This window comes from Nesterenkonia sp. AN1, from assembly GCF_000582475.1.
Classification (GTDB): Bacteria; Actinomycetota; Actinomycetes; order Actinomycetales; family Micrococcaceae; genus Nesterenkonia; species Nesterenkonia aurantiaca.
In genome coordinates, this window is record NZ_JEMO01000015.1 from 57672 (window position 1) to 114123 (window position 56452).

A 56452-nucleotide genomic window follows, 5' to 3' on the forward strand; every position below is an offset into this window, starting at 1 on the left:
GATCGCCTGGTCTCGGCCCGGCTCTACGTCTGCACCGACCTGCAACGCTTCATCACCCGCCCGGAGGCCGGGCCGGTGGATGAGCTGGACTTCGACGCGATGCGCGAGTTCTTCGTCGCGTCCTACACCGGCGGCGTGGACATCATCCAGATTCGCGATAAGGGTGTGGCGGTGCAGACCGAGATCGCCGCGCTGACCCTCCTGCGCCAGGTCGCCAATGAATACGGCGGGCTCTCTGCGGCGAATGATCGCGCCGACGTCGCGTTGATCACCGGGGTCGACGTCTTCCACGTCGGCCAGGATGACCTGACCACGGAAGAGGCCAGAATGGTCCTGGGCGACGATGTGGTCATCGGCCGCTCCTGCCAGACCATCGAGCAGGTCCAGGAGGCCGATTCCGACATCGGCCTGGACTACTACTGCACCGGGCCGATCTGGGAGACCCCGACGAAGCCGGGCCGCGCCGCCGTCGGACTCGAGCTGCCCGCCCAGGCGGCGAGCCTGGAGAGCTCGAAGGTCTTCTTCGCGATCGGCGGGATCGATGAGACCAACATCGGCGAGGTCACCGCGGCCGGCGCCGACCGCGTGGTGGTTGTCCGCGCCGTGACCCAGGCTTCTGACCCAGCCGCGAGCGCCCGGGCGCTGCGCGAGCAGCTGCCCGCTTAGGGCTCGGCTTCTGCTTCGACTCGGGCTTCGCACCAGAGGTGGCCCCGGGTTTCGACGCGGACTTCGACGCGGACTTCGGCTCGACGCCGCTGCTGATCTCGCTGCGACCGCTGCCGGGCTTCCGACCGCGCGCCACCCCGATGAACTCTTGGATCACCGGGCCGTCGGCCTCGCGTAGCCAGGCCAGGCCCACGTCGTAGCCGGGGATGCCCTCGATCTCGCGGATCACGATGTCTCGGCGGGCCAGCATCCGGGCCACCGAGTTCGGCAGGACCACCAGTCCGGCACCTGAGGCGACAACCTCCAGTGCCATCCGCTCACCCGCTGCGAGATCGGCTCCCTGCTTGGGCGTGTGGACGTCCTCGGCGCCGGTGGTCTGCTCCGGCTCTGCAGCGGGGAGCATCTCAGCCGGGTTGAAGAACGGCTCCGCGGCGATCTCCTCCCAGGTCACTGAGCTCTCGGCGGCGGCCACCCAATGATCGCGGGAGGCGCAGACCACTGGGGCCTCGCGGTAGAGCCAGACCCGGTGCAGGTCCTCACCGGTGGGAGCCGGCGTGTCCTCGGGAAACCGGATGTAGCCGACGTCCACGGTGCCGGCACGCAGCCGCTCCAGCTGACCCGCCTCGTCGAAGCGGTCCACGCTCAGCGCGAAGTCCGGGTACCGCTCGCGCCAGCGTGTCACCCATTTGTCCGGCGTCGCACCCGGTATGGCTCCCAGTCTCATCGGGTCAGTCTACGGAGCAGCGGGCGCTCGGGCCCTCAGCCAGTCCGCCGCGCGATCCCGGTAGACCAGGAAGCCCTTATAGTCGGCCATGTCCTCGGGCAGCTCGGCGAGCACCGCCGCCAACCTGTCCCGCCAGGGCTCCACCTGCGCAATGACCTCCAAGGGGAGCTGGTAGGTGCGGATCAGGAACATGACGCAGCCGGATTCAGCGAGCCGCACCAGGTGCTGAACCTCCACCCGCAGGTGCACCTCGGCACCGAAGGCGGCATCCTCGAGGTCGAGGGTCCGGCCGCGGGCAGGCCCCCACTCGGGGTAGGTCTCGGTGGACTGATCCAGGCGCCCACCGACGCTCAGCGACCAGTTGGTCCGGCGATACGGCTCACCCGGCTGCAGGCGCATGGCGAACTTCTCGGCGCGGGCGGCGATACCGGTGTCATGGATCCGCGGCACCGGCCCGTGGACCTGGAGGAAGCTCATGCCTAAGTTGAAGCCGAAGGACCAGTTCGACGCGAAGCAGACCAGTCCCGCATCCACGAAGAGCTGAGCCTCGCGCTGATCCAGCAGGACGATGTCCTCCTGGACCTGGTCACCGATGAACGCCAACGGCTCCTGCGGGAGCGTGCGGGGATCCCCGTAGGCGAACCGCTGATCGATCCCTGTTCGCCGGTTGATCCAGTGAAACCTTCCCGCGGCTTCACGATGCAGCGTCATGGTGTCCGGGTAGGCGAGGCTGAGCTCCCGCATCAGGGTCAGCATGGCGTCCCAGGCGGCGGGGCGCATATGCGCCAGCACCTGCCTCCGCGAGGGGTCCCGGCGCAGAATGTCCCGCCGCTGGGCAAGTTCCTCGGAGTATCGCCCATCGATGTGCACCACGCTGTCTCCCCACTGACCAGCTGGGGTGTGCACGGGCTGACCCGCGGGCCCCAGGTTGATGGAGTACCGGTAGGTGTCCTGGGTGAAGGGGAAGGGAAAGGCGCGGATGTCGTCTCTGAGGTCCGGTTCAGTGCTCATAGCGGGACCTCGAGCCGGTCGGACACGGCTCGGGAGACGCAGCACATGAGTGAATCGTTCGCGGCCCGTTCCTGCGCCTGCAGATAGTGGTCGCGGTGCAGCGGGATCCCGGCGGTGACCTGGATCCGGCATTCCCCGCAGAAACCCTGACGGCAGAGGTTGGGCACTGCGATCCCCTGTTCCTCGAGCGCCTCCAGGAGACTCCGACCGGGCGGCACCGTGATCATCTGCTGCGAGACGCGCAGCGCCACGTCGAAAGAGACTCCCGGGTCCAGCACGTCGGTGCCGAAACGTTCGATGTGCACCCGTTCCAGCGGCCAGCCGCGTTGGGCTGCCGCTTCGCGGACCGCGTCCATGAAGCCCTCTGGTCCGCAGCAATACAGGTGGGTGCCGATGGGCTGGCGCTGCAGGCTGCGCTGGAGCTCGGCGCGGAATGCACCCCGGTCGGTGAAGCTGCGCAGCGCATCCCCAGCAAGGTCGCGCAGCTCCGGAAGGTGAACCGCGTGACCGGGCCGGTGCAGGTAGTGGACCTCCACCGGATGACCCCAGCGGACGGCTGCGCGCAGATGCGACAGGATCGGGGTGACGCCGATGCCCGCGGCGATCAGCAGGTGCTTGCTGGCGTTATGCATCGGCGGAAACAGCGAACGCGGCGGCCGAGCCTGCACCGTGTCCCCCGGGCGTCGCTCATGGAGCCAGCTCGAGCCGCCAGCCTCGACCCCGGTGCGCAGCACCGAAATCCGGTAGGCCTCAGGCATCTGGGAATCCCCGTGCAGCGAATAGGCGTTGATCGAGGGTCCACATTCCAGGACCAGGTGGCTTCCCGGGGTGAAGGACGGCAGCCAGCCGCGATCGGGACGCGCCAGCGTGAGCGTGCGGACCTGGGGGGCGGCGTCGACCACCTCGATGACCTCCAGTGCGAAGGTGCTCATGCCAGCCCTGCGCGGGCGTCGACTGGCTGCTCCGCGTCATGTTTGACGCCCAGGAAGCCGCCCGCGAGCGGCGAGAGATGGTCCTGGACCACCAAGGTCTCCGAGCAGCCCCGACAGGTGAGCAGCTGAGTCGTCCGAGTGGCGGCCAGGGTCGTAGCCAGCGTCGTAGCCAGTGTCATGGCCCGGCAATGAGCGCAGACCACGGGGATCCGCTCCACCTCGGTGGTGCTCAGGATGATCTCCGCATTGAGCAGCCCGGCCTTCAGCGCCCGCGAACGGGCCCGCAGGACGTCGGCCAGCGGCCCCACGAGCATCAGCCGCCACCCGACGACGGCGCGCTGAAGCTCCTCGGTGAGCAGGCCCTGCTCCCGGGCCTGGTCTCCGGAGGTCAGCGTGATGACGCGGTGTCCGATGCCCAGGTCGGTCAGCTCGCTGCTCCACCCTGCGGCGAGCGACCTCGCCCCATAGCTGAGGATCGTGCAGCAGGCCGCTGCCGGATCCACCGGCTGCGCGCCAGGCACACGCGCCCAGGCGGGAACGCTCGTCGTGTCTGACACCGGCGCCATCGGTCCTCCCAGGTGAGAGAGAGTGTTTCCCGTAGCCGACACGATACCTCCCCCTCTAGGCTCTGCAGAGGCTTCGGAGGCGAGCGCCGGGCTCAGGCCACCTTCTCCCCGAGGAACTCCACTGCGCGGTCCCAGGCCAGCCGCGCCAGGTCTGGATCGTAGGTGCCCACAGCATTGGTGTCGTTGTGGAAGGCGTGGCCGGCGTCGTAGTAGAAGTAGGTGACCTCCGCGCCGGACTCGGCGCGGATCTGTTCCTCCTGCTCGCGGGCGCGCTCCACCGGGTAGCTCTCGTCGTGTTCCGCGTAGTGGCCCTGGACGGCTGCGGTGATCCCGGCGCAGCTCTCCGGGACACCTTGACCAACTCCGTAGAACGGCACGGCGGCGGAGACCTTCTCGCCCTGCTGAGCGGCCATGGCCAGCACGAACCCGCCGCCCATGCAGAAGCCGATGGTCCCGACCGTGGCCGAGGTGACCGCATCCAGCCCCAGCAGGTGATCGGTGGCGCCGGCGAGCAGCCGGGCGCCCTCCTCGGCGGGAAGCTTCGACATCATCTCTCCGGCCTCGTCCCCGTCGTGGGTGATCGAGCCGCCGTAGAGGTCCGGGGCCAGGGCGACGAAGCCGGCTCCGGCGAGCCGGTCGGTGACCTCCTTGATGTGGTCGGTGAGTCCCCACCACTCCTGGATCACGATCACCCCGGGCCCGGAGCCGCTCTCGGGCAGCGCCAGGTAGCCGTGACCGGTCTGATCACTGGCCTGATCCCCGGTCCGGTCACCGGTGCCGGCGCTGTTGAGGGAGAAGCTGGTGTTCTGGTGTGGGGTCTGTTCGCTCATGGTCTGACTCTAACGAATCCACAGAGACCGCCATCACACAGAGCCACCACACACAGCCGCCGCCCGACCCGACGGGTCGAGCGGCGGTGCTGTGTGATGCAGGTGCTGCGGTGATTACTCCAGCTCAGAGGCCAGATCGCGCTCGTAGAGCTCCTCCAGTGAGGACTGCACGGACTCCATCTCCTCGGCCACATCGACATCGTTGGTCAGGATGCCCTGCAGCGCCTGGGAAAGCTCCAGGTCACCGCCGGGCAGGAAGACCCGGGCGTTGTCCTGCGAGCGGGCGCGCTCCAGCTGCTCGACGGCGACCTGGAACTGCGGGGTCTCCTCGTAGACGGCGGACATGTCCGCGTCCTGCTGGACCGGCATGTACCCGGTGGCCTCGGAGAACATCGCAGTGTTCTCGGTGTTGGTCATGAAGCCGATGAACATCGCTGCGGCCAGCTGCTCCTCGGGCTCGGAGTCGGCCGAGATCATCAGACCGGCACCGCCGGTGGGGGTCTCACCCTCAGCCTCGGGACCGCCGGGGAGGAAGGCCACGCCGACCTCGAAGTCAGCGGTGTCCAGGATGCCTCCGAGCGAGCCGGTGGACTGCACGATCTGGCTGGTGGCGCCGGAGCCGAAGTCGTCGGCCGGGTCCCCGGAGGAGACCGAGGCCCAGTCACCGGTGGCGTCCTGCGCGAACTCGATGGCTTCCACGGTCTGCTCGGAGGCGACCGGGGAGAAGTCCCACTCGTCAGACCAGGATCCGCCATAGCCCCAGATCAGGTTCTGCATCCACCAGGCGGGGTACTCCTCCTGGGGCGGGAAGGAGAACGCGGAGCTCGCAGTCTCGGCCTCCATCAGCTGCTGGGAGACCTCGCCGACCTCTTCCCAGGTCTCGGGGGGAGCGTCGATGCCGGCCTCTTCGTAGTGGTCGGCGTTGTAGTAGAAGATCGGGGTGGACCGGGCATACGGCACGCCGTAGTGGGCGTCCTCGTAGACGTAGTCCTCGTAGAGGGCCTCCACATAGCCATCGGTGTCGACCTCAGCAGCCTCCAGCACCTCATCGACCGCCAGCAGCGAATCATTGAGGTAGTTGGGGAACCAGGTCGCGTCGGAGAGCACGACGACGTCGGGGGTGGCCCCGGTGCCCTGAGAGGTCTGGAACCCCTGGGAGGTCTCCTCATAGGTGGCGCCGGAGTTCTCCAGGGTGACCGAGATCCCCGACTCCTCCTCGAAGGCGGCGATCAGCTCCTCCTCCTGATCCACCGACCCACCGGGGTGGTTGGACCAGAAGACGATCTCCTCGGCCGGTTCCACCTCGGTCCAGTCCACGCCCTCTCCGGCCTCCTGTTCCTCACCGGAGGTGTCCGGGCCGCAGGCGCTCAGCGCGAGTACGGCGATGCTCAGGGCGGCCACGCCCGTCGTCGTCCTGCTGTTCAGCTTTTTCATCAGGTGCTCCTTGTGGTGCGGTGAATGATTCGGATCTGTGACAGGGAGGTCTAGGTGGCGCGCGGTCGAGCGAGGGCGCAGAGCAGTTCGAATGGGGTCATTTCACGGAGCCCTGGGTCAGTCCGGCGACGATGTACTTCTGCAGCGCGGCGAAGATGATGAGCATCGGGGCGATCACGATCACCGCGCCGGCCATCAGGATCCCGTAGCTGCCCGCCTGGGTCTCCACCGACTGCAGCAGGTTCAGGCCCACCGGCAGGGTCATCTTCTCGGCGCTGCCGGTGATGACCAGCGGCCACAGGAAGCTGTTCCACTCGTTGACCACGGTGACCAGCCCGACGGTGGCGATGGCCGGGATGGAGACCGGCGCCGCGATCTGGAAGAGCTTGCGGAAGTGTCCGGCGCGTCGAGCTCGGCGGCCTCAAACATCTCCTTGGGCAGGGCCATGAAGTGCTGACGCAGCAGGAACGTGCCGAAGGCGGTCCCCAGCCCCGGCAGGATGATCCCCCAGAGGGTGTCGCGGCCGCCGAGGCCGGTGATGGTGAGGTAGTTCGGCAGCATCGAGACCTCGGGCGGGACCATCAGGGCCACCAGGATGCCCAGGAAGATGAAGTTGCGTCCGGGCACCTTGATGAAGACCAGCGCGTAGGCGGTGGTCACGGCCAGCAGGACCTTGATGCTGGAGCCCACCACCGTGACGTAGATGCTGTTGCCGAACATGGTCAGCAGCGGCACTCGATCCACCACATTGCCGAAGTTGTCCAGGGTGGGGTCCTGCGGCAGCAGCGTCGGGTTCAGCGTGACGATCTCGGTCGGCGGCTTGAAGCTGGAGGAGACCATCCAGGCCAGCGGCAGCACGATCACGATCAGCGCCACGAAGATCGGCAGGTATCCGGTGAGGATGGTGTCGGCGAGGTTCTGCCGGCTGAACGCGTCCAGCCAGCTGCCCCGGCGCATCTGCTTGCGCTCGGCCTTGGTCAGCTTCTTCTTGTCCTCGGGGGCGATGCCGCGGCGCTGCGCATCATCTTTGGGGGTTCGCGATCGGGTCAGGCTCATGAGTAGTGCACCTTCCGCTCGACGAAGCGCAGCTGGACAGCGGTGATGAAGAACAGGGTGAAGAAGAGCACCACGGCGATGGCCGCGGAGTATCCGGCTCGCTGATAGGCGCCGAAGGACTGCAGGTAGATCTCAAAGATGATGGTGTTGGTGCCGTGACCGGTCGGGGTCATGGTGCGCAGGATGTCGAAGGCGTTGGTCATCGAGAACAGGATGTTGGTGACCAGCAGGAAGAACACCGTGGGGGTCAGCAGCGGCAGCGTGACCGAGACGAACCGGCGGATCGGGCCGGCCCGGTCGATGGTCGCCGCCTCGATCAGGTCCTTCGGGATGGACTGCAGTCCGGCCAGGAAGACCACGGCGCAGTAGCCAGGTTCTTCCACACATAGACGATGATCACCATGAACAGCGACCAGTCCTCGTTGAGGTACCACTCCGGGGAGCTGACCCCGAAGAATCCCAGGATGTGGGAGAGGCCACCGCGGGTGGGGTCGAAGATGAAGTTCCAGACCATCGCCACCCCGACCCCGGAGAGCACATAGGGAGAGAACACGGCGGTGCGGGCCGCGGTCTTGCCGGGGATCTTCTTGTTCAGCACCAGCGCGATCAACAGCCCCAGGATCATGGATCCCAGCACCGCTCCGGCGGTGAAGATGGCCGTGACCCGCCAGACCTCCAGTCCGGAGTCGGAGGTGAAGAAGGCGGCATAGTTCTCCAGCCCGATCTGGGTGGCGCTGGAGGAGCCCAGCCGCCAGTCCAGGGTGGAGTAGTACATGTTGGAGAACAGCGGGTAATAGATGAACGCGAGGATCAGCAGGATGTTCGGCCCAGCGAAGAGCAGGAACAGGGACCAGTTCTTCGATTGCCGTCGTCGGTGCGCGCGAACACGCGTCCGTTCCTGCTCAGTCTGCACAGCAGAGCTCATCCAGCTTCCTTCCAGTCTTTACTGCCCTCATGTTAGCCACACCACTGAAGTCAAGGATGACAGCACGTGAACTCCACATGAACCCGCCCCAATTGAGAGACAGGTCACAGAGGCACAGTGTATGTCCTGGCCGCCGGAATCAGATCGCTAGGCTGGTGGGGTCGGCTCGGCTGGTGCGGTCGGCGCGGCTGGTCGGCGCGGCTGGTCTGCCCGGCTGGTCTACGATCGGCACGGCCGGTGCCGCACCCCCGACCCCGGACACATTCCTGACATATGAGGAGCGGTGATGATCGACGTGGTGCTGCTGGGCGTCTTCGCAGTGCTGCTCGCCAACTACGTCCTGGCTCTGAGCGTGTTCGCCCGCCGCGGCCTGGCGGGGAACTGGCTGCTGGTGGTCCTGCTCACCGGCACCACCGGTGCCGCCCTGGCCGCGGTGCTCGCCGCCCTCTCCGAGGACGGCTCCCGGTACCTGGACGTGGCGCTGGTGCTCACCGGTACGGCTGCCGTCGCGGCCGCGGTGCGCGCCGGACTGCCCCGGCGCATCCCACCGCCCGGCGCGGAGGCGGCGGCATGAGCCAGCTGCCCGCGCTGCTTGCGCTGCTTGCGCTGACGCTGATCCTCGCCGGCGCCTTCTTCTTCACGGTGGGCACTCTGGGGCTGATCCGTTTCCCCGATCTGCGCAGCCGACTGCATGCCCTCACCAAGGCCGACAATCTGGGCCTCGGCCTGGTGCTCGCCGGGGTCGCGCTGCTGTTGGGCAGCTGGACCGGCGCCGCGGTGTTGGCGCTGGCCTGGGTGCTGGCCCTGGCCGCGGCATCGATCTCGGCGCATGTGCTGGGCGGACTGGACGCCGCCGAGCCTTCCCGCGAGCGCCAGGACGACCCGCGGACGCGACCGACTCGAGAATCCCCAGACTCCCCGGAGACTCCCTCGTGACCGGCGCGGTGCCCGCGGCCGACCTGGTCCTCGGCGTGGGGCTGCTCGCCTCGGTGCTGTGCACGGTGCTTCCCCATTCCCGTCTGGCCCAGTCCATGGGCCTGCTCGGCCTGGGCGCGCTGACCACGCTGGCCTGGCTGCGGCTGGGCAGCGTGGATGTGGCACTGGCGGAGGCCGGGATCGGTGGCGGAATCCTCGCCGCACTCCTGGTCTGGGTCTCCGTCCGCTCCCCCGCCCAGCCCTCCCCCGATGCCGGCACCGCCCCGCGGTGGCCATGGCTTCGACCGGCGGTGGGCACGCTCAGCGCCGTCACCCTGATCCTGATCACCGCAGCCGTCTGGCTGCGCGCCGAACAGTCGCTGCCCGCCTGGGATGCCGCAGTGACCGCCGCCATGGACCGCACGGGCGTGGAGCATGAGATCACCGGGGTGCTGCTGGTCTTCAGGTTCTATGACACCTTGCTCGAATCTGCGGTGCTGATGCTCACCGCCGTTGCGGTGCTCGCCCTGGGACGCGATGATGTCGGGCCTCGCGCTGGGCTCTCCGCCGCGCTGGGGGCTCAGCCCTCGATCCCATCGAGTCTGCACTGGTTGATCCGGGTGTTCGCCCCGGCGCTGTTCCTGGCCGGGCTGTGGCTCCTCTTCGCCGGCAGCACCGACTCCGGCGGCGCATTCCAGTCCGGAGCCGTGCTCTGCGCGGTCCTGATCCTGCTGCGCAGCGCCCATGTGCCGCTGGAGAAGCTCACGCTGCGCTGGCTGCGCCCGGTGCTGGTGGCCGGCGTCGTCGCCTTCATCCTCGCCGCCCTGGCGCATCTGAGCGCACCCTTCTCCTTCCCGGTGCTGCTGGGCATCGAGGTCCTGCTGACCCTGGGGATCGCGGCCGGGCTCTACGCCATCTACCTGTGCCTGGAGAATCCGGTACAGCGCGAGGTCAACGCATGATGCTCGCTTCTTCCACCGGGGCCCTGGGTGCGCTCGTCGAGGCTGGCCTCCTCGGGGTCGAGCTGACCCAGGTGCAGTGGTACCTGCTCCTGGGCACCGCGGTGGCCGTGATCGGGATGGTGCGGATGCTGCTCACCCGGGATCTGGTCGCCCGGCTGATCGCGCTCAACGTCACCGGGATCGGGTCGCTGATGATCATCCTCGCCCTGGCCGCGCGCTCCGCGGAATCCGTCGACCCCGCCGGCTCCGGGCCCGGGATCGACCCGGTGCTCTCGGCGCTGGTGATCACCGGGCTGGTGATCACGGTGGCCTTCACCGGGCTGGGTGCGGTGCTGATCCGCCGGATCGAAGGCGTCCCGGTCACCGAACGCCGAGATGACCCCGAGTCCGGCGGGCCCGCGCAGGACCCGGAGGCTGAGCAGTGAACGCCCCGATGAGTCTGACCCTGTTCTGCCTGGGCGCCGTGGTGCTGATTCCGCTGCTGGCCAGCGCGCTGAGCGTGCTGCTGGGCTCGGCAGCCCGCCGGGTCTTGGGCGTTCTCACCTCTGCGGCGGTGCTCGGCCTGAGCACCCCGATCCTGGTCCGGGTCACCTCCGGGGAGACGCTGGAGCTCGCCCTGGGCGGCTTCGAGTCTCCGCTGGGGATCACGCTGCGCGCCGACGGGCTCTCGGCGCTGTTCCTGGCGATGACCGCGATCGTCGGCGCCGTGGTCAGCTGCTACGCCGCCGCCCGTCCCGCCGCCACCGGCAAACGGCTGGTCGCTCAGACCGTTGAGCCCGCGACGGTGACCGACGGAGACCACCGGGCAGCCCTGCCCGAGGACTCCCCCGCAGCCTGGAGGACCGGCCACGCCGGGTTCTGGCCGCTGTGGCTGGGCTGCTGGTCCGGGCTCAACGCGGTCTTCGTCTCCGGGGACCTGTTCAACACCTACGTCGGCCTGGAGCTCGTGGGGCTCACCGCCGTGGCCCTGGTGGCCCTGGGCGGCCGCGAGGCCTGGGCCGCGGCGCTGCGCTACCTCTTCATCGCGGTGCTGGGCTCGCTGCTGTTCCTGATCGGGGTCGCGCTGATCTACTCGGTGACCGGGACCCTGGACATCATCGACTCAGGTGAGGCCATCACCCAGCTCGCCGCGCAGGGCGACGCCGACCTCGCCGCCGTCGTGCTGGCGCTGTGCCTGATCAGCCTCGGGCTCGCGCTGAAGGTCGCGCTGGTGCCGCTGCACGGATGGCTGATTCCGGCGCACTCCTCGGCCCCCAGCGCGGTCTCCCCGCTGCTCTCCGCGCTGGTCATCAAGGCCGCGCTGTTCGTGCTGCTGCGCGCCTGGCTGTGGGTCGCCGGTCCGCTGCCGGAGCTGGAGATCCTGGCCTGGGTGCTCGCCGGGATGGGCACCGCCGCGATCCTGCTGGGCTCGGTGATGGCGCTGCGGCAGAGCCGGCTCAAGCCGTTGATCGCCTATTCCACCGTGGCCCAGGTCGGGTACTGGTTCCTGCTGCTGCCGCTGCTGCTGGACCCGGAGACCAGCGCGTTGGAGGGCCAGCCCGGCACCACCCTGGAGGAGGGCGCCGTGCTGGCGGGTGCGCTGAGTGGGACCGTGGCACTCGCGCTGGGCCATGGGTTGGCCAAGGCCAGCCTGTTCCTCTCCGCCGGGCATCTGAAGGACCTCTACAGCACCGACGAGATCACGGAGCTGCGCGGCGCCGGCCGAGCACACCCGATGCTGGTGATGAGCATGGGTCTCAGTGCCGTGGGCCTGATCGGGCTGCCGCTGTCGCTGGGCTTCTCCGGGAAGTGGCTGCTGGCCACCTCCGCCGTCGCCGCTGGGCACTACTGGATCCTGGTCGTGCTGGTGGCCGGGACGCTGTTCAGCGCCGCCTACCTGCTCAAGGCCGTGGCCCCACTGCTGGTGATGAGCGAAGACGACCAGACCGCGCTGACCCTGCCGCAGGCACAGAACCATCCCGGCGCTTCAGACAGGACCCTGACCGGGAAGGCACAGCTGGCACCGTTCGTGCTCGGCCTGCTCACCGTGCTCACCGGCTTCCTCGGCGTCTGGCTCACCGGAGTCCTGGAGGTGGGCGCCCCGTGGTGACCTGGCTGGAACAGATTCCCGGAGAGCTCCTCCCCGCGATCCCGCTGGTGATGGTGCTGCTGTCGCTGACCGCCGCCGTCGCGATCTTCCCACTGCCTGAGAACAGCGTGAAGCTGCGCGCCGGAATCAACCTCACCGCCGCGGCGACCAAGGTGCTGCTGATCATCGCCCTGGTCCCGGCCGTGGTGGCCGACGGCGCCCGGCCCGAGTTCTCCGCCCCCTTCCTTCCGGGCATCGATCTGGTGCTGCGGGTGGATCCGCTGGCCCTGTTCTTCGCCGGGCTCTCTTCGCTGCTGTGGCTGCTGACCACCATCTACGCGCTGGGATATCTGCGCGGATCGAAGAACAAGAGCAGGTTCTTCGGGTTCTTCAGCCTCTGCGTCACCGCCACCGTGGGCATCTCCTTCTCCGGGAACCTGATCACGTTCCTGGTGTTCTATGAGCTGCTCACCGTGGTGACCTATCCACTGGTGGCGCACTGGGGCACCCCGGCTTCGCTGCGGGCGGCCCGGATCTACCTGCGCTACGCCCTGGGCGGCGGACTCGCGGTGCTCATCGGCGTGGTCTGGCTGAGCATGTACGTGGGCCCGGTGGACTTCGCCGAGGGCGGCGCCGAGGGTGTCACGGAGCTGGTCGCGTCGAACCCGGTCCCGGCGCTGCTGATCTTCGTGCTGCTGGTGGGCGGGCTCGGGGTCAAGGCTGCGCTGTTTCCGCTGCATGGCTGGCTGCCCCTGGCCATGGTGGCCCCGGCCCCGGTCTCGGCGCTGCTGCACGCCGTCGCGGTGGTCAAAGCCGGAGTGTTCGGGATCGTGCGGGTGCTCCACGACGTCTTCGGGGTCGAGGCCGCAGCCGAGCTGGGGGTGCTGACTCCGCTGCTGGTCCTCGCGGCCTTCACCATCCTCTACGGCTCGTACCAGGCGCTGCGCCAGCAGGAGATCAAGAAGCGACTCGCGTATTCCACGATCTCCCAGGTCAGCTACGTGGTGCTTGGGGTGGCGATGGTCAACGTGCTCGCCACCACCGGCGGCATCGTGCACCTGGTGCACCAGGGGATCATGAAGGTGACGCTGTTCTTCTGTGCGGGACTCTTCGCCGAGGTGATCCGTGCCCATACGGTGAGTCAGCTCCGCGGGGCGGGCCGGCGGATGCCGCTGACCTCGGCGGCGTTCACGGTGGGCGCCTTCGGCATGATCGGGCTCCCCCCGACTGCCGGGTTCATCTCCAAATGGCAGCTGGGCACCGGCGCGCTCGCCTCGGAGCACCCCTGGGTGCTGTGGGTGCTGGTGGGATCCTCACTGCTCAACGCCGCCTACTTCCTGCCCGTGGTCTACGCGCTGTGGTTCGCCGACCCTGAGGACGTGGACCCGGAGACGCTGGCCAGCGGCGACGCCGCCTCCGACGCCGCTGACCCTCTGCGTGTGCGCGAGCCCAAGAGCCTGCTGGTCCCGGCGCTGATCACCGCCGGGCTCACCCTGTTCGTCGGGATCGCCGCATCCCTGGCCTTCGCCCCGCTGCAGGTCGCCCGGTTCATCGCCGAGGGGGTGCTGGGCTGATGCTGATCGCGCTCTCGCTGCTGACCCCGCTGGCGCTCGTCTTGGCGCTCGGCCTGGCCGGGCTGCTGCGTCCGCTCACGAAGTTCACGATTCGACGCCGGCTGACCCTGTTCGCCCCGTTGGCCGTGGTCCCGGCCGTGCTGCTGGCACTGCTGGGGAACCCCGGTTCCGCCACGGCAGCCCTGGAGGTGCCGTGGATGCTGTTCGGCGCGCACTTCGCCGTGGACCTCTATGCCAGACCCCTGCTGCTGATCGCCGCGCCGCTCTACGGGGCCGCGCTGCTGGCGATCAGCTGGATCAAACTGCGCGACGCCGAGCGCGGCTCGAGCGCACTCTCGGCGTTCCTGCTGCTCAGCTTCACCGGCAACATCGGCACCTATCTCGCCGCCGACGCCGCCAGCTTCTATCTGGGCTTCGCGCTGATGAGCTTCTCCGCGGCCGGCCTGGTGATCCATTACCGGACTCCGGCCGCTCGGCGCGCCACCCGGGTCTACCTGGTGATGTCGGTGCTCTCCGAGACCGCGATCCTGGCCGCGCTGATCCTGGTGGCCTCCGGCGGCGGCTTCCTGCTCACCGACGCCCCCGCGGCGGCAGGCACCGCGCACACCGGCCTGATCCAGGGTCTGTTGTTCTTCGGGTTCGGGGTCAAGGCCGGCACCGTTCCGCTGCATGTCTGGCTTCCGCTGGCCCATCCGGCCGCTCCGCCGGCAGCCTCGGCGGTGCTCTCCGGGGCGATGGTCAAGGCCGGACTGATCGGCTGGCTGCGCTTCCTGCCCGAGGGTGAGACCGCAGGAGCTGTGCTGCTGACCTTGGCGCTGATCGGTGCCTTCGCTGCCGTCCTGGTCGGGGTCGTGCAGCACGATCCGAAGGTGATCCTGGCCTATTCGACCATCTCGCAGATGGGGTTCATCACCGCGCTGGTCGCGGTGGGGCTGCTGGTTCCGGAGCTGCGCGGCGCGACCTCGGCGGCGGCAGTCATCTATGCGGTCCACCATGGCCTCGCCAAGGGGGCGCTGTTCCTGGGGGTCCCGGTGGTCAAGCACTACGCCCGGGGCCGGACCGGGATCCTGGTGCTGCTCGGGATGCTCGGCGCGGGCCTGGCGGTGGCGGGAGCTCCACTGACCTCCGGGGCGTTCGGCAAATACGTGTCCAAAGAGGCCGTGAGCGGGATCGAGGTCCTCGGGGTGGGACTGGATCAGCTGCTGCCGCTGGTGGCCACCGGGTCCACGCTGCTGCTGCTGCGATTCGCCGCCGTGATCTCCTCGGCCGACCGTGACCCGCGTCGGCGTGCCGACGGCGAGCTTCTCTCCTGGCTGGGGGTCTGCGCCGCCGGGATCGTGGTGCCCTGGGTGATCGGCGCCCGGTGGATCACCGATCCGGTGCAGGATGAGGGCGTCGCGGTGCCCAGCTGGGATCCAGGCACCCTGTGGGATGCGACCTGGCCGATCCTGCTCGGGATCATCCTCGCGGCGATGGTCTGGGTCGCGGCCCGCCGCGGACTGCTTCCGGGACGCCTGACCAGCCAGGAGGCGCCCGTGGTGCAGCCCGGTGACCTGCTGCTGGCGGAGGAGTCGCTGCTGCGCCGGGTCGGATCGGGTGGAGGCGCGGCGCTCGATGCCGCGCACGGATTCACCGGCTCCGCCGCCGGGCGTGGAGCGATCGCTGGTCCGCCGCCGCGCAGCGCGGACGCCGAGGAGTCTCCTGGGCAGAGGCCCGTCTGGGCGGCTGGGAGTCCACCGGCCTGGTCCTGGTGGTGCTGCTGACCGGGGTCGTGCTGGCCACGATGCTTCTTCTCGGAGGGAACTCATGAGCAGCTGGATTCTGTCCGGGGTGCTGCGCGCGACGGTGTTGGGACTGCTCTGGTGGGCGCTCTCCGGTGCCGGCGCGGACTACCTGATCTACGGGCTGGTCTCGGTGGTGCTGGCCACGGCCATGAGTCTTGCGCTTCTGCCGCCCTCCGCGCAGATCTCGCCGCGGCGATGGCCTCGCCAAGTGGGGTCCTGGGTCGTGCTGCTGGGCTGGTTCCTGGGCCAGTCGGTGCGCGGTGGCCTCGACGTGGCGCGCCGGGTGCTCACGAGTCCGGTGGACATCGACCCCGAAGTGGTGGTGGCACCGTTCGAGCTGGAACCCGGCCATGCCCGCCAGCTCGCGCTGGCGATGATGAATCTGATGCCCGGCTCCATGGTGCAACAAGTGGTCAGCGCCGAGGGCGAGCCGGCGGACAACACCGCCGCGGGACCGGTGCGCCCACCTGCTGCGGTCCAGCTGCACACGCTCTCTGTGCAGCTGGACCCGGCAGAGCAGTGGGCTCGGCTGCAGCGCCGAGTCGGTGCCGCCTTCGGGGAGTGAGGTGCCGATGGCACGATCGAAGACGGAGCAGTGGGGCTGGCTCGGCCCTCACGCGGGCTGCTCTGCCGCGTGAGCGTGCGGAGTCTGGGCTGCCCGGCGGTTGTGCCGGATGCGCAACGCCCACGCCGGGAGGCATCCCAGCACAAGCAGCAACACGCTGACATAGCCCATCGACCTGCTCAGGCCGAAGACTGCGAGGAACAGCAGCCTGACGGCGGAACCGCGGGTCGCGTAGACCCTGCCCGGGTGATGCGTGGGGCGGCCCCAGAGCTGCGGAACACGCTCGGTGGGATTCGCCTGGCTGAGCATGCGGAACGACATGGTGAACACTATTGAGCCGATGATCAGCGCAGTGACGGGCGGAGACAGCTCCACGCCTCCATGAGATCGATTCACCATCTGTCCATCAAACCCTGACATGCGGTTTCCAGTGTGGTCCAGTGATTCTCTGCTTTCCGATAGCCTGGAGACCTGGATCACAATCCACCGCCGACGATCGGGTTGAACACATGGTAAGCCGCAAGAACGTCATCAGTGGGCTGTTGTTCTTCGCCCCGATCGGCATCGTGGCCTCCGCCATTCCGGGCGCACCGGACTACACGGCAAGCATCGGCTGGGGGCTGGCCCTGGCGATGCTGGGCACCGCCCTGGTCCTGGCGCTGCGCCGTGCCCAGACGCAGCGCAACGGCGCCCAGAGCGAGGAGCCGCGGGACCAGAGGAAGATGGAGCGCCCTGCGGAGCCAGGGGTGCGGTGATGAGCGCTCTCAACAAGTATCGGCCTGTTCTGCGGGGGCTTCGCCGCCCTGATGTTCGCCCTTGCAGCGTTTTTTCACACCCGAAGCGACCGTGACGACGATCTGACCTTCTGGTTGAACGTTCTGTGCTCAGCCGGCTGGGTCGGATGGTTGCTGCTCACCGCCGGTGAGCACAACAAGGAACTACGTGAGCAGAAGCTCGCAGAATCAGGAGCGCAATCTTGACCAGCCCGAACGCCACCTACGTCCTCGTGGGCATCGGATCTCTTCTCTCTTCCGCAGCTGCGATGTGGCAGTTCGTCAACATCTGGAACTCTCCGGAAACGAGCACATCCACCTATGTGCTCTTCGGACTGAGCGTGCTTGTGGCGGTCGCGCTGAACCTATGGCTCGTCGCCCTGGCGCGGCGGCGCCGATATGACCGGAGCTCCGTGTGAACGTGCTGACCGGCCTGAGCATCCTGATCGGCGGAGTGCTGATCATCGTGTTTCGGGAAAGCATCTACCACACGGGCCGTCGTATGGCTCAGAGTCGGCAGGATGAGCGCCAGCTGCGCTTCATCAACAAGGTCAGCAGCAAGTTCGTCACCTTCATCGGCATCGGCTGGCTCTTCGTCGGAGTCATCTTCATCATCGAACCGAGCCGCTGACGCCAGACTCCCCGACCATCAGTCTCAGCCGATCAGCCGATTCACATTCTCGATCGAGAGGCCGTGGCCGGTGACCATCGCGGAGCTGCCCAACACTCCGGCGCGCGCCCGGGTCTGAGTGCCCACGATGCGAAGATGCTGGGTGGCCAGCGGAAGCGAACGGGAGTAGACCGCCTCACGGATTCCGGCCAGGAAGTGCTCCCCCGCGGTGGAGACCACACCGCCGATCACGATGACCGAGGGGTTCAGCAGGTTCACGCAGCCCGCGAGCACCGATCCCACCTGGCGTCCGGCATGGCGCACCGTGCGCAGCGCCTCCGGATCCCCGGAGCGCACCAGTTCCAGCATCGCCGCAGGGTGGGGCACGTCGAAGCCGCGCTCGCGCAGCTGCGCCGCGATGGCCGGACCTGAGGCCACCGCTTCCAGGCAGCCGAAGTTCCCGCAGGTGCAGGGAGTGGCGTCCCCATCGGGCGTCGCGATGTGCCCGAGGTCCCCCGCCGCCCCCTGGGCGCCGTGCTGCAGCCTGCCGTCGCTGATGATCCCCGAGCCGATCCCGGTGGCGACCTTGACGAACATCATGTTGGCCACTCCGGGATAGGCCACCGCATGCTCCCCCAGGGCCATCGCGTTGACATCGTTGTCCACCAGGATCGGCACCGCGAACCACCGGCGCAGGTGCGCCGGGATGTCGAAGTGGTCCCAGCCGGGCATGATCGGGGGGCTCATCGGCCGACCTGTGGCGAACTCCACCGGACCAGGGACCCCCACCCCGACGCCGAGCAGATCCTTGGGGTTTCGACCCGCCTCTTGAAGCAGCTCCATCGCGACCGCGGCCACCGCGTCGAGCACCGCCACCGGACCGCGGGTGATGTCGAGCTCCTGCTCCTTCTCGGCCAGCACCCGGGTGGCCAGATCCGTCACGGCGATCCGCGCGTGGGTTCCACCGAGGTCAACGGCGAGCACGGAACGCGCCTCGGGGTTGAACGCGAAGGTGCTCGGCGGCCGACCCCCGGTGGAGGAGTTCTCCCCGGCGGGGCGGATCAGCGAGGAGTCCAGCAGCTCCTCCACCCGGGCGGAGATGGTGGAGCGGGCAAATCCGGTCATCGCCGTCAGGTCAGAGCGGGTGCGCGGGGTCCCGTCCCGCAGCAGCTGGAACAGCGCTCCCGCACTGTTGGGAAGGGCGTTGCCCGCCGGTGCGGAGGCCAAGCGGTTCTGCTCATCGATCACGGAGATGTAGACCATATCTCCAGTAAAGCACCCCTGCTTCGGTCGGCGTGAGATCGAAAGTTCCGAAACAGATACCCGACTTTTGATTGACAACCGACAGAAGTGGCCGCTAAATTCGTGATCATGGTCACACAAAAGAGTGGGTCCGAGCTTCTCCGAATGCGGGGAATCATCAAACACTTCCCCGGAGCGAAGGCGCTCGACGGGGTGGACCTCGATATTCGCGCCGGTGAGGTTCACTGCCTGCTGGGGCAGAACGGCGCCGGGAAGTCGACGCTGATCAAGGTGCTCTCCGGGGCTCACCAACCCACCGGCGGCGAGATCCTGTGGAAGGGCGAACAGGTCACCATCCCCACCACGATGGCGGCGCTGCGACTCGGGATCGCCACGATGTACCAGGAGCTCGACGTCGTCGATGGACTCACCGTCGCCGAGAACGTGTTTCTCGGCCATGAACTCAGCTCTGGGGGCGTGCTGCACCGGGCCACCGCCCTGGAACGCACCCGCGACCTGCTTCGGCGCCTTGGCCACCCTGAGATCCCGGCTCAGCGCGAGGTGGGACGCCTGCCGGCGGCGGGGAAGCAGATCGTCTCGATGGCCCGCGCACTCTCCCATGAAGCTCAGCTGATCATCATGGATGAGCCCTCCGCCGTTCTGGACCCCGAAGAGGTGGAGAACCTCTTCCGCGTCGTTCGGGCGCTGCGGGACCAGGGTGTGGCCGTCGTCTATATCTCCCATCGCCTCGAGGAGATCCGTCGGATCGGGGACCGGATCACGGTGCTCAAAGATGGGCGCACCGCCGCCACCAGCCTCGCGGTCCAGGACACCCCGACCAGACAACTGATCGCGCTGATGACCGGACATGAGGTGATCTCAGACTTCGGCGGCGCAGCAGTCGGGCCCATCAGCGATCAGCCGCTGCTCGAGGTCGACGGGCTCAGCCTGGAGGGTATCTTCGAGCCGGTCTCCTTCGACGTGCGCCCAGGCGAGGTCGTGGGGCTCGCCGGGCTGGTGGGCGCGGGCCGCTCCGAGATCCTGGAGACCATCTATGGAGCCCGTCGGGCCACCACCGGCGAGGTCCGGGTCAAGGGCAAGAAGCTGCGCCGCGGCTCCATCGCCGATGCGGTGAACCACGATGTGGGACTCGCCCCCGAGGAGCGCAAGAGCCAGGGCCTGCTCCTGGACGAGCCGATCTACCGCAACATCACCCTTTCCAGCTTCGCCCGCTTCGCTCGGTCCGGACTGCTCAACGAGCGCGCCGAACGCAGCGCAGCCCGCGAACAGGCTGAGGCGCTGCATCTCTCCCCCGCCGATGTCGCGCGCAATATCCGCACCCTCTCCGGCGGAAACCAGCAGAAGGCGATGCTCGCGCGCTGGCTCGTCCATGGCTGCGAGGTGCTGCTGCTCGATGAACCTACTCGCGGCGTCGACGTCGGTGCCCGCGCAGAGATCTACGGCCTGGTCAGAGAGCTCAGCCGGCGAGGCACGGCAGTGCTGATGGTCTCCAGCGAGATCGAGGAGGTCCTGGGACTCGCCGATCGAGTCCTCGTCGTGGCGGACGGCCACGTGGTCCACACCGGAGCGACCAAGGACATCGATGAACACCAGGTGCTTGATCTTGTGATGGAAGGAGCTCACGGATGAGTGAGACAACAGCAACAGGCTCGGTTCCCGGCGCGGACATTCCCGCGCAGGAGGAGCTCCCGCATCGGGACCTCAGCCCGGTCGAGGAGAAGGCCCCGAAGAAGGTCGCCGGATCGAACCTCAGCCTGGGACACAGCCTCGGCCTGGTCCTGGCCCTGGGGGCGCTGGTCGCCCTGGGCGTCATCACCGGTGGAGACCGTTTCCTCAGCCTCGCCAACCTGATGGTCATACTGCAGCAGGCGGCGGTGATCGGAGTGATCAGCATCGGCGTCACCTTCGTGATCACCTCCGGCGGCATAGACCTCTCGGTGGGCTCCGTGATGGGACTTGCCACGGTCTGGGCCACCACGCTGGGCACCCAGGCCATGGCCACGGACATCCACTGGTCCATCATGTTCTTCACCGCGCTGGCCGTCGGTGCCGCGGCAGGCCTGCTCAACGGCGTCATCATCGCCTACGGCAGAGTGGTCCCGTTCATCGCGACCCTGGCGATGCTCGTCGCCGCCCGCGGCTTCGCCGAGCTGATCTCCGGACGCCAAACCCAGATCATCACGGTGCAGGGCTTCACCAGCACCTTCCGGGGGGACCTGCTGGGCATCCCGATCATCGTGTGGATGTTCCTGATCGTCGCCCTCGCCGGATGGTTCCTGCTCAATCGCACCACATTCGGCCGCCGCACCATCGCGGTGGGCGGCAATCCCGAGGCCGCCCGGCTGGCCGGCATCAAGGTCAAGCGCCACCTGGTGATGATCTATACCCTCGCCGGGCTCTGCGCCGGGATCGGTGCAGTCATGATGCTCAGCCGGACCACCTCGGGCTCCTCCACCCACGGCTACCTCTACGAGCTCGACGCGATCGCCGCCGTGGTGGTCGGAGGCACTCTGCTGGCCGGCGGACGCGGCACCATCTTCGGCACCGTCCTGGGCGTCCTGGTCTTCGCGGTGCTGCGCAACGTCTTCGTGCAGAACAACCTCGACTCCTCCGTCCAGGCGGTCGTCACCGGCGCGATCATCGTCGGCGCCGTCCTGCTGCAGCAGCGCTTCTCCAGCCACAGCCGCACCTGACCCGAGACTCCATCTCTTCCCAGCAACCCCATCACTGAGCTGAATCCACTCTCATCAGGAGGAATCATGTCCCGCACCCCACGCCGATATCTCTCGGCCGCTGCGCTGATCTCAGCCACCCTGCTCGTCAGCGGCTGTCTCTCCAATGATCCCGAGGCGGTGGAGACCGAGGACGACGCCGCGGCGGCCGCGGCCGAACCGGCGGGCGACAACGCCGAGCCCGGTGACGATGTCGTCATCGGCTTCTCCGGCCCCGCCGCCGGACACGGCTGGATCGGCGCCATCACCGAAGGGGCGCAGAACCAGGGCGACGAGTTCGACGATGTCGAGCTGCGCGTCTCAGAGGGCACCGATGACGTGAACCAGCAGATCAGCCAGATCGAACAGTTCATCAACGACGACGTGGACGCGATCGTTGTGCTGCCCTTCGACGGCGCGGCGCTCACCGAGGTCGCGATCGAGGCGATGAACGCCGGCATACCGGTGGTCAACGTCGACCGAGAGTTCTCCAGCCCCTTCGCCGCGAGGACCACGATCCTCGGGGACAACTACGGCATGGGGGTCTCAGCCGGCACCTACATCTGTGAACAGCTCGGGGATCAGGACGACGCCGTTGTGGCAGAGATCGCGGGCATCGATTCGCTGCCTCTGACCCAGGACCGGAGTCAAGGCTTCGAGGACGCGCTGAGCGACTGCGGCATGGAGGTGGAGAACCGGGTCGCCGCCGACTTCACCGTCGCCGGTGGGGAGAGCGCCACGGCCAACCTGCTGCAGGCGGCGCCCGAGATCGATGCCATCTGGAACCACGACGACGACCAGGGCGTCGGCGTCCTGGCTGCGATCGAGAACGCCGGACGCGATGAGTTCTTCATGATCGGAGGAGCCGGCTCGGCCAACATGATGCGCGAGATCGAATCCGGAGACTCCGTGGTGGAGGCCACCGTGGTCTACCCCGCCTCACAGGCCGCCGACGGCGTTCGCCTCGCCCGGCTGCTCGCCCAGGAGCGCGCCATGTCAGACCTCGTGGAGAGTGACGTTCCGCGCGAGATCCAGCTCTATGCGCCGGTGGTCACTGCGGACAACGTGGACCAGTACCTGCCCTACGCCTTCGAGTCGTGAGCGGCAGCGATGGCTGAACGAGAGAAGCCTCGTCTGGGCGTGGCCATGATCGGTCACTCCTTCATGGGTCGGGTCCATTCTCAGGCCTGGAGGTCAGCCACCCGGTTCTTCGACCTTCCGATGGAACCGCGGATGCGGGTGGTGGTCGGTCGCGATGCGCAGCGCAGCAAGATCGCCGCCCAGCGGCTGGGCTGGGTCGAATCCGCCACGGACTGGCGGCGGGTGATCGAGCGCAAGGATGTGGATCTGATCGACATCTGCACCCCCGGTGACACCCACGCGGAGATCGCCGAGGCGGCGCTTCAGGCCGGCAAGCACGTGCTGGTCGAGAAGCCGATGGCCAATTCCGTGGCGGAGGCGCAGCGGATGAACGACGCGGCCCACCGGGCACGAGCTCGGGGCGTCCATGCCATGGTGGGCTTCACCTACCGGCGGGTCCCAGCGCTGAAGCTGGCCCAGGAGCTGATTGCGGAAGGCCGGATCGGCGAGGTGCGCCAGGTGCGGGCGCAGTATCTGCAGGACTGGCTCGGCGATGAGTCCGCGCCGCTGTCCTGGAGGCTGGACAAGACCCGCGCGGGGTCCGGGGCGCTGGGTGACATCGGCGCTCACATCGTGGATCTGACCTGTTTCCTCACCGGTCAGCGATTCGCCGGAGTCTCCGGAATGCTCGAGACCTTCGTGGCGGAACGTCCGCTGGCCGCTGCTGCTCCTGTGCCTGTCGCCGGGGGCGGGATCGGCGGCAGCCGGGGTGGTGGACTCGGTGGCGGGTTCGAAGCTTCCGGTGAGGCGCCAGGCCCTGCAGCGATGGGCCAGGTCACGGTGGACGACGCCGCCCTGGTCACCGCCCGCCTGATCTCGGGCGCGCCGGTGATCCTGGAGGCTTCCCGGTTCGCCTGGGGTCGAAAGAACGCGTTGCGCATCGAGATCTCCGGATCTCGCGGAGCGGTCAGCTTCGACTTCGAGGACATGAACGTCCTGCACTACTACGATGCGACACAGCCGGGGAGGACCGCCGGGTTCACCCGGATCCTCGCCACGGAACCGGAGCACCCATATCTCGAGGCCTGGTGGCCGCCCGGCCACGGACTGGGCTACGAGCATGGATTCACCCACCAGGTGGTGGATCTGGTGCGCGGGATCGCCGCCGGGGAGGATCCGCGGCCCTCGTTCGAGGACGGCCTCCACGTGCAGCGAGTGCTGGAGGCCATCGAGCACTCCAGCGGCACCGCGCAGCAATGGACCGAGATCCACGATCAGGAACGGAGATGAAGACCATGGCACGACCAGTCACGCTGTTCACCGGGCAATGGGCGGACCTGCCCTTCGAGGAGGTCGCCCGGCTTGCGGGGGAATGGGGCTACGACGGCCTGGAGATCGCCTGCTGGGGTGATCACCTCGACCCGCGACGGGCGGCCGAGGACGATGCCTACGTGAAGAACCGCTTGGATATCTTGGAGAAGAACGGGTTGAAGGTCTTCACCATCGCCAATCATCTGCGCGGCCAGGCCGTCTGCGACGACCCGATCGACTCCCGGCATCGCGACATCCTGCCCGATCACATCTGGGGCGACGGGGATCCCGAGGGGGTGCGGCAGCGGGCTGCCGAGGAGATGAAGTTCACCGCGCGGGCCGCGGCCCGGCTGGGAGTCAAGACGGTGACCGGGTTCACCGGGTCCTCCAGCTGGAAGTACGTGGCGATGTTCCCTCCGGTCTCCGAGGAGCTGGTCGAAGCGGGCTACCGGGATTTCGCCGACCGATGGAACCCGATCCTCGACGTCTTCGATGAGGTGGGTGTCCGGTTCGCCCACGAGGTCCATCCTTCGGAGATCGCCTATGACTACTGGACTACTCAGCGGGCACTGGAGGCCATCGGACACCGAGAGGCGTTCGGCCTGAACTGGGACCCATCCCATATGGTCTGGCAGGACCTTGATTCGGTGGCGTTCCTCTGGGACTACCAGGACCGGATCTATCACGTGCACTGCAAGGATACGAAGAAGCGGCTGAATGGACGCAACGGCCGGCTGTCCTCGCATCTGGCTTGGGCTGATCCACGGCGCGGCTGGGACTTCATCTCCACTGGCCGCGGAGATGTGCCTTGGGAGGATGCCTTCCGGATGCTCAACGCGATCGGTTATACCGGTCCGCTCTCGGTGGAGTGGGAGGACGCCGGCATGGACCGGCTGATCGGGGCACCCCAGGCCCTGGAGTTCGTCCGGGCCAATGCGTTCGAACCCTCAGATGCCTCCTTCGATGCGGCATTCTCCTCCTCGTCCTGAAACAGGCCTGAGGCGTCCACGCAGGACACGGAACATGCAGAAAGGCCCGACCCTGGCACCTGGTGATTGCATCCACCAGGATTCAGGATCGGGCCCTTCTGCTGTCTGGACCCTGCAACAGGCCCGGTCTTGCTAGTCGTTGGCGTGTGAGCGCTGGTGCCTGACGATCAGCAGCGCGACACCGCCGAGGACCATCAGCGCGCTCAGTCCGATCAGCAGACTGGTCATCGTGCCTAGACCGGTCGTGGCCAGATCCGACTCATCAGCCGCCGTCTGCGATTCCTCGGATGAGGAATCTGATGGAGCACTGGACTCCGTTGAATCGTCGTCCGTCACGTCAGATCCGGTGGGTGAATCCGATCCATCCGGGGAATCCGAGTCCTCTGGAGAACCTGATCCGCCGCGCAGCTCAGCAGACGTGGCCGTGGCCGTGGGGGACTCTGTTTCGGTCGGAGTCTCGGTCGGAGTCTCGGTCGGGGTCTCGGTCGGAGTCTCGGTCGGAGTCTCGGTCGGAGTCTCGGTCGGAGTCTCGGTCGGAGTCTCGGTCGGAGTCTCGGTCGGAGTGGGCGCACAGCTGGCATCGGTGAAGACATTCGAATCCAGCGTCACTGCCCCGTTGCGGGCAAGGGCTCGGCCCTGCACCGTGGCGAAGGTGTTGGCGGTGATCGAGGTCAGCGCCAGGATGGATCCCACGAATGTAGTACCTGTGTCCAGAGTGGCTGAGCTTCCCACCTGCCAGTACACGTTGCAGGCGTCAGCGCCGTTGATCAGGTTGACGGTGCTGTTGGGCGAAGTGATCAGAGTCGATCCCACCTGGAACATGAACACCGAGTCCGGGTCACCCTGACCGTCCAGGGTGAGCGTTCCGGTCAGGTCTAGAGGGCCCGTGGAGTTATAGACGCCGTCCACAAGTGTCAAGCCGCCGAGGTCACCCGCGACGCTCTGCGTGGGTGCCCGTGAGGCGACGTCGTTATAGGCGATGACGAGATCCGACTGCGCCTGGAGCGCCTCCGCGTTGCCCGCGTTGGTTGTCCCACCCACGATGCCGGGTGGGAATCCGGTGACGGCGGTGCCCGGGCTGACCCCGAGGTTTCCACTGAGCGTCGTGGTGCCGGTGTTGGTGACCGTCGAACCACCCAGAACGGAATAGGACTCGGTCGTGCCGAGGTTTGCCGGAGCCGTGGCGGCGTTCGCGGCCGAAGAGAACGACAGGGCCATCGCGATGGCGAGGAAGGCTACGAGCAAGGCACTAAGCCCCAGCCTCGCTTGAGCTGTGAAGTGAGGCCGCGGCACCGCTGCTGATGCAGAGCGCATTGAACCAGACGTAGTATTCATTTTCCCCCCAGAACGGAATGCCGTTTTAGCCGATCGGAACTAGTCGTTCACATATGGCCCAACAGATTATGCACCTATTTTCAGAATAGGAGATCTGGGTCACTTATCGCTGAGATTACGGTGCGATCCAGGTATCTTCAACTTCACTTTGCTCAACAGGTCCTGCGACGGGTGTGATGACGACCTGAGGTGCGGTGATACCAGTCTCCCACCTTCAACTGAGGGTTTAAGGTTATGGAAATTCATTCCTCGAGACAGAAGGAGCAAGTACGCCGGGCGGCCCCGGGAACATGGAAAAGACCCGATCCCGCATCGATGGAGATTCACTCCATCGATGCGGCACCGGGCCTCTTCTGCGCGGCAGGCATGAGCGTCGCCGCTGAATCACTGAGCGTCGGCTCAGCAGATGATCACTGGGCCAGGACGAAGGCTGCCTCAAGGTCGATCGAGACCTTGTCGCCGACCAGTACGCCGCCAGCTTCGAGGGCAGCGTTCCAGGTCAGGCCGAACTCCTTGCGGGAGATCACGGTGCTGGCGGAGAAGCCCGCGCGCGTCATGCCGAAGGGGTCCACGGCCTGGCCACCGAACTCCACCTCGAAGGTGACCGGCTTGGTGACGCCGCGGATGCTCAGGTCCCCGGAGATCTCAAACTCTTCGCCAGTGGCGGAGATGCTGTTCGCCACGAAGGACAGCTCGGGGTGGTTCTCGGAGTCCAGGAAGTCCTCGCCGCGGACGTGGCCGTCGCGGTCTGGGTTCTTGGAGTTGAAGGACACGGCCTTGACTCGGGCGTCAAGGGTTGCCACATCACCCTCGGAGACGACGAGGGTGGAATCCGCCTCTTCAAAGATGGCCCGCACCTTGGAGATGCCGGCGTGGCGCACGGTCATGCCGATCTCGGAGTGCGAAGAATCAAGGTTCCAGGTGCCGGTGGTCAGATGTGCCATGAAAGGGGACTCCTCTAAGGTTGTGACCCCGCGCCGAACGCGCAGGGTCTTCGGGGGTTGGTCAATGGAGACAACAGCAGTCTGCCTCAATTTATTTCAAAACTGAAGCATTTCACCTGAATGTCATCCCGATGTCCTCTTGACCATGGCCGTCTGCAGCACCACAGGCTCCACATGCTCCCCGTGCATCAGCTGCAGCAGCAGATCCACGGCGCGACCGGCGAGTTCGCCGACGGGGTTGATCACCGTGGTCAGCGGCGGTCGCGTCAGCTGTGCGGCGTGGGTGTCGTCGAAGCCCACCACCGCGATCTGCTCCGGCACGGCGATCCCTCGCGACTGGACCTCGTGCATCGCTGCCACCGCCATCAGGTCGGAGGCCACGAACACGGCGTCGAGGTCCGGGGCCCGCTCCAGGAGCCGCTCCATCGCTGCTGCACCTGAGGCGGAGGTGAAGTCACCGAACTCGACCAGGCCGGAGTCCAGTCCCGCGCGCTGCAGCGCTGCGGTCCAGCCGGCGAGCCGATCCGACCCGGCGGCCATGTCCTGCGGGCCGGCGATGGTTGCCAGCCGGCGGCGTCCCTGTCCGATCAGATGCTCTGCGGCGAGCGCGGCCCCGGACCTGTTGTCCACATCCACCCACGGGATGCCGACGTCGCCGGCATAGGGCCGGCCGACATACACCGCCGGCAGCTTCGTCTCATGGATCACATCGGAGAGGTCGTCGTCGCGGTGGTGCGAGACGATGATCGCGCCGTCGGTGTAGCCGCCACGCAGATACCGCTCGATCTTCTGCCGGCCCCCGGGCTGGCCCATGGCGAGCAGCACCTGTACCGGAGAATCGGCAAGCCGCTGGGTGATCGCCGCGAGCATCGAGGCGAAGAACGGATCTGCAAAGACCCGGTCCTCGGCCTCGGGCACCACGACGGCGATCGAGTCGACCTCCTGGTTCACCAGCGAGCGCGCGGCCCGGTTGGGGCGATAGCCCAGCTCGGTCACCGCCGCCTCCACCGCGATCCGGGACTGCGCGCGCACCCGTGGATCCAGATTCACCGCCCGCGAGGCGGTGGCGCGGGAAACACCTGCCCTGGCCGCCACATCCTCCAGAGTCGGCAGTCGCCGAGCGGGCATCGTTCCCTCCTTCTTCGGATGTGATCACCACGGCCTCATGGCCGCCCTCAGTCCACCACACCCGTGGCCGCGACCTGCGCGAACCAGTTCGCCGAGGCCTTGGGAGTACGCGTGAGCGTATCGTAATCGACCCGTACGATCCCGAAGCGCCGGTCATAGCCGAAGGCCCACTCGAAGTTGTCCAGCAGCGACCACACGAAGTACCCGCGCACGTCCGCGCCGGCCTCCATGGCCTGGTGCACCGCGTGCAGGTGCTTCCGGATATAGCTGAGCCGGTCGTCGTCCTGGACGAAGCCCGAAGCATCCGGTGCATCGGGATAGGCCGCGCCGTTCTCGGTGACATAGAGCGCCACACCGGCCGGACCGGTGTACTCCCGGTGCAGCCGCAGCAGCAGATCATGCAGCCCCTGCGGGAAGACCTCCCAGCCCATCGAGGTGGCCGGCAGCCCGCGCGGCACCGAACCGACGTGCTCGGACCCCACGTTCGGGTTCGGCTCCCCCTCTGTCCGCGCCGCGGCGGCCGCCTGCGCCGCCTGCGCCGGCTCCACGCCGGTGAGCAGCTCCCCGGTGTAGAAGTTCACCCCCAGCACATCGATGGGCGTTGAGATGATCTCCAGGTCTCCCGACTGGACCAGCCCCTCGCGCCAGAGCCCGGCCTGGTCGGCGAGCACGTCCGCCGGGTAGGCCCCCTCGAAGATCGCCTCGGCGAAGAACCGGTTGAAGCTGCCATCGAGCCGGCGCGCGGCGTCCACATCCCCGGGAGAATCCGGGTCTGCCGGGCGGTAGTCGGTGAAGTTCAGCGTCAGGCCCAGCTCCAGATCTGGATCACGGCGTCGCAGCTCCTGCACCGCGAGCCCGTGGCCGAGCAGCAGGTGATGTGCTGCGGCCAGCGCGTCCTCCGGTGAGGTTCGCCCCGGTGCATGGTGTCCGTTGGCGTAGCCCAGGAAGGCCGCACACCAGGGCTCGTTCAGCGTGGTCCAGTGCCGGACCCGGTCTCCCAGCGCCTCATGCAGCACCACGGCATAGTCGGCGAAGAGCTCGGCGGTCCTTCGGTTCGCCCAGCCGCCCTGATCCTCCAACGCCTGCGGCAGGTCCCAGTGATACTGCGTGAGCCAGGGCAGGATCCCCGCGTCCAGCAGCTCATCGACGAGGTCCGAGTAGAACTTCAGGCCCTCCGGGTTGACCGTCACCCCGTCGGGCATCACTCGGGACCAGCTGACCGAGAACCGATAGACCTTGAGGTTCAGCCGCTTCATCAGTGCCACATCCTCGCGGAAGCGGTGAAAATGGTCGCAGGCGACGTCCCCGGTCTCCCCGGCGTGGACCTTGCCCGGGGTGTGGGCGAAGGTGTCCCACACCGAGGGGGCGCGACCACCCTCTGCGGCGGCACCTTCGACCTGGTAGGCGGCGGTGGCTGAGCCGAAGAGGAAGTCTACGGGGAACGCAACGGCGCTCCGAGAGCTGGTGACTTCTGCGGTGACTGAGGAATTCATTGTTTGACGGCTCCTTGCATGATTCCGGATACGAGCTGACGGCCCGTGAAGATGAACAGGATGAGCAGCGGGACGGTGGCCATGGTGGCCCCGGCCAGCACGAGCGAATAATCCACGAAGTGCGCCGCCTGCAGCTGCTGCAGCGCCACAGGCAGGGTGGGATTCTGTGGGCCAAGCACGATGAAAGGCCAGAAGAAGTTCGTCCAGTTCAGGACGAAGGTGAACAGGAACAACATGGAGGCGGCCGGTTTCGCCGCGGGCAGCCCGACATGCCAGAAGGTGCGGATCATGGAACAGCCGTCCACTGTGGCCGCCTCGATGAGTTCATCGGGGATCGCCTGCCGCAGATACTGGGTCATCCAGAACACACCGAAGGCAGTGACCAGGCCCGGAACGATGACCGCCTGCAGTTCACCCGTCCAGCCCAGCCGCGCCATCACCTGATAGAGCGGAACCACGCCGAGCTGGGTCGGAATCGCCATCGTGGCGATCACGAAGACCAGCAGCGGCACGGCGCCCTTGAAGCGCAGCTTTGCGAAGGCGTAGCCGGCCAGGGTGGAGAAGAACACCACCGAGACCGCAGTGACGGTGGAGACGATGATCGAGTTCATCGTCGCCCGCCAGAAGGGCACGGTGTCGATCACCGTTGCGGCATTGGTGAAGAAGTTCCCACCCGGAAGCAGCGGGAAGGACTCCCGGGACAGGACGGTGGCATCGTGACTGCCGATCAGGAAGGACCACCAGAGCGGGAACATGCTGCCCAGGATCACAGCCGCCAGGCAGCCGTAGACGAGCCAGCCCGGTCCACGACCCGGACCGCGGGAGCCCCCGCGTCGGCGGCCGCGTCCCCGGGGCCGCGATCCTGCCCCGGAGCCGGACCCTCGGCGTCCGAAGGGGTCCTCGTCGTTCTTGGGTGCGGTTGCCGGTCCCGTGCGCGGGATGATCGGCAGCGGCTTCTCTTCGAGCGCGCTCATCGCTTGACCTCCGAGCTTGAGATGCGGCGGGTGATGACGAAGTTGACCAGGCCGATGGCGATGATCAGCAGGAACAGCAGCACCGCCACCGCGGAGGCCTGTCCGAAGTCCGAACGGGTCCAGCCCAGTTCGTAGAGATACATAGTCATGGTCTGCCACTGCCCGTCGGTGCCGCCGCGGCCGTACTGGTCGAACATCCGCGGCTCGTCGAAGATCTGGAGTCCGCCGATGGTGGAAGTGATGATCACGAAGATGATGGTGGGCCGAAGGTTGGGGATGGTCACGGAGATGAACTGACGGACCTTGCCAGCACCGTCGATCTCCGCAGCCTCATAGAGGTCCCGAGGCACGGCCTGCATCGCGGCGAGGAAGATCAGCGCGTTGTAGCCGATCCAGCGGAAGTTCACCATGGTGGCGATTGCCAGGTGACTCGGGAGAATCCCCGAGTGCCAGCCGATGGCGTCGATGCCCACGGCCTCCAGGATGGAGTTCACCAGTCCGAAGCGATCACCGAAGAGATTGGAGAAGATCAGCGCCACGGCCACCGGGGTGACCACGTAGGGGATCAGCACTCCCATTCGCCAGAAGGTCTTGGCGCGCAGGTTGTAGTCGAGCAGATACGCGATCAGGATCGCGGCCACCACCTGCGGAGCCGAGGAGAGGATGAAGATCGAGAGCGTATTGCGCAACGAGACCCAGAAGGCCCGCTCCCCCAGCACCGCCGCGAAGTTCTCGCCGCCGATGAACTCGCCCTGACCCATGATCAGATCCCAGTCGTGGGCAGCGACCCATCCGGTGTAGATCAGCGGAAAGAGCCCGACCACGGCGAAGAGGATGAAGAACGGACTGATGTAGAGGTACGGCGAGTACCGACGGTCCCAGGCCGAGGCCCGGTGCCGGAAGCTCATCTTCGGCTTCCGGCGACCGGTCCTCGCGTCTGGCGCGGGCCCGCCTTCGCGTGCGGTGGCGGTTGGTGCGTGCGCAGCAGGGACGGACATGATCAGCGCAGGGCTTCCATGTCGTTGACGAACTTCGCCCAGGAGGACTCGGGGTCATCGATCCCATCCACGTCCACCCGGTTGATCGCGTCCTGGATCGCCACGTTGATGGTGAGGTACTCGGTACCCTTCAGCGGCTGAGTCTCCACGGCCTCGGCCCGTTCGGCCAGGATCTCACCGGTGGGAGCGTCGTTGAAGTACTCCTCGGTGGCGGAGAGCAGCTCCTCGGACTCCAACGCCTCGGTGGTGGAGGGGAAAGCGCCCACGACGTCGAAGGCCTTGAGCTGCTGCTCCGGTGCGGTCAGCCATGCGGCAAGCTCCTTGGAGGCCTCGATGTTCTCACCCTGAGACGGCACGGTCAGGTAGGAGCCGCCCCAGTTTCCGCCGCCGCCCGGGAAGGTGTTGGCGATATCCCAACCCTCGACCTCTGAGGCGTTGCCCTCGATGATGCCCAGCATCCAGCCCGGGCACATCATCGTGGCGAAGGTCTCCTCACGCTGGAAGGCGTCGGACCAGTCCCCGCTCCACTGAGCCAGGCCCGCCGAGAGCTCGTCCTGAACCGAGGCCTCGAGCACCTGGTCATAGAGATCCCTGACCTCAGGGTTGGTATCGGCGATCACCTCGCCATCTTCGGTCTGGTAGGGGACCTCGACCTGGTTGATCATCCCCTGCCAGATGTTGTCGGAGCCGGAGTACCAGGCGGAATCGGACTCGGCCACAAACTCCCGGCCCGCCGCGAAGTAGTCCTCCCAGGTGTCACCGAGGAAATCAGCCACCTCTTCACGCTCGGTAGGCAGCCCGGCCTCCTCGAAGAGGTCAGCCCGGTAGCAGACCGCCTGTGGTCCGCTGTCGGTGCCGTAGCCGATCAGGCTTCCGTCCTCGAGGGTGGCGTCCTCGTACTTCCAGTCCAGCCAACGGTCCTCGAGCTCGGGATCGGTGAGATCTGCGAAGCGGTCGGGGTACTGCTGGAACTCAGCGAGCCAGTCCACCTCGATCGGTTCGATGTCTGAAGCTCCCTGTCCGGCGCCCAGACTGTTGCGCAGCGAATCGCGAGCGTTCTCGGCGGTGTCGATCTTGTTGTGCTCGATGGTGATGTTCTCGTTGAGCTCCTCGTACTCCTCGAAGAGCTCCTCGTAGCCGAACTCGTTGAAGGTGGTCACGCTAAGCGTGAGCGGTTCTCCCTCGGCGGCCCCGCCGCCGTCCTCACCTTCGGCTGAGCCTCCACAGGCCGTGAGCGTCAGCGTCAGGGCCGAGGTGAGCGCGATGCCGCGCAACAGTGCGGTCCGGCGGTGCACGCCTGGGCCCGGGGCGGGCTGCCGCCCCTGGCGGGCGGCTGCGGAGGTGTTCTCCTCCGCGTGATCAGTTGTCCTCATCACAGCTATCTCCTTCGATATGAGGTGCGAGCGAGTCCCCGGTGGTTTATGAGAGCGCTCTCACGGTGAGCAAAAGGTAGCACTCCTGATGCGAGTGTGGCAAGGGTCACAGCTGTGGCGCTCGCCTTGAATGCGCTCGGCGGGGCCCGGTGGGCGGCACGACGCAGGGGTGAGACAGTAGACTCTGGACTTATCGCCCAGCTCACCACGCAGCCGCCTCGACGCTGGGCACACATTCATCAGTAGAAGGAGGTGCCGGTGGGACTGCTAGACAACCTGGAACGCGGCATCGAAAAGGCCGTCCGCGGTGCCTTCTCAGGACGAGGAGGGAGTCTCGGACCCGTGGAGATCGCCACCGCCGTACGCCGCCACATGGACCGAGAGTCCAAGACCATCGCTGAGGGCCAGCACCTGGCACCGAACCTGTACAAGATCCGACTCGCCGGTGAGGACTTCAGCGAGGCCAAGAAGTACGGCGTCGCCCTTGCCGAGGAGCTCTGCGAGGAGATCCTGCGCCACGCCGAATCCCAGGGGTACACCCTGCTGGGCCCGGTGAAGGCGACCTTCGTGAAGAACACCGAGCTCAAGCGCGGTCAGCTCAGCATCGAGTCGCGCACCGACAAGGACCCGCAGTCCAGTCCCGTCGCTCCCCAGCAGTCCTCCCCCGCCGCCGGCCCCAGCGCAGCCGCGCCGCTGCCGGCCACCATGTCCCAGCCCACCGTCACCCCTCCGCCTGCTACGGCACCCGCTCCGGCCCTCCAGCCCACAGCGAGCCTGGAATATGAGGAGCAGACCTACCCGCTGCGACCGGACTCCACCGTGATCGGGCGCTCCACCTCGGCCGATGTCACCGTTCCGGACACCGGGGTCTCTCGCAAACACCTGGAGCTCTTTCGCTCCGGAGGCGCCTGGTACGCCCGGGACCTGGGCTCCACCAACGGCTCCTACGTGGACGGCGAGCAGCTCACCGGCGACGCGCCGAAGGTCCAGCTTGTCGACGGCGCCTTGATCTCGCTCGGCAACGCGCGCCTGCGCTTCCGCCAGAGCTGAGGGACCCCGACACATGAGTGAACTCGCTGTCACGGTGCTGCAGTTCGGACTGCTGCTGCTGCTCTGGATCCTGATCCTCTCGATCATCGGAGCGCAGGGCCGGGACATGACCATCTCCAAACGCTCCCGGGCCCGGGCCGCCGCCCCGCACGCGGCCCCGGCGCCACGCAGCGGGCCTCCCGCCCCGTCCGGAGCCAACCATTCGGGTCCCACCCCGCGACCGCGTCCGCGGCGGCTGCTGGTCAGCGAGGGTCCGCTGGCCGGAACCGAGATTCCGCTGGGCTCCGCCTCGATCATGATGGGACGGGCACAGGAATGCACCCTGGTGCTCGATGATGACTACGCCTCGGGCAAGCACGCCCGACTCTTTCCGCAGGGCTCGCGCTGGTTCCTCGAGGATCTGGGCTCCACCAACGGCACCTGGCTCGGGGAGGATCAGCTCACCCGCGCCTCCACGGTCGAGCCCGGGGACCGGATCCGCATCGGCAAGACCGTCCTGGAGCTGAGGACCTAGCCCGTGGCTCTGGTATTCCGCTTCTCAGCGCGCTCCGACACCGGGGCTGTGCGCTCCAAGAACGACGATTCCGGTTACGCGGGTCGTTACTTCGCCGTGGTCGCAGACGGCATGGGCGGCCACGCCGGCGGCGACGTCGCCTCGGCCTCCACGGTGCTGGATCTCGCGCACCTGGACACGCGCGGGTTCGCGGACCCCGAGACGGTGCTGCCAGATGAGATCCAGACCGCCAACTCCTTCCTGAACAAGCTGGTCAAGGCCAACCCGAAGCTCGCCGGGATGGGCACCACCATCACCTCGCTGCTGATCACCCAGGACCGGCTGCAGTTCGCCCACATCGGCGACTCTCGCGCCTACCGACTCAAGCGCGGACGGTTCCGCCAGGTCAGCAAGGACCATACCTTCGTCCAGCGGCTGGTGGACGAGGGCCGGCTGGACCCGGACCAGGCCGAGCATCACCCGCACAAGAACGTGCTGATGCGCGTGCTTGGCGACGTCGACGCCTCCCCCGAGCTCGACATCACCTCTTTCCCGCTGGAGGCCGGTGAGCGCTGGCTGCTCTGCTCCGACGGGCTCAACGCGGTGGTCTCCGAGCGGCTGATCGAGCAGAAGCTGCGTTCCACCCAGAGCCTCGAATCGATCGTCGATGACCTGGTCGAGCTGACCCTGGGCGGCGGCGCCCCGGACAATGTGACCGTGGTCTGCCTGGAGGTCGTCGAGGCCGACGAAGCCGACCTCGCGCCGAGCAAGAAGCTGCCGCTCAGCGAGGCCGCCGTGGCCGCGGCCACCTCCAACTATGGCGGAGCCGACGCCACCATAGAGCTCGATGTGGTCCCGGTGGTCAACTCCGAGGCCTTCTCCGACCATGACGACCACGACACGCTCTCCCCGCTCTCGGCCGCCATGGTTCGCAAGAAGCTGGGCGCGCGCCCGCACCTGCTGGTCGGGGCCGCCAACAAGGCCGCCGACACCGGCACGATCCCGGTGGTCGCACGCAATGTCGATGAGCACCCGATGGCCTCGCTGCTCACGGGTCAGCCGCTGCGTCCGGTGCGCCACACCTACTCCGAGCTGCTCGACGAGCAGCCGCGCGACTCTGCCCCGGCTGGTGGCACGGCAGATGAGACCCCTGCCGACTCCGACGGCGCGGCCCGATCAGGCGAGCCCGCTGGGGCTGTCGATGCCGCCGAGGCGGGATCCGGTCGGTCCTCTGCCGACGCGCCAGCTCCAGGTGATCCGGAGTCCTCCGCCGCGCGGCTCTCGAGCGATGCCGGGCCGCACCGCGCCGGCGCCGGACTTGCCGAAGAGCCCGAGAGCATCGAGGAGGAAGAGCTGGTCCTCGATGAGGAGGAGCTCGAGGCGCTGGAGACCGCGCGACGACGCAGCTCCTGGTTCCTGCCCACCTTCGTGGCCCTGTTGGCCGTGCTGGTCGCCGTCGTGACCTTCCTGGGATACGTCTGGACCCAGACCCAGTACTACGTCGGAGAGGACCAGGGCGAGGTCGCCATCTACAGCGGCGTCTCCCAGTCCCTGGGACCGGTCAGGCTCTCCGAGGTCGACGAGCATGCCGAGATCGCCCTCGAGGACCTCACCGCGTACCACCGCGACCGGGTCGAGCGAGGCATCGCCGCTGACGATCGTGACCACGCGGAACACATCGTCAGCCAGCTGCGCGCCATGGCCGTGGCCAATGCCGCCCAGGACGAGCCCAGCCCCGCCGAGGAGCCCGACGCGGAGGAGACCGGCGCGGAGCCGGACCAGGATCAGCCAGCACAGGATCCGCCAGCGCAGGATGAGACAGCCGAGAACCAGGGAGGTGACCAGTGAGCACAGTATCTCAGCAGGTGTACAAGCCCCGCCGCAATCTCGAGCTGGTGCTGCTTCTGATGGCCCTCACCGTGGCGATCGGTGCCCAGATGCTGGTCGCGCTCGCCCTGGACGAACCGATCACCACCGACTACTACGTCGAAGGGGCCGTCTTCGCCGGACTGGTCCTCGTCTTCCACGTGGTGCTGCGGCTGCGCGCGAAATACGCGGACCCCTTCATCCTGCCCATCGTGGTGACCCTCAACGGGCTCGGCATCGCGATGATCCACCGGCTGGACTTCACCCCCTCCTACTCCGGGGTCGCGGATCGCCAGCTGATGTGGACCGGCATATCGATCGTGGCCGCCGTCGCGCTGCTGTGGCTGCTCAAGGACCACCGTCGGCTCCGGCAGCTGACCTACATCTCGCTGGCGGCCAGCGTGGTGCTGCTCTTCCTGCCGATCGTGCCGGGCGTGGGCCAGGAGCTCAACGGCGCCAGGATCTGGGTGAACCTCGGCCCGCTGTCCTTCCAGCCCAGCGAGATCGCCAAGATCACGCTGGCGGTCTTCTTCGCGGGCTTCCTCGCCAACAACCGCGATCTGATCCTGCTGGCCGGCCGGAAGATCGGCCCCGTGACCTTCCCCCGGCTGCGTGACCTCGCTCCGATGTTCATCGCCTGGATCATCGCCATCGGCGTGCTGGTGGTGCAGAACGACCTCGGCAATGCACTGATGTTCTTCGGCCTGTTCGTCGCGGTGATCTACGTGGCTACCTCGAGGTTCTCCTGGATCGCGATCGGCGCGGTCTTCATGCTCATCGGCGCAGCCCTGGCCTATCAGTTCGTCTCCCACTTCCGCGACCGGGTCGACATCTGGCTCAACGCCTTCGATCAGGACATCTACGAGCGCGCCTTCGGCGGCTCACACCAGGTGGTGCAGGGGTTGTTCGGGATGGCGCACGGCGGCCTCGCCGGCACCGGCCTGGGCTCGGGCAACCCGAACATGGTCTCGCTGGCCAATTCCGACATGATCATCGCAGCCTTCGGCGAGGAGCTCGGCTTCATCGGGCTCTCCGCGATGCTGCTGCTCTACCTGCTGCTCTTCAGCCGGTACATGCGCGCCGGACTGGGCACCCGCGACACCTTCGGCAAGCTGCTCGCGGTGGGCCTCGCGGTCGTGCTGGTGCTGCAGGTCTTCGTCGTCGTCGGCGGTCTCACCCGGGTCATCCCGATGACCGGTCTGGCCACCCCCTTCCTCGCCGCCGGCGGCTCCGCGCTGCTGGCGAACTGGCTGATCGTGGCGCTGGTGCTGCTGATCTCCCACTCCGCCCGGCAGCCGGTCATCGTGGGACCGATGGTCAACGCGACCGGCGAGTCCTCCTCGGGCATCGAGTCCAGACTTCATTCCGAGGGCCCGGCGCCCGGGAGAGCGCGGTCCACCGGCACAGCGAGCACCGGCGGCACCCCGACCGGCAGGACGCCCGCGACGACGTAGACATCGACCATGCCCCGGCTGAGCAGGGAGGGACACAGTGAACAACGCCATCCGTCACACCTGGGTCGTCTCCGTCGGCCTGTTCATCACGCTCTTCGTCGCGCTCTCCATCATCCAGGTCGCCATGACCGATGAGCTCAACGCCAACCCCAACAACGTGCGTCAGGTCTATGAGGACCGCGGCGCCCCGCGCGGGGCGATCACGGTGGACGGCAGCGCCATCGCTGAATCCGTCCCCTCGGAGAACTCCAGCTTCGACTACCAGCGGGTCTACCGCGAGCCTGAGCTGTACTCCGGGATCACCGGCACCTATTCCATCGCCGCAAACCCCACCGGGCTGGAGGGCACGCTGAACGAGTACCTCTCCGGGCAGTCCGACAGCCAGTTCTTCGACCGGATCACCTCGGTGTTCACCGGGGACACGATGGACGGCGGCCAGGTCGAGCTGACCCTCGACGCCGAGCTGCAGCAGCTCGCCTACGACCAGATCCCCGAGGGCACCCGCGGAAGCATCATCGTCACCGAGATCGCCACCGGAGACATCAAGGCCATGGCCGCCAAGCCCAGCTACGACAACAACCTTCTCGCCGTGCAGGACTCCACCCAGCTGATCGAGAACCAGACGCAGCTGGAGACCGACCCGGACCTGCGCTACACCTCCCGCGCCATCTCCTCCACCCTGGCTCCCGGATCGACGTTCAAACTGGTGGACCTCGTCGCGATGCTGGAGTCCGGAGACTACGAACCGGACACGGTGCTGGAGAACCCCAACTCGATCACGCTGCCCGATTCCACCACCGAGCTGCGCAACTTCGACCGCGGCATCTGCGCCCAGCGCTCCCAGGCGGAGCTCTCCTGGATCGTGGCGCAGTCCTGCAACACCCCTTTCGCGGAGGCCGCCATGGACCTTGGTGAGGGCCCGATCCGGGACAGCGCCGAGGCCTTCGGATTCAACTCCGGGGACCTGAGCATCCCGCTGCGCCCGGAGACCTCGAACTTCCCCACCGACCTCTCCGACGCCGCCCTGGCCCAGTCCGCCATCGGGCAGTTCGACGTCACCTCCACCCCGCTGCAGATGAACATGGTCGCCGCCGCCATCGCCAATGACGGCACGCTGATGAAGCCCAACCTGGTCGACGCGATCCGCGGCTCGGACCTGCAGCTGCTCTCCACCTCCGAGCCGGAGACGTTCTCCGAGGTGACCTCGGAGCAGATCGCCGACGAGATCACCGAGATGATGGTCGAGGTCGTCGAGTCCGGCACGGGCACCCGCGCGCAGACCGAAAGCTTCCAGGTCGCAGCCAAGACCGGCACAGCGGACGTCGGCGAGACCGGAGAGGTGAACTCCTGGATCACCGGCTTCGCGCCCGCCGACGATCCGCAGTACGCGGTGACAGTGGCCTACGAGCGGATCGACTTCGACACCGGCTCCTCGCTGACCGGACCGCAGATGCTGACCATGCTCGAGGCGGCGATCGAATGAGGCCCGTGGTCGGCATCCTGATGGGTGAGCGGTATCAGCTCACCGAACGCATCGCCATCGGCGGCATGGGTGAGGTCTGGAAAGCCTCTGACCAGGTGCTCGGACGTACCGTAGCGATCAAGATCCTCAAGGAGGAGTACACCGGAGACGAGGCGTTCCTGCGTCGGTTCCGCGCCGAGGCGCGGCACACCGCCCTGCTGAACCACCCCGGCATCGCCGACATCTATGACTACGGCGAACAGTCCGGCTCCGGCTACCTGGTGATGGAACTCGTGCCCGGGCGCCCGCTCTCGGTCCTGCTCGAGACGGATAAGACGCTGTCCTGGGAGAAGACGCTCTCCATCCTCGCCCAGACCGGTCGTGCCCTGCAGGTCGCTCATGACCAGGGCCTGGTCCATCGCGACGTCAAGCCCGGCAACCTGCTGATCACCCCCACCCGGCGGGTGAAGATCACCGATTTCGGCATCGCCCGGCTCGCGGACCAGGTGCCGCTGACCGCCACCGGACAGGTGATGGGCACGGTGCAGTACCTCTCCCCGGAGCAGGCCACCGGTCAGCACGCCACCGGCTCCTCAGACATCTATGCGCTGGGCATCATCGGCTACGAGGCGCTGGTCGGGCACCGCCCGTTCACCGGCGAATCCCAGATCGCCATTGCGCTGAAGCAGGTCAACGAGCCGCCGCCGGCGCTTCCGGAGACCGTGCCGGAGCCGGTGCGTGCGCTGATCATGTCGATGCTGGAGAAGGACCCGGGCAAGCGACCCCTGACCGCGACCAAGCTCGCCGAGGCCGCCGACGCGCTGCTGCGCCACGACCCCGAGTCCGCGCTCAAGGCGGTCCCCGCCATGGCAGCGCATATGGATGGCGCCGAGTCCGACCAGGACGCCACCACCGCCATCCCCCGGGCCGACACCGCAGCGACCGCCGTGGTCCCGGCCGGCAGCCAAGCCCCCTCGGCGCGCACTCCGGAACAGCCCGCTGCCGCCGCGGCGCACACCTCCCAGTACGGGGCGGCTCCCGCTGCGACCGGATCCGCGCGCCCCGGCGCGGACACCGCCCGCTCCGAGGCCGAAACGGCCGCGGAGCAGCGACGACTCCATGGGGGTCGCCGGTGGTACTGGCCGCTCATCGCGCTGCTGGTGCTGGTCCTGCTGGCCCTCCTCGGCTCGTGGCTCTTCCCACAGTTCGGTGGCAGCGGCGGTGAGGATGAGCCGAGCCCGACGCCGACCGTGACCGAGACCTTCACCCCCGGCACCGAAATGGTCGAGATCACCGAGAGCGACTTCCTCGGCCTCTCCCTGGAGGAGGCCACTGCAGCGCTGCAGGAGGCGGGACTGCAGGTCCAGGCGGAGCCCGTGGCCTCCGGCCAGCCTGCGGGCGTGGTCACCGGGGTGGCCCCCACGGGCAGCGTCCCCGTGGGCTCCACCGTCACGGTGTTCTACTCCGCCGTGGCGAACGACACCCTGCCGCAGGACCAGGCTCCTGGCCAGGACGATCAGGACCAGCCGGGTGACACGGGGCAGCAGAACGGCGATGGGCAGCCCAGCGGTACGCAGTCCCCGACCGACGCCGGATCGCCGACCGGCACCGGCACTGGCACCGGGCAGCAGGATCAGCCGGAACCGGACACCTCCCCGACGCCCACCCCCACTCCCTCCCCGTCGCCCGAGACCCAGGACGAGGCGGAGGACCCCGCGGCCACCCAGCCGGAGCCGATCGAGCCCGAGGTGGTCGAGGACGAGGCGCCTCAGGATGGACAGGCCGGCGGCGAACCCGGTGCCGAGAGCACCGGGGATCCTGATCGGGCTGGCTTCTCAGCCGAGGATGGGTCAGGATCGGAGACAGGAACCGAGATATGACCGAGACTGCTGAGCGCGTCCTCAACAACCGCTACCGGATCACTTCACTGATCGGACGCGGCGGGATGGCCGATGTCTACCTCGGCCACGACCTCACCCTGGATCGCCAGGTCGCAGTCAAGATGCTGCGCCCGGACCTGGCACGTGACCCCCAGTTCCAGGGGCGCTTCCGCCGGGAGGGGCAGTCCTCGGCCTCGCTGAACCACCCCAATATCGTCGCGGTCTACGACTCCGGTCGCGCGCAGGTCGAGGATCAGGCCCATCACGAGATCAAGACACCCTTCATCGTCATGGAGTATGTCGATGGGGTCACGCTGCGACACATCCTGCATGGGACGCCGCGGGTCACCGACACCGCCGACGTCGACGATGAACAGACCCGAATCGCCGAGGAGTCGAACCACGCACAGCCTCCCGGGTCTCCCGGTGAGCCCGAGGAGGACGTCCTGGCCCTGGGTGACACCGGCCGGGTTCACGACGGTGAGGACCACCTGCCCGCCGCGCAGGTCGGCTCGCAGCTGCAGTCGAAGATCGATCAGGCGCTGAACAAGCCGCTCTCCGAGCGGGAGACGGCCGGCTATATGCATGGGATCCTCGGCGCGCTGGGCTACAGCCACGAGAAGGGCATCGTCCATCGCGACATCAAGCCCTCCAATGTGATGGTCTCCCAGACCGGCCAGATCAAGGTCATGGACTTCGGCATCGCCCGAGCCCTGGCCGACTCCGCCTCCACGATGACCCAGACCTCCGCCGTGGTCGGCACCGCCCAGTACCTCTCCCCCGAGCAGGCGCGCGGCGAAGTCGTGGACCACCGGTCGGATCTGTATTCGGCCGGCTGTGTGCTCTTCGAGCTGCTGACCAACCGGCCGCCCTTCCAAGGCGAGTCTCCGGTCTCGGTGGCCTACCAGCATGTGCGCGAGGCACCGCCGATGGTCAGCGACTTCAACCACCGGATCAGCCCGGCGATGGAATCCGTGGTCGGCAAGGCGCTGACCAAGGACCCTGCACTCCGATTCCAGACCGCCGAGGAGTTCGATCAAGCCATCCAGAAGGCGCTGATCGGCATCGGCGTGGACGACGAGGACCACCCCACCGCGGCGATGGCGGCCATCGGCGGCCGGCAGGACTTCAACCAGGTCCTTGCCGCAGGCGCGGTCCCGCTGAACGGCCAGCTCTCGGCGCGCACCCCAGAGGACCCAGACTTCTACAAGGACTCCGAACAGCCTCGTCAGCAGCCGCGGCGTCGCCGTGGCGGGCTGATCCTGATATGGACCCTGTTGATCCTTGCCCTGGCCGGCGGCGGCACCTGGGCGCTGATGAACATGCTCGACAATCCCGAGGTGTCCATCCCTGATGTGACTGGGATGACCGAGGAGGAGGCGCGCGAAGAGCTCACCGCACTGAACCTGAATCCCACAGTGGAGACCGAGGCCCATCCAGAGGTCGAGGCGGACCTGGCGATCCGTACGGACCCCGAGGCCGAGACCTCGGTGGATCCCAACAGCGCCGTGGTGCTCTACATCTCCACCGGTCCACAGAGCGTACGCGTCCCGGACGGCCTGCAGGGCTCCACCGAGGAGGAGGTTCGCGACGCCCTTGAGGAGGTGGGCCTGGAGGTGGGGGAGATCAGCGAGGAGAACCATCCCAGCATCGAAGAAGACCTTCTGATCACCACCGAACCGGAAGCAGGCTCCTCGGTCGAACCGGGATCCGAGGTGGACCTGGTGCTCTCCACCGGTCTGGTGGAGATGCCTGGAGTCTTCAACCGCACCCGCACCGAGGCGCAGACGATCCTGGAGAACCTGGGGCTCAGCGTGAGCACCGTGGAGGATGAGCGCACCGACTACGCCGAAGGCACCGTCGTGGGTCAGCGGGTGGGCGGCGCCTCCGTCGTCGCCGGAGACGCGATCCCGCAGGCTCCACCGTTACGCTGGTCGTCGCGGTCGCCCCGGACCCTGACCCGGAGCCCGCGCCCGCGCCTGCGCCGGAAGAGGAGGAGGCTCCCGAGCCGGACACCGGGGACGATACCGATCAAGGGTCCGAAGACGGCGATCAAGGGTCCCAAGACGGCGACGAGGAGTCCCCCAGCCCGTCTCCTAGCCCGTCCCCTAGCCCGGACGCCGAGGAGGAGAACAACGGCGGAACCGAGTCCGGCGATGGGGCCACAGACTCTGAGGAGGAAGCCTCAGAAGCACCGGAGGAGTCTCCCACCGCGGAGGAATCTCCGGAGGCCGAAGGCGGAGCGAACGGCGGCGTCGAGGAGTCCCCGAGCAGCCCGAGTGAGGCCCGCGGCAACTCCGGTGACAACAATGGGAACTCTGACGACAACAGCGGCAACGGCAACAACGAGGACTGAGCCGCCGTTCAGCTCCAGAAGCTCCTGCATGACCAGCTCCCAGACCCCCTCGTCGACCACCACGCGGCATCGATCTGCGCGGCACCCGAGAAATGAGATGAAATAATCAGCGCCATGTCGAGAATCTCCTCCGCACCGCGAACCCTTGGGACGGCTCTGGGCTCGGCCGGCTCAGTGCTCATCGGACGTGCTGCGCGCGCCGTGACGAAGCTGCGCGGCGGTGGCGGATCGGCCTTCCCGGGACTGGTCGTCGAGAAGCTGGACCCGAATTTCCTCGCCCGAACGCTGCACCGGCTCCCGCGCGGAGTCATCGTCGTCTCCGGGACCAACGGAAAGACCACAACCACCAAGATGGTGGTGGAGCTGCTCCAGGGACAGGGCCTGAGGGTCTTCACCAACCGCAGCGGGTCCAACTTCACCCGCGGCGTCGTCGCCTCCATCCTCGAAGATGTCAGGCTCACCGGCACCCTCGACGCCGACATCGCGGTGCTCGAGCTCGACGAGGCCCACGCAGTGCACTTCGTGAAGGCGGTCCGCCCGAACCACAGCCTGCTGCTCAACGTCATGCGCGATCAGCTGGATCGCTTCGGGGAGATCGACACCACCGCCGGGATGCTGCGCACCATTGCCCAACACACGGTCGAGGCGGTGGTGCTCAACCGTGAAGACCCCCGGGTTCGGGCCATCGCCGAGACCCTGGACACCCAGCGGGTCGACTACTTCGGTCTCAGCGAATCCCTGCGCGTCCACTTCCCCAGCGATGACGACTTCCACTCCGGGCCCGCCGACGCGGCGGATCACCCTCATGCCGATGTGGTCCTGGAGGAGCTCACCGAGGGTGGCGGCAGGTTCACCATTGACGGCGAGTCGGTGAGCACGTCATTGACCGTCAACGGCGCCTACAACACCTTCAACGCGGCGGCCGCGCTGGCGGTGGTCCGCCAGGCCCTGGGTGAGACCGTGGACCCCCGGGCCCTGATCGAGTCACTCTCGAAGGTCTCCCCCGCCTTCGGGCGAGGTGAGAGCCTCACCGTGCAGGGTCGTCCCCTGGACCTGGTGCTGGTGAAGAACCCCTCCGGCTTCCGGCTAGGCCTGAGCTCCTTCTCGGCCGAGGGCGTCGCCACGATGATCGCCATCAACGACAACTATGCCGACGGCCGGGACATGAGCTGGCTCTGGGACGTGGAGTTCGCCTCGCTCGCCGAGCAGGGCGTGCGGATGGTCTCCGGAGTTCGTGCCTACGACATGGCACTGCGGCTGAAGTACGACGACGTCGACTTCGACGCGGTGGAGCCTGACCTCTCGCTCGCGCTCACCCGCTTCCTGGATGAGAATCCCGACAGGCCGGCTCGGATCTTCTGCACCTACACCGCCATGCTCGCGCTGCGAAAGCGGCTGGGCGCCTATACCGAAGTGGAGGCCTTCTGATGGCTGAGCCCAAGCCGATCCACGTGCTCCAGCTCTATCCCCGGGATATGAACATCTACGGGGACTTCGGCAATGCGCTGGTGCTCCAGCGGCGCCTGCAGTGGCGCGGCTATGAGCCGATCCTGCACAGCTACGACCCGGAGGATGAGTTCCCGGAGCAGGTCGACCTCGTCATCGGCGGCGGCGGCCAGGACAGCGGCCAGGACAAGATCCAGCAGGACCTGCTGCGGATCGGGGACAGGCTGCACACGCTGGCGCAGAGCGGCACGCCCATGCTGATGATCTGCGGGCTCTATCAGCTCTTCGGGCATTCCTTCCGCACCCGCGAGGGCCGGGAGATCAAGGGAGTGGGCATCCTCGATCTGAGGACCGAGGGCACCGATACCCGGCTGATCGGCAATGTGGTCGCCGAGTCCACGGAGTTCGGCGAGATCCTGGGCTACGAGAACCACTCCGGCCAGACCTACCTCGGCCCAGGGGTCCAGCCGCTGGCCCGGGTCACCAAGGGCGAGGGGAACAACGCCAAGGACTCCTACGAGGGCGCGCGCTTCAAGAACATCGTGGGCAGCTACCTGCACGGCTCGCTGCTCCCGAAGAACCCCGCGATCGCGGACTTCCTGATCGCCACCGCGGTGCAGAACCGCTACGCCGAGGCGATCCAGCCACAGATCGACCCGGCCGGATCTGCCCAGCCGATCGATGAGCTGACCCGAAAGGCCCGGACGACGGCGACCCGCCGACCCCGCTAGGTCGGCAGCTTCGCCGGGCCCTGACCTGGGTCGCGCCAGCCGTCCGGCGGAGGTCAGGAACGGTCGCGGGGCCTACTTCCAGCGCATCGTCATGAAGAAGCCGACCATCGTGATGCCGAAGCCGATGATGACGTTCCAGCCGCCGGCCGCCTGCACCGGGGCCGCGCCCTGGGTGATGTACCAGACGATGAGCCAGAGCAGACCCAGGATCATCAGCCCGATCATGGTCGCCCGGTACCACATGGGCAGGGACTCATCCTCGAGGTCGAGGTCCTTGACGTTCTTGGGATCGGCGTCGTTCAGCGGAGACTTCTTCGTCTCCGTCTTGTCGCGCGTCCGGCGGTTCTTGCGGTGCTTGGACTCAGCCACGTCGGTTCGGTCCCCTCTGGATCTGGCGTGGATCCCGGTTCGGTATCCTGGTGTCACGGCCGTGCATATCTGAGGTCCCGGCCGTGGTCTGCGTGCCATTCTACCGTTTGCGTGTGATGCTCGCCCCACCCAGCTTTCGGAGGATTCATGTCGGGACACCGCGGCCGGGGCATCGGCGCCCGGATCCTCGGCGTCACCGGGGAGCTGCTGATCACCTTGGGCGTGCTCGGACTGCTCTTCGTGGTCTGGGAGATCTGGTGGACCGGACTCGACGCGAACCGTGAGGCCCAGGCCATCGAGAGCGAGTTCCACACCCGGATCGAACAGCTGGACACCGACCCTGCGCAGCAGCAACGTGCGGAGTCGCCGCAGAACTGTCAGCAGCTTCCCGACGGGGAGTATGCGGCATGTCCCGAGAACATGGCGGCCGTGGAGTCCGGCGCGATGGCCGTGATCTATGCGCCCGCGATCGGTGCCGACTGGTCAGCGCCGGTGCGCTCCGGCGTCGATGACGAGACGCTGAACACCGGCGGACTGGGACACTACCCGGACACCCAGCTGCCCGGTGAGGCAGGAAACTTCGCGGTGGCCGGACATCGGCTCACCTATGGTGACGTGCTGCGCGATCAGGACCGCCTCACCCCCGGGGATGAGATCTACGTCGAGTCGCCCGACGGCTACTACACCTATGAGGTCTATGAGACCCATGTGGTGCTGCCCCAGGACTCCGAGGTGATCCTGCCGGTCCCCGGCGAGCTCGAGGCCGAGGCTGACCGATCGCTGCTGACCCTGACCACCTGTCACCCGCTCTTCTCCAACCGCGAGCGGCTGATCACCCACGCCGAGCTGGTGGACTTCGCCCCCCGCACGGCCGAGGCTCCGGCCGCGCTGCGCCAGGGAGGGCCCTGAGATGTACGCCTGGCTCTTCCGCGCGCTCCCGGGCCCCCTGCTGGTCCAGATCCTGCTCGCCCTGGCCATCGTGGCCGGTATCGTGTTTCTCCTGATGCAGTTCGTCTTCCCGTGGCTGAGCCAGTACAGCCCGCTCAATGACTCCACGCTTGAATCGCTGACCTTCCCGGCACTGGGCCGGGTCGAAGGGACCCCCGCATGAGTGACACCCCCGCCCGCATCCTCGTCATCGACAACTACGACAGCTTCGTCTACACCCTGGTCGGTTACCTGCGCGAGCTCGGCGCCGAGGCCACCGTGATCCGCAATGACGATCTCTCCGTGGAGGCCGCGAAGCAGCTCGCGACCGAGCACGACGGCGTGTTGATCTCCCCCGGCCCCGGCACCCCCGGGGAGGCCGGGGTCTCCGTGGAGCTGATCCGATGGTGCGCGGAGGCCCAGGAACCGATGCTCGGGGTCTGCCTGGGACATCAGGGCCTGGGTGAGGCCTTCGGTGCGACGGTCACCCATGCCGAGCAGCTGATGCACGGCAAGACCTCCCCGGTCACCCATACCGGGCACGTCTCCTTCGCCGGGCTGCCGGAGACCTTCGTGGCGACCCGCTACCATTCCCTGACCGTGGCACCCGAGACCATACCGGCGGTGCTGGAGGTGACCGCGCGCACCGAGGACGGAGTCATCATGGGGCTGGCGCATCGCACGGCGCCGCTGTGGGGTATGCAGTATCACCCGGAGTCGGTGCTCACCGAGGGCGGCTACCGGATGCTGGGCAACTGGCTCGAGAGCATGGGGCAGACGGGAGCGGCGGAGAAGGCTGCGACGCTGAACCCGATCCGCTGACGCCACCGGACACACGCTGAGACCACCGCACACACAGAAGCGGACCTGGCATGATCGCCAGGTCCGCTTCTGCGTAGCTACGTTCTCAGTCGAGGCTCAGCTCAGGTGGCCGGCTTCGGTGAGGGAACGTTCTTGCCCTTGGCCTCGTCAGCGTTCTGCGCGTTGACGTTGGTGACTCCCGAGGGACCGGCCTTGGACTCCGGCGCACCGGAGCTCTTGGGGGCGTCGGGATTCGCCTTCGGCGCAGCGGCCGGAGTCCCTGCGACGGTGCTCGGCGCAGCCGAACCGCCCTGGGTCGCCGGCTTCGGAGCCGAGGCAGCAGGCTTCGGAGCCGAGGCAGCAGGCTTGGGGGCCGAGGTCACCGGCTTCGGAGCTGCCGTGGAGGAGGCGGCTGGCCGGGTGACCGGCGCAGGCTTCTTCCACGGGTCCTCCACCGGCTGGCTGGCGCGCCATGCGGCCACCCCTGCGGTCACCGCCGCGGCCACCAGTCCGAAGACCAGCAGACCCTTCTTGCGGCTGTTCGAACGCTGGGGCTTCTTCAGCGTCTTGGCAGCATCCTTGGCGTAGCGCTCGGAGCTCTTGCGCAGCTTCTTGACGATCTTCTTGTCACCGGTGGCCTTGATCAGCGCCTTCTCAACGCGGGGATCAAGCTCGGCGCGGTGGATCAGCTTCGCGGTCTTGTCCGCATAGCCGCCCAGCTTCGCCGAGGTGGCCGGGACGTACTCCGAGGTGAACTGCGTCTTGGCGGTGTCGTACTTCGCCAGGATCTTGGAGACCTCTGCCTTGGCCTGCGGAGGAAGCTTCTCGTACTGAGACGAGATGCCGCCGCCGGCGACCGAGGAGTATGCCTTGATCTTCTTGCCTGCCACCGAGGCGCTGTCATTGACCGCGGTCAATGCGCGGCCCGAGGCATCGTGCACCTTAGGGGCGCCCTTGCGGTAGGTGTCTTCGGCCCAGTCTGCCGCCGCACCCAGTTTCGGGGCGGTCCAATCGCGTGCGGACTCGACCCCCGCGAGCACCAGGTGCTCCCAGCTGTGGTTGCGCTTCTTCTTCTTGCCGAACATGCATGTCCTCCGAACTCGGATCGGTTGCTGGCTTCAGCTTACGTGGTCTCTGCGTGAGCTGCTATGGCCCTGCCGATCCCTTCATCATCCCTGCACCTGGCACTCCGCGCCACCAAGAGTGAGAGAATGGGATTCATGAGTGCTATCGCAACACATCAGGCAACTATCCGTACTTCCCAGGGCGAGATCCTCGTCGAGCTCTTCGGGAACCACGCTCCCAAGACCGTGGACAACTTCGTCGGGCTCGCCACCGGTGAGCGCGAGTGGACCCACCCGGAGTCCGGCGAGAAGATGGTCGACACCCCGCTCTACAGCGGCACCGTGTTCCATCGGATCATCTCCGACTTCATGATCCAGGGCGGGGATCCCCTGGGCCTCGGCGTCGGTGGTCCCGGCTACAAGTTCGGCGACGAGATCCACCCGGAGCTGGACTTCACCTCCGCCTACAAGCTGGCGATGGCGAACGCCGGTCCCGGCACCAACGGGTCCCAGTTCTTCATCACCTCCGTGGCCACCAACTGGCTGCAGGGCAAGCACACCATCTTCGGCGAGGTCTCCGATCTGGCCTCGCAGAAGATCGTGGATGCCCTGAACACGGTTCCCACCGATAACCGGGACCGCCCGAAGGAAGATGTCGTCATCGAGAAGATCGACATCAAGAAGCTCTGAGGATCTAGCACGATCGACGCAACATTCTGCACGAAGCACCCGGACAGGCCGGCCACCGTGGCGTGTCAACGCTGCGAGAGGCTGGCCTGTTCGGGGTGCCTGCGGGAGGCCCCGGTCGGGTTTCAATGCGTGGACTGCCTGAGCCGAGCTCAGGACGAGTTCCAACGACGTCGGCCCCCCGCGCGCTCCCAGTTCGGCGCCGTGCTGCGCCCGGACCGGCGCCCGATGGTCACCTTCACGCTCATCGGGCTGTGTGTCCTGCTCTTCGCTCTGCAGCTGCTCAGCGGCACGCTCACCGGGGCGAACCCCGATCCGGTCACCGGGGCCCTCTGGTACGCCCCGGTGCAGACCTCCGCCTGGTTCTTCGAGCCCTGGCGGATGCTCACCTCCGCACTGGTGCATTCTCCGACCAATGCGATGCATCTGCTCTTCAACATGTTCGCCCTCTGGTTCATCGGCCGTGCCATCGAACCGGCGCTCGGAGTGCTGCGCTACATCGCGCTGCTGACCCTCTCCGCTCTCGGCGGCTCGGTCGCGGTGCTCTTCCTGACCCCCGCCTGGACCCCCACACTCGGCGCCTCCGGGGCGGTGTTCGGACTGTTCGGGGCGCTGTTCATCCTGATGCGCGCCACCGGCTCGCAGACCGGCGGGATCCTCACCCTGATCGGAATCAACGTGGTGATCAGCTTCGTGATCCCCGGCATCTCCTGGCAGGGACACTTCGGTGGACTCGTGGTGGGCACGCTGTGCGCCCTGGTCATCTCGAAGACCCCGACCCGAACCTCCGGTGACCGGGGCCAGGATGCGCGCCGAGCAGCCCGCTGGCAGAGCATCGGACTGCTCGGCATCGCCGGGGTCCTGGTGCTGCTCACCGGGCTGGGCATGAATCTGGTCAATCCCTATTCATGAACCCCGGATGCACCCCGCCCACGGTCCACGCATGAACCACGCGTGGACCATCCGGCGTGATGGTCCCCAGGCTGTGCAGGACTAATCCACAGTTTTGTGCACAATGCACAGATTCCTGTGGATATCCCTCTGACCTGGGGAATCACAGCTGTGTAACTTATGCACACTGTGGATAACCTCTGTGGATAACTATAGATCTGGGCCATTCTGGGAGATACGAGGACGCCGGACCCACAGGCTGTGAGTCCGGCGTCGTCCTGCTGCTCCAGCAGCCCCGGAGCGGGGCGCCTGAGGCGGTCGGGCTAGCGTCGAGCGGAGCTGCCCTGCTGGCGGGATTCGGCAGCGGCCTCTGATTCGCTCCACTGCTCCTCCATCGTGGGCCACATCCGCTTGAGGATGTCGTTCCAGGTGATGGCTCCGGCCAGAGCACCGTCGGAATAGACCACCGCGAGCTGTTCGCCAGCCGCCCGCATGGTCTGGAACGCGTCGTAGACCGAGGCACCGGTGGAGACGACCAGCGCAGGTCGAGCCAGGTCGCTCACCGGGTGCTCCGGCCCGACCGTGAGGGTGTCCCGCACGTGGACCACCAGCGGGTTCGCCCCGGTCTCGGGGATGACCAGGATGCGCAGGTGCCCGGTGCGCTGGGCCGCGGCCTGGACATCGGCCGCGGTGGCCGTGACCGGTACCGTCGTGGTCTCCTGCCGGGTGCGTCCTGCGATGACATCGTCCACGGTGAGCGTCTCCAGGTCGATGACCCGGGAGATCTGGGTGGCCGAAGCCTCGTCCAGCGTGCCGGTCCTGGTGGAGTGTTCCACCAGGTGTCGGATCGTGTCGGAGTCGTAGCCACCTGCTGCTGCTCGGTCCACCGGTGTGATGCCGCTGGCCGCGACGAGACGGTTGGCGATCCCGTTGATCCAGAGCAGGAGCGGACGGAAGCCCCAGAGGACCACCTGGGCCGGGAGTGCGATGAGCTTCGCAGCCCGTTCCGGGTGCGCGATGGCCCAGGACTTCGGGGCCATCTCACCGACCACCAGATGCAGGAAGGTCATCAGGAACAGCGCCAGGGCGAAGGCGAGCACGTCCGCGGCCCACAGCGGCATGTTCCAGGACTCGAAGATCGGGGTCAGCGCGTAGTCCACGGCTGGCTTGCTCACCGCACCAAGCGCGAAGGTGCATGCGGTGATGCCGAGCTGGGCTCCGGCGAGCATCACAGTGAGCTCGTTGAGCCCGCGCAGCGCGGCCCTGGCCGAACGGCTGTGCTCGGCCTCTTCCTCCAGCCGGTGCCGGCGGGCGGCGAGCAGCGCGAACTCCAGAATCACGAAGAAGGCAGAGATGGCGATGATCGCAATGGTCGCCACGGTGGGGATCAGCCAGTCGCTCATCGTTCCTCCTCGAAATGTTCGGTCAGGCGCAGGTGCACCGACTCGGGAACGTGGCGGTCCACGCTGAGCACCGTGATGTCGACCCAGCGCTGTGGGGGCGAGGATTCGCCGTAGTCGGCGGGATCGGCCGGCAGGTTGATGCGGACCTCCTGGCCCTGGGTGAGCAGAGCGCCCTCCTGGGACATCAGAAGCCCCGAGAGCGTCTCGTAATCGCCTTCTGGGAAGTCCTGGCCGATGACGCGCTCCACCTCATCGAGGTGCAGATCACCGTCGATGCGCCAGTGGTTCTCCCCGACATTCTCGATGCCGGCGGGCTCCTCGTCGTCGTGCTCGTCGGTGATCTCGCCGAGGATCTCCTCGGCCAGGTCCTCCATGGTGACCACACCGGTGAAGCCGCCGTACTCGTCGATGACGCAGGCCAGCTTGGCATTGGCGTCGCGCAGCGTGCGCACGGCCTCGGGCAGCGGCATCAGCGTCGGAACGATCACCGGGGCGCGCATGATCTCGGTGGCAGGGGCTGCATCGGTGAACTTTGTGCCGAGCAGGTCCACCAGGTGCACGACGCCGACCGGTTCGTCATGGGTGTCGACCACCGGGTAGCGGGTGTGCTCCTGCGCCATGAGGGTGCGGATCTCACCCAGCGTGGTGTCCGGATGGATCAGACCGGTGCGTGATCGGGGGATCATGGCATGCTCGACATCGTGATCCGGGAAGTCCAGGATGCGGTCGAGGGTCAGATACATCTCCTCGGCGAGGTCCCCGCTCTCATGCGAGCTGGTCACGATGTGTTCGAGGTCCTTCGCCGTGGCGCTGGACTCCACGTCGTGCACCGGTTCGATGCGCAGCAGCTTCAGCAGCGCGTTCGCCGAGACGTCGAAGATCCAGATCAGCCAGCCGAATGCGGCGAGGTAGAACTTCGTGGAGCGTGCCAGGCCCAGCGACAGCGGGGTCGGATTGGCGATGGCGTAGTTCTTGGGGAAGAGCTCGCCGAAGATCATCTGCACGATGGTGGAGGCTGCCAGCGCGATGATGGTGCCCACCGTGATGCCGAGCGCGGCCGGGACGCCGACGCCGCCGAGCAGGGCACCCAGACTCTCTCCCACCAGGGGTTCGGCGACATAGCCGACGAGCAGGCCGGTGACCGTGATGCCCAGCTGTGCTCCGGAGAGCATGAAGGAGGTGCGTCCGGTGACGTCGAGCGCGCGTTTTGCGGATTTATTGCCATCCGCCGCCAGTGCCCGCAGCTTATTGCGGTCCACGGACATGTAGGCGAACTCTTGGGCCACGAAGTAGCCGTTGGCGGCAATGATCACCAGGATTGCCAGGATGCCCAGCAGAAGGAGCAGGATCTCGATCACCGGGTCACCACCCGGGTGTGTCCACGTCGATCAGCTGGCCCTGCATTCGCAGCACCCGCGGGACGATATCGTCGGCGGCGTGCTGCGCTTGGTAACTCGTACACCTGTGTCAGGCACCTCTTCAGTCTCTCGATTGATCTGTTAGCTCGAGACTATAGCGCACCCGAGCCCCGGAGCTAGATCGCATACGGCGGATGCCAGCATGGATGCGCGCCGATCCCTGAAATTGGCCGTGACACGAAGAAGCTCCCCGCACCTGAGGTGCGGGGAGCTTCTCGATCTATCCTCTGGTGGAGGCAAGGGGACTCGAACCCCTAACCCCCTGCTTGCAAAGCAGGTGCGCTACCAATTGCGCCATGCCCCCAAAGGTGTTCCTCAGGCTATCAGAGCGAATCTGTGGCCTGAGACCAGATCTGCCGGGTGTCCTCGGAGCGTCGCCATTGGCGATAGCCGAGGATTCCCGCCACAGAGAGAGCCATAAAGACGAGACGTTTCATGTTTCCCTCCTTGGAGTCCGGGGTGGGCGTAGGAGGACTTGAACCTCCGACCTCATCGTTATCAGCGATGCGCTCTAACCGCCTGAGCTATACGCCCGGACACCTTGTTTCTGATGCGTCACCCCCCGCGAGGGCGACCACTACACATTACCCTGCTCTCAGCGACCGGACCAAATCGCGGGCCCGAGAGCGCTCAGTCGTCGGTGAGCGTGACCCCGACGCCGCCCACCAGGGAGGCGGAGAGGTTGTACAGCACTGCTGCGAGCATCGAGAGCACGGTCAGCAGCACCACGTTGACCACCGCGATGATCGTGGCGAAGGCCGCGACCTGGGTGATGGTCACGAGCTCTTCAACCCGGAAGGATCCTCCGCCCCCTTCGGTGCCGAGGATCTGGCCCAGCAGATCGTTGACCCGGTTGAAGATCCCCGAGACGTCCATGACGGTCCACAGCGTGACCGCCGCGACCACGGTCATGATGCCACCGAGAGCAGGAAGCTCATCTTCAACACCGACCAGGGGTCGACCTTGGAGATCAGCAGCCGCGCTTTGCGGACCTTCGCCTTCGGCGTGGGCCGCACGAGCCCGGGCTGGGGACGAGTCCCGGTGGGACGCTGTCCCTGAGCCGGACGACCTGCCGGTGCGCTGGGGCGTGCCCCAGTGGGCCGGGGCTTGGCGCCGCCGGCCTGGGCACGCGGCCGGGGCGCGGGGAACCGTGTGGCCGGGCGCGCCGCGGAGGAGCCCGTCTGGCTCCCCGAATTACCTGCGCCGTTGCTTGCGCTCACTGAAGTCCTCCATCAGGCATCATCTCGGTCCGATTCATCCCGGTCCGCTTCATCAAGGACCAACGCTACTGCATCCTCGGTCTCGGAGCGCTCAGCTTCGCCGGCGACGGTCGCTGGTGTCCCGGCTTCGGAACCGGTGGTCTCACCGGCAGTCTCGGCTGCGGTGAGCTCTCCGACACCCTTCGCGGCCTCCGCGGCCGCACTGTCCTCGGCCGCAGCGTCCTCGCCGGTGGCGGCCAGGGCCACCCCGGAGTTCCGGGCCACCTTGAGGATGCGATCCTTCTTGCGCGGCTTCGCGAAGATCACACCCATCGTGTCGCGGCCCTTGGAGGGCACGCCCGAGACGGGAGATCGGACCACATTGCCAGATTCCATGACGACCAGGACCTCGTCGTCGTCCTCGACCACCATGGCTCCGACCAGATCACCGCGATCCTCGACCAGCTTGCCCACCTTGATGCCCAGACCGCCGCGGCCCTGCACCCGGTACTCGCTGACCTCGGACCGCTTGGCGTAGCCGGCCTCGGTGACCACGAACACATAGGAGTTCTCCGTGACCACGTCTGCGGCGAGCAGCTCATCCTCCTCGCGGAACTTCATGCCGGTGACCCCGGAGGTGGCGCGCCCCATGGGGCGCAGCGCCTCATCGGTGGCGGTGAAGCGCAGTGACTGGCCCTTGCGGGAGACCAACATCAGATCGTCGGTGGCGGAGATCAGCTTGGAGGAGACCAGCTCGTCGTCCTCACGCAGGTTGATCGCGATCACGCCTGCCTGACGGGGAGTGTCATAGTCCGTGAGCACCGTCTTCTTCACCAGGCCACGCTTGGTGGCCAGCACCAGGTAGGGGGCATCCTCATAGGTGCGCAGCGGCAGCACGCCTGCGATGTATTCATCAGGCTGGAAGGCCACGATGTTGGCCACGTGCTGACCCTTGGAGTCCCGGCCGGACTCGATCAGGTCGTAGCACTTGGTGCGGTAGACCCGGCCGAGGTTGGTGAAGAACAGGATCCAGTGGTGGGTGGTGGTGACGAAGAAGTGCTCGACGATGTCATCGGTGCGCAGCTGTGCCCCGCGGACCCCTCGACCACCACGGTGCTGAGCGCGGTAGCTGTCGATCTTGGTCCGCTTCACGTAGCCGTCACGGGTGATCGAGACCACCACATCTTCCTGGGGGATCAGATCCTCCATGGACATGTCACCGTCGTAGCCGAGCTGGATGTGGGTCCGACGGTCGTCGCCGTGCTTGTCCACGATGGTGTCCAACTCGGAGCTGATGATCCGGCGCTGACGATCTTCTGAGGCCAGGATGTCCAGGAAGTCCTCGATCATCTTCATCAGCTCGTCGTACTCGTCCTGCAGCCGCTGACGCTCCAGGGCGGCAAGCTTGCGCAGCTGCATGTCCAGGATGGCCTGGGCCTGATCGTCGTCGATCTCCAGCAGCGACTTCAAGTTCTGCCGGGCCTCCTCGACGGTGGAGGATGCGCGGATCGTAGCGATCACGCGGTCCAGGTCGTCCAGGGCCTTGAGCAGGCCGATCTTGATGTGGGCCTCGCGCTGGGCCTTGTCGAGTCGGAACTGGGTGCGCCGGACGATCACGTCGATCTGGTGGGTGACCCAGTGGTGCACGAAGGCGTCCAGGCTCAGCGTGCGCGGCACGCCGTCGACCAGGGCCAGCATGTTCGCGGAGAAGTTCTCCTGCAGCTGGGTGTGCTTGTACAGGTTGTTCAGCACCACCTTGGCCACGGCGTCGCGCTTGAGCACGACGACGAGGCGCTGGCCGGTGCGTCCGGAGGATTCGTCGCGCAGGTCTGCGATCCCGGAGACCTTGCCGTCCTTGACCAGCAGCGCGATCTTCCGCGCCAGGTTGTCGGGGTTCGCGTGATAGGGCAGCTCGGTGACCACCAGGCAGGTGCGTCCCTGCAGCTCCTCCACGCTGACCA

General features: G+C 67.1%; 54 protein-coding genes, 2 tRNA genes and 2 pseudogenes (2 of these 58 only partly in view). 31 read left to right on the plus strand and 27 right to left on the minus strand.

Annotated elements, in window-relative coordinates; all coding sequences use genetic code 11:
- On the plus strand, positions 1–666 hold the 3' portion of the coding sequence (gene thiE, locus BG28_RS08260; RefSeq protein WP_051501223.1) for a thiamine phosphate synthase. Its footprint begins 45 nt before the window's first position; the window shows 666 of its 711 coding nt (coding positions 46–711); its start codon lies beyond the left edge, outside the window; the stop codon is at positions 664–666.
- On the opposite strand, the gene BG28_RS08265 is transcribed toward thiE, so the two are convergent.
- The 9 genes and pseudogenes from BG28_RS08265 to BG28_RS08300 form a co-directional block, all read right to left on the minus strand.
- Positions 563–1390, minus strand: coding sequence for a LysR family substrate-binding domain-containing protein (locus BG28_RS08265; protein WP_084479578.1), 828 nt, complete (start codon positions 1388–1390; stop codon positions 563–565). The genes thiE and BG28_RS08265 overlap by 104 nt on opposite strands.
- Before the next feature lie 9 nt (positions 1391–1399).
- A complete protein-coding gene (locus tag BG28_RS08270) occupies positions 1400–2401 on the minus strand; it encodes a DUF3445 domain-containing protein (protein ID WP_036475687.1) in 1002 nt (333 codons plus the stop codon).
- The gene (locus BG28_RS08275; protein ID WP_036475688.1) at positions 2398–3333 is read right to left on the minus strand and encodes a PDR/VanB family oxidoreductase; all 936 of its coding nucleotides are present in this window, start codon (positions 3331–3333) and stop codon (positions 2398–2400) included. Before BG28_RS08275 ends, BG28_RS08270 begins: the two co-directional genes overlap by 4 nt.
- Positions 3330–3890, minus strand: coding sequence for a dimethylamine monooxygenase subunit DmmA family protein (locus tag BG28_RS14425; protein WP_152539248.1), 561 nt, complete (start codon positions 3888–3890; stop codon positions 3330–3332). The genes BG28_RS08275 and BG28_RS14425 overlap by 4 nt, the downstream gene beginning before the upstream one ends.
- 101 nt (positions 3891–3991) lie before the next feature.
- A complete protein-coding gene (locus BG28_RS08285; protein ID WP_036475690.1) occupies positions 3992–4729 on the minus strand; it encodes a dienelactone hydrolase family protein in 738 nt (245 codons plus the stop codon).
- A gap of 114 nt (positions 4730–4843) precedes the next feature.
- Positions 4844–6163: an ABC transporter substrate-binding protein gene (locus BG28_RS08290; RefSeq protein WP_036475692.1), complete on the minus strand. Its 1320-nt coding sequence runs from the start codon at positions 6161–6163 to the stop codon at positions 4844–4846.
- 97 nt (positions 6164–6260) lie between these two features.
- Positions 6261–7120: pseudogene (locus BG28_RS08295) on the minus strand (carbohydrate ABC transporter permease).
- Positions 7121–7215: 95 nt separating this feature from the next.
- Positions 7216–7578, minus strand: a complete 363-nt coding sequence (locus BG28_RS16780) for a carbohydrate ABC transporter permease (protein WP_369797214.1) — start codon at positions 7576–7578, stop codon at positions 7216–7218.
- A complete protein-coding gene (locus tag BG28_RS08300; RefSeq protein ID WP_369797215.1) occupies positions 7536–8144 on the minus strand; it encodes a carbohydrate ABC transporter permease in 609 nt (202 codons plus the stop codon). Before BG28_RS08300 ends, BG28_RS16780 begins: the two co-directional genes overlap by 43 nt.
- A gap of 286 nt (positions 8145–8430) precedes the next feature.
- Between BG28_RS08300 and BG28_RS08305 the strand changes: the two genes are divergently transcribed.
- The 8 genes from BG28_RS08305 to BG28_RS14430 are packed head-to-tail and all read left to right on the plus strand — an operon-like array spanning position 8431 to position 16012.
- Positions 8431–8718 carry a hypothetical protein gene (locus BG28_RS08305; protein ID WP_051501196.1) on the plus strand — a complete coding sequence of 96 codons (288 nt, stop codon included), beginning with the start codon at positions 8431–8433 and terminating at the stop codon, positions 8716–8718.
- Positions 8715–9080 carry a monovalent cation/H(+) antiporter subunit G gene (locus BG28_RS08310; protein ID WP_036475693.1) on the plus strand — a complete coding sequence of 122 codons (366 nt, stop codon included), beginning with the start codon at positions 8715–8717 and terminating at the stop codon, positions 9078–9080. The genes BG28_RS08305 and BG28_RS08310 overlap by 4 nt, the downstream gene beginning before the upstream one ends.
- A complete protein-coding gene (locus BG28_RS15655; protein WP_036475695.1) occupies positions 9077–10021 on the plus strand; it encodes a hydrogenase subunit MbhD domain-containing protein in 945 nt (314 codons plus the stop codon). Before BG28_RS08310 ends, BG28_RS15655 begins: the two co-directional genes overlap by 4 nt.
- Positions 10018–10446, plus strand: coding sequence for an NADH-quinone oxidoreductase subunit K (locus BG28_RS08320; protein ID WP_235181038.1), 429 nt, complete (start codon positions 10018–10020; stop codon positions 10444–10446). Before BG28_RS15655 ends, BG28_RS08320 begins: the two co-directional genes overlap by 4 nt.
- A gap of 8 nt (positions 10447–10454) precedes the next feature.
- Positions 10455–12110, plus strand: coding sequence for a complex I subunit 5 family protein (locus tag BG28_RS08325; RefSeq protein ID WP_036475863.1), 1656 nt, complete (start codon positions 10455–10457; stop codon positions 12108–12110).
- Complete coding sequence (locus BG28_RS08330) at positions 12104–13663, plus strand: complex I subunit 5 family protein (RefSeq protein WP_235181039.1); 1560 nt, start codon at positions 12104–12106, stop codon at positions 13661–13663. Before BG28_RS08325 ends, BG28_RS08330 begins: the two co-directional genes overlap by 7 nt.
- Positions 13663–15426 carry a complex I subunit 5 family protein gene (locus tag BG28_RS08335; protein ID WP_152539249.1) on the plus strand — a complete coding sequence of 588 codons (1764 nt, stop codon included), beginning with the start codon at positions 13663–13665 and terminating at the stop codon, positions 15424–15426. The genes BG28_RS08330 and BG28_RS08335 overlap by 1 nt, the downstream gene beginning before the upstream one ends.
- Positions 15427–15469: 43 nt before the next feature.
- Entirely contained in the window at positions 15470–16012 is a 543-nt protein-coding gene (locus BG28_RS14430; protein WP_051501197.1) for a Na+/H+ antiporter subunit E, read from the plus strand.
- Between the two features lie 48 nt (positions 16013–16060).
- On the opposite strand, the gene BG28_RS08345 is transcribed toward BG28_RS14430, so the two are convergent.
- Positions 16061–16387, minus strand: a complete 327-nt coding sequence (locus tag BG28_RS08345; protein WP_036475696.1) for a hypothetical protein — start codon at positions 16385–16387, stop codon at positions 16061–16063.
- Positions 16388–16521: 134 nt separating this feature from the next.
- On the opposite strand from BG28_RS08345, the gene BG28_RS08350 reads away from it, so the two are divergent.
- From BG28_RS08350 to BG28_RS08360, 3 genes are all read left to right on the plus strand, one after another.
- Entirely contained in the window at positions 16522–16767 is a 246-nt protein-coding gene (locus tag BG28_RS08350) for a hypothetical protein (protein ID WP_036475698.1), read from the plus strand.
- A gap of 221 nt (positions 16768–16988) precedes the next feature.
- Positions 16989–17204, plus strand: coding sequence for a hypothetical protein (locus tag BG28_RS08355; RefSeq protein WP_036475699.1), 216 nt, complete (start codon positions 16989–16991; stop codon positions 17202–17204).
- Positions 17201–17416, plus strand: a complete 216-nt coding sequence (locus BG28_RS08360; protein ID WP_036475700.1) for a hypothetical protein — start codon at positions 17201–17203, stop codon at positions 17414–17416. The genes BG28_RS08355 and BG28_RS08360 overlap by 4 nt, the downstream gene beginning before the upstream one ends.
- A gap of 24 nt (positions 17417–17440) precedes the next feature.
- On the opposite strand, the gene BG28_RS08365 is transcribed toward BG28_RS08360, so the two are convergent.
- A complete protein-coding gene (locus BG28_RS08365) occupies positions 17441–18658 on the minus strand; it encodes an ROK family protein (protein ID WP_084479579.1) in 1218 nt (405 codons plus the stop codon).
- A gap of 144 nt (positions 18659–18802) precedes the next feature.
- On the opposite strand from BG28_RS08365, the gene BG28_RS08370 reads away from it, so the two are divergent.
- The 5 genes from BG28_RS08370 to BG28_RS08390 all read left to right on the plus strand — a co-directional run bounded on the left by BG28_RS08370 (position 18803) and on the right by BG28_RS08390 (position 24749).
- Positions 18803–20287, plus strand: a complete 1485-nt coding sequence (locus BG28_RS08370; RefSeq protein WP_152539250.1) for a sugar ABC transporter ATP-binding protein — start codon at positions 18803–18805, stop codon at positions 20285–20287.
- Entirely contained in the window at positions 20284–21351 is a 1068-nt protein-coding gene (locus BG28_RS08375) for an ABC transporter permease (RefSeq protein ID WP_036475701.1), read from the plus strand. Before BG28_RS08370 ends, BG28_RS08375 begins: the two co-directional genes overlap by 4 nt.
- A 66-nt stretch (positions 21352–21417) precedes the next feature.
- Positions 21418–22470, plus strand: coding sequence for a substrate-binding domain-containing protein (locus BG28_RS08380; protein WP_036475702.1), 1053 nt, complete (start codon positions 21418–21420; stop codon positions 22468–22470).
- A 9-nt stretch (positions 22471–22479) separates the two neighbouring features.
- Positions 22480–23739 carry a Gfo/Idh/MocA family protein gene (locus BG28_RS08385; RefSeq protein WP_036475704.1) on the plus strand — a complete coding sequence of 420 codons (1260 nt, stop codon included), beginning with the start codon at positions 22480–22482 and terminating at the stop codon, positions 23737–23739.
- Between the two features lie 5 nt (positions 23740–23744).
- The gene (locus BG28_RS08390) at positions 23745–24749 is read left to right on the plus strand and encodes a sugar phosphate isomerase/epimerase (RefSeq protein WP_036475872.1); all 1005 of its coding nucleotides are present in this window, start codon (positions 23745–23747) and stop codon (positions 24747–24749) included.
- Positions 24750–24881: 132 nt separating this feature from the next.
- On the opposite strand, the gene BG28_RS08395 is transcribed toward BG28_RS08390, so the two are convergent.
- The 7 genes from BG28_RS08395 to BG28_RS08425 all read right to left on the minus strand — a co-directional run bounded on the left by BG28_RS08395 (position 24882) and on the right by BG28_RS08425 (position 32997).
- Positions 24882–25967, minus strand: a complete 1086-nt coding sequence (locus tag BG28_RS08395) for an ice-binding family protein (RefSeq protein ID WP_152539251.1) — start codon at positions 25965–25967, stop codon at positions 24882–24884.
- Between the two features lie 527 nt (positions 25968–26494).
- Entirely contained in the window at positions 26495–27028 is a 534-nt protein-coding gene (locus BG28_RS08400; RefSeq protein WP_036475706.1) for a YceI family protein, read from the minus strand.
- Positions 27029–27151: 123 nt separating this feature from the next.
- The gene (locus tag BG28_RS08405) at positions 27152–28156 is read right to left on the minus strand and encodes a LacI family DNA-binding transcriptional regulator (RefSeq protein ID WP_036475708.1); all 1005 of its coding nucleotides are present in this window, start codon (positions 28154–28156) and stop codon (positions 27152–27154) included.
- Between the two features lie 47 nt (positions 28157–28203).
- Positions 28204–29649 (minus strand): GH1 family beta-glucosidase, encoded by a 1446-nt coding sequence (locus BG28_RS08410; RefSeq protein ID WP_051501199.1) that lies wholly within the window; start codon positions 29647–29649, stop codon positions 28204–28206.
- Positions 29646–30623: a carbohydrate ABC transporter permease gene (locus tag BG28_RS08415; protein WP_084479580.1), complete on the minus strand. Its 978-nt coding sequence runs from the start codon at positions 30621–30623 to the stop codon at positions 29646–29648. The genes BG28_RS08410 and BG28_RS08415 overlap by 4 nt, the downstream gene beginning before the upstream one ends.
- Complete coding sequence (locus BG28_RS08420; protein ID WP_036475710.1) at positions 30620–31621, minus strand: carbohydrate ABC transporter permease; 1002 nt, start codon at positions 31619–31621, stop codon at positions 30620–30622. Before BG28_RS08420 ends, BG28_RS08415 begins: the two co-directional genes overlap by 4 nt.
- 2 nt (positions 31622–31623) lie before the next feature.
- Positions 31624–32997: an ABC transporter substrate-binding protein gene (locus BG28_RS08425; RefSeq protein WP_235181041.1), complete on the minus strand. Its 1374-nt coding sequence runs from the start codon at positions 32995–32997 to the stop codon at positions 31624–31626.
- A 255-nt stretch (positions 32998–33252) separates the two neighbouring features.
- Between BG28_RS08425 and BG28_RS08430 the strand changes: the two genes are divergently transcribed.
- The 9 genes from BG28_RS08430 to BG28_RS08470 are packed head-to-tail and all read left to right on the plus strand — an operon-like array spanning position 33253 to position 45732.
- Positions 33253–34044 (plus strand): DUF3662 and FHA domain-containing protein, encoded by a 792-nt coding sequence (locus BG28_RS08430; protein ID WP_036475711.1) that lies wholly within the window; start codon positions 33253–33255, stop codon positions 34042–34044.
- Between the two features lie 13 nt (positions 34045–34057).
- Positions 34058–34558: an FHA domain-containing protein gene (locus tag BG28_RS08435; RefSeq protein WP_036475713.1), complete on the plus strand. Its 501-nt coding sequence runs from the start codon at positions 34058–34060 to the stop codon at positions 34556–34558.
- A gap of 3 nt (positions 34559–34561) precedes the next feature.
- Positions 34562–36385: a PP2C family serine/threonine-protein phosphatase gene (locus tag BG28_RS15835; RefSeq protein ID WP_051501200.1), complete on the plus strand. Its 1824-nt coding sequence runs from the start codon at positions 34562–34564 to the stop codon at positions 36383–36385.
- Positions 36386–36444: 59 nt separating this feature from the next.
- Entirely contained in the window at positions 36445–37857 is a 1413-nt protein-coding gene (locus tag BG28_RS08445) for an FtsW/RodA/SpoVE family cell cycle protein (protein WP_152539261.1), read from the plus strand.
- A gap of 37 nt (positions 37858–37894) precedes the next feature.
- Complete coding sequence (locus BG28_RS08450; protein ID WP_036475714.1) at positions 37895–39340, plus strand: penicillin-binding transpeptidase domain-containing protein; 1446 nt, start codon at positions 37895–37897, stop codon at positions 39338–39340.
- Positions 39337–41199, plus strand: a complete 1863-nt coding sequence (locus BG28_RS08455; protein WP_084479582.1) for a protein kinase — start codon at positions 39337–39339, stop codon at positions 41197–41199. Before BG28_RS08450 ends, BG28_RS08455 begins: the two co-directional genes overlap by 4 nt.
- Positions 41196–43661: a PASTA domain-containing protein gene (locus BG28_RS16550; RefSeq protein ID WP_051501202.1), complete on the plus strand. Its 2466-nt coding sequence runs from the start codon at positions 41196–41198 to the stop codon at positions 43659–43661. The genes BG28_RS08455 and BG28_RS16550 overlap by 4 nt, the downstream gene beginning before the upstream one ends.
- A gap of 8 nt (positions 43662–43669) precedes the next feature.
- Entirely contained in the window at positions 43670–44983 is a 1314-nt protein-coding gene (locus BG28_RS08465) for a Mur ligase family protein (protein ID WP_051501203.1), read from the plus strand.
- The gene (locus tag BG28_RS08470; protein ID WP_084479583.1) at positions 44983–45732 is read left to right on the plus strand and encodes a type 1 glutamine amidotransferase; all 750 of its coding nucleotides are present in this window, start codon (positions 44983–44985) and stop codon (positions 45730–45732) included. The genes BG28_RS08465 and BG28_RS08470 overlap by 1 nt, the downstream gene beginning before the upstream one ends.
- 72 nt (positions 45733–45804) lie before the next feature.
- Here BG28_RS08470 and BG28_RS14965 read toward each other — a convergent pair whose 3' ends face one another.
- Complete coding sequence (locus BG28_RS14965; RefSeq protein ID WP_036475715.1) at positions 45805–46101, minus strand: cell division protein CrgA; 297 nt, start codon at positions 46099–46101, stop codon at positions 45805–45807.
- A 147-nt stretch (positions 46102–46248) separates the two neighbouring features.
- Here BG28_RS14965 and BG28_RS08480 point away from each other — a divergent pair, with 147 nt between their 5' ends.
- The 3 genes from BG28_RS08480 to BG28_RS08490 are packed head-to-tail and all read left to right on the plus strand — an operon-like array spanning position 46249 to position 47850.
- Entirely contained in the window at positions 46249–47010 is a 762-nt protein-coding gene (locus tag BG28_RS08480) for a class E sortase (RefSeq protein ID WP_036475717.1), read from the plus strand.
- 1 nt (position 47011) lies between these two features.
- Positions 47012–47212 (plus strand): hypothetical protein, encoded by a 201-nt coding sequence (locus BG28_RS08485; RefSeq protein ID WP_036475719.1) that lies wholly within the window; start codon positions 47012–47014, stop codon positions 47210–47212.
- Positions 47209–47850, plus strand: a complete 642-nt coding sequence (locus BG28_RS08490) for an aminodeoxychorismate/anthranilate synthase component II (protein ID WP_036475721.1) — start codon at positions 47209–47211, stop codon at positions 47848–47850. Before BG28_RS08485 ends, BG28_RS08490 begins: the two co-directional genes overlap by 4 nt.
- Positions 47851–47951: 101 nt before the next feature.
- Here BG28_RS08490 and BG28_RS08495 read toward each other — a convergent pair whose 3' ends face one another.
- Positions 47952–48914, minus strand: a complete 963-nt coding sequence (locus BG28_RS08495) for a hypothetical protein (RefSeq protein ID WP_036475722.1) — start codon at positions 48912–48914, stop codon at positions 47952–47954.
- Between the two features lie 135 nt (positions 48915–49049).
- Here BG28_RS08495 and BG28_RS08500 point away from each other — a divergent pair, with 135 nt between their 5' ends.
- Positions 49050–49583, plus strand: coding sequence for a peptidylprolyl isomerase (locus BG28_RS08500; RefSeq protein WP_036475885.1), 534 nt, complete (start codon positions 49050–49052; stop codon positions 49581–49583).
- Positions 49584–49712: 129 nt separating this feature from the next.
- Positions 49713–50492 carry a rhomboid family intramembrane serine protease gene (locus BG28_RS08505; RefSeq protein WP_235181042.1) on the plus strand — a complete coding sequence of 260 codons (780 nt, stop codon included), beginning with the start codon at positions 49713–49715 and terminating at the stop codon, positions 50490–50492.
- Positions 50493–50794: 302 nt separating this feature from the next.
- On the opposite strand, the gene BG28_RS08510 is transcribed toward BG28_RS08505, so the two are convergent.
- The 7 genes and pseudogenes from BG28_RS08510 to gyrA form a co-directional block, all read right to left on the minus strand.
- A complete protein-coding gene (locus BG28_RS08510; protein WP_036475724.1) occupies positions 50795–51874 on the minus strand; it encodes a CNNM domain-containing protein in 1080 nt (359 codons plus the stop codon).
- Positions 51871–53232: a hemolysin family protein gene (locus BG28_RS08515; protein WP_036475725.1), complete on the minus strand. Its 1362-nt coding sequence runs from the start codon at positions 53230–53232 to the stop codon at positions 51871–51873. Before BG28_RS08515 ends, BG28_RS08510 begins: the two co-directional genes overlap by 4 nt.
- A 288-nt stretch (positions 53233–53520) precedes the next feature.
- Positions 53521–53596 (minus strand) — tRNA-Ala (locus BG28_RS08520).
- A 19-nt stretch (positions 53597–53615) separates the two neighbouring features.
- Positions 53616–53729: a DLW-39 family protein gene (locus BG28_RS16255; RefSeq protein ID WP_235181043.1), complete on the minus strand. Its 114-nt coding sequence runs from the start codon at positions 53727–53729 to the stop codon at positions 53616–53618.
- A 23-nt stretch (positions 53730–53752) separates the two neighbouring features.
- A tRNA-Ile gene (locus BG28_RS08525) sits at positions 53753–53826 on the minus strand.
- 96 nt (positions 53827–53922) lie between these two features.
- Positions 53923–54512 (minus strand): annotated as a pseudogene (locus BG28_RS08530) (DUF3566 domain-containing protein).
- Positions 54513–54524: 12 nt separating this feature from the next.
- Positions 54525–56452, minus strand: partial view of a DNA gyrase subunit A gene (gyrA, locus tag BG28_RS08535; protein WP_051501204.1) — the 3' portion only. The gene runs 820 nt beyond the window's last position; the window shows 1928 of its 2748 coding nt (coding positions 821–2748); its start codon lies off the right edge, out of view — the gene reads right to left on this strand; its stop codon occupies positions 54525–54527.

Bases quoted from the DNA above. Each gene is read 5' to 3' on its own strand.
- BG28_RS08480 (WP_036475717.1), top strand. From the start codon at position 46,249: ATGTCGGGACACCGCGGCCGGGGCATCGGCGCCCGGATCCTCGGCGTC.
- BG28_RS08405 (WP_036475708.1), bottom strand. From the start codon at position 28,156: ATGCCCGCTCGGCGACTGCCGACTCTGGAGGATGTGGCGGCCAGGGCA.
- BG28_RS08265 (WP_084479578.1), bottom strand. From the start codon at position 1,390: ATGAGACTGGGAGCCATACCGGGTGCGACGCCGGACAAATGGGTGACA.
- BG28_RS16255 (WP_235181043.1), bottom strand. From the start codon at position 53,729: ATGAAACGTCTCGTCTTTATGGCTCTCTCTGTGGCGGGAATCCTCGGC.
- BG28_RS08380 (WP_036475702.1), top strand. From the start codon at position 21,418: ATGTCCCGCACCCCACGCCGATATCTCTCGGCCGCTGCGCTGATCTCA.
- BG28_RS08335 (WP_152539249.1), top strand. From the start codon at position 13,663: ATGCTGATCGCGCTCTCGCTGCTGACCCCGCTGGCGCTCGTCTTGGCG.
- BG28_RS08485 (WP_036475719.1), top strand. From the start codon at position 47,012: ATGTACGCCTGGCTCTTCCGCGCGCTCCCGGGCCCCCTGCTGGTCCAG.
- BG28_RS08435 (WP_036475713.1), top strand. From the start codon at position 34,058: ATGAGTGAACTCGCTGTCACGGTGCTGCAGTTCGGACTGCTGCTGCTG.
- BG28_RS08300 (WP_369797215.1), bottom strand. From the start codon at position 8,144: ATGAGCTCTGCTGTGCAGACTGAGCAGGAACGGACGCGTGTTCGCGCG.
- BG28_RS08365 (WP_084479579.1), bottom strand. From the start codon at position 18,658: ATGGTCTACATCTCCGTGATCGATGAGCAGAACCGCTTGGCCTCCGCA.
- BG28_RS08320 (WP_235181038.1), top strand. From the start codon at position 10,018: ATGATGCTCGCTTCTTCCACCGGGGCCCTGGGTGCGCTCGTCGAGGCT.
- BG28_RS08290 (WP_036475692.1), bottom strand. From the start codon at position 6,163: ATGAAAAAGCTGAACAGCAGGACGACGACGGGCGTGGCCGCCCTGAGC.
- BG28_RS08395 (WP_152539251.1), bottom strand. From the start codon at position 25,967: ATGGCCCTGTCGTTCTCTTCGGCCGCGAACGCCGCCACGGCTCCGGCA.
- BG28_RS08390 (WP_036475872.1), top strand. From the start codon at position 23,745: ATGGCACGACCAGTCACGCTGTTCACCGGGCAATGGGCGGACCTGCCC.
- BG28_RS08500 (WP_036475885.1), top strand. From the start codon at position 49,050: ATGAGTGCTATCGCAACACATCAGGCAACTATCCGTACTTCCCAGGGC.
- BG28_RS08310 (WP_036475693.1), top strand. From the start codon at position 8,715: ATGAGCCAGCTGCCCGCGCTGCTTGCGCTGCTTGCGCTGACGCTGATC.
- BG28_RS08510 (WP_036475724.1), bottom strand. From the start codon at position 51,874: ATGAGCGACTGGCTGATCCCCACCGTGGCGACCATTGCGATCATCGCC.
- BG28_RS08375 (WP_036475701.1), top strand. From the start codon at position 20,284: ATGAGTGAGACAACAGCAACAGGCTCGGTTCCCGGCGCGGACATTCCC.
- BG28_RS08270 (WP_036475687.1), bottom strand. From the start codon at position 2,401: ATGAGCACTGAACCGGACCTCAGAGACGACATCCGCGCCTTTCCCTTC.
- BG28_RS08285 (WP_036475690.1), bottom strand. From the start codon at position 4,729: ATGAGCGAACAGACCCCACACCAGAACACCAGCTTCTCCCTCAACAGC.
- BG28_RS08385 (WP_036475704.1), top strand. From the start codon at position 22,480: ATGGCTGAACGAGAGAAGCCTCGTCTGGGCGTGGCCATGATCGGTCAC.
- BG28_RS08465 (WP_051501203.1), top strand. From the start codon at position 43,670: ATGTCGAGAATCTCCTCCGCACCGCGAACCCTTGGGACGGCTCTGGGC.
- BG28_RS08420 (WP_036475710.1), bottom strand. From the start codon at position 31,621: ATGTCCGTCCCTGCTGCGCACGCACCAACCGCCACCGCACGCGAAGGC.
- BG28_RS08275 (WP_036475688.1), bottom strand. From the start codon at position 3,333: ATGAGCACCTTCGCACTGGAGGTCATCGAGGTGGTCGACGCCGCCCCC.
- BG28_RS08325 (WP_036475863.1), top strand. From the start codon at position 10,455: ATGAGTCTGACCCTGTTCTGCCTGGGCGCCGTGGTGCTGATTCCGCTG.
- BG28_RS16550 (WP_051501202.1), top strand. From the start codon at position 41,196: ATGACCGAGACTGCTGAGCGCGTCCTCAACAACCGCTACCGGATCACT.
- BG28_RS08350 (WP_036475698.1), top strand. From the start codon at position 16,522: ATGGTAAGCCGCAAGAACGTCATCAGTGGGCTGTTGTTCTTCGCCCCG.
- BG28_RS08445 (WP_152539261.1), top strand. From the start codon at position 36,445: ATGGCCCTCACCGTGGCGATCGGTGCCCAGATGCTGGTCGCGCTCGCC.
- BG28_RS08495 (WP_036475722.1), bottom strand. From the start codon at position 48,914: ATGTTCGGCAAGAAGAAGAAGCGCAACCACAGCTGGGAGCACCTGGTG.
- BG28_RS08410 (WP_051501199.1), bottom strand. From the start codon at position 29,649: ATGAATTCCTCAGTCACCGCAGAAGTCACCAGCTCTCGGAGCGCCGTT.
- BG28_RS08455 (WP_084479582.1), top strand. From the start codon at position 39,337: ATGAGGCCCGTGGTCGGCATCCTGATGGGTGAGCGGTATCAGCTCACC.
- BG28_RS14430 (WP_051501197.1), top strand. From the start codon at position 15,470: ATGAGCAGCTGGATTCTGTCCGGGGTGCTGCGCGCGACGGTGTTGGGA.
- BG28_RS08470 (WP_084479583.1), top strand. From the start codon at position 44,983: ATGGCTGAGCCCAAGCCGATCCACGTGCTCCAGCTCTATCCCCGGGAT.
- BG28_RS08400 (WP_036475706.1), bottom strand. From the start codon at position 27,028: ATGGCACATCTGACCACCGGCACCTGGAACCTTGATTCTTCGCACTCC.
- BG28_RS08415 (WP_084479580.1), bottom strand. From the start codon at position 30,623: ATGAGCGCGCTCGAAGAGAAGCCGCTGCCGATCATCCCGCGCACGGGA.
- BG28_RS08370 (WP_152539250.1), top strand. From the start codon at position 18,803: ATGCGGGGAATCATCAAACACTTCCCCGGAGCGAAGGCGCTCGACGGG.
- BG28_RS08305 (WP_051501196.1), top strand. From the start codon at position 8,431: ATGATCGACGTGGTGCTGCTGGGCGTCTTCGCAGTGCTGCTCGCCAAC.
- BG28_RS08490 (WP_036475721.1), top strand. From the start codon at position 47,209: ATGAGTGACACCCCCGCCCGCATCCTCGTCATCGACAACTACGACAGC.